This window comes from Chloroherpetonaceae bacterium (genome assembly GCA_025056565.1).
In the GTDB taxonomy this organism is placed as follows: Bacteria; Bacteroidota; Chlorobiia; order Chlorobiales; family Thermochlorobacteraceae; genus Thermochlorobacter.
In genome coordinates this window covers 57672-115062 of the sequence record JANWWA010000009.1, presented here as the reverse complement: position 1 = coordinate 115062, position 57391 = coordinate 57672, and the positions used below count along the sequence as shown (strand labels likewise).

Annotated in this window: 61 protein-coding genes and 1 tRNA gene (2 of these 62 only partly in view); 14 read left to right on the top strand and 48 right to left on the bottom strand. The window is 48.5% G+C overall.

Annotated elements, in window-relative coordinates:
* Positions 1-453: the end of a response regulator gene (locus tag NZM05_08530; GenBank protein ID MCS7013657.1), read on the top strand. It extends 459 nt beyond the left edge of the window; only the last 453 of its 912 coding nucleotides appear in the window; the start codon falls outside the window, past its left edge; the stop codon is at positions 451-453.
* 93 nt (positions 454-546) lie between these two features.
* Here NZM05_08530 and NZM05_08525 read toward each other — a convergent pair whose 3' ends face one another.
* The 18 genes from NZM05_08525 to NZM05_08440 form a co-directional block, all read right to left on the bottom strand.
* Positions 547-981 carry an OsmC family protein gene (locus NZM05_08525; protein MCS7013656.1) on the bottom strand — a complete coding sequence of 145 codons (435 nt, stop codon included), beginning with the start codon at positions 979-981 and terminating at the stop codon, positions 547-549.
* A 23-nt stretch (positions 982-1004) separates the two neighbouring features.
* Entirely contained in the window at positions 1005-1475 is a 471-nt protein-coding gene (locus NZM05_08520; GenBank protein ID MCS7013655.1) for a rhodanese-like domain-containing protein, read from the bottom strand.
* Entirely contained in the window at positions 1472-1873 is a 402-nt protein-coding gene (locus tag NZM05_08515) for a ferredoxin:thioredoxin reductase (GenBank protein MCS7013654.1), read from the bottom strand. Before NZM05_08515 ends, NZM05_08520 begins: the two co-directional genes overlap by 4 nt.
* Before the next feature lie 5 nt (positions 1874-1878).
* Complete coding sequence (locus NZM05_08510) at positions 1879-2430, bottom strand: DUF3365 domain-containing protein (GenBank protein ID MCS7013653.1); 552 nt, start codon at positions 2428-2430, stop codon at positions 1879-1881.
* Positions 2431-2570: 140 nt separating this feature from the next.
* Positions 2571-3104, bottom strand: coding sequence for a TlpA family protein disulfide reductase (locus NZM05_08505; GenBank protein ID MCS7013652.1), 534 nt, complete (start codon positions 3102-3104; stop codon positions 2571-2573).
* A gap of 304 nt (positions 3105-3408) precedes the next feature.
* Positions 3409-3804 (bottom strand): hypothetical protein, encoded by a 396-nt coding sequence (locus tag NZM05_08500; protein ID MCS7013651.1) that lies wholly within the window; start codon positions 3802-3804, stop codon positions 3409-3411.
* A gap of 66 nt (positions 3805-3870) precedes the next feature.
* Positions 3871-4350 carry a CZB domain-containing protein gene (locus NZM05_08495; GenBank protein ID MCS7013650.1) on the bottom strand — a complete coding sequence of 160 codons (480 nt, stop codon included), beginning with the start codon at positions 4348-4350 and terminating at the stop codon, positions 3871-3873.
* Positions 4351-4404: 54 nt separating this feature from the next.
* Complete coding sequence (locus tag NZM05_08490) at positions 4405-4896, bottom strand: CZB domain-containing protein (protein ID MCS7013649.1); 492 nt, start codon at positions 4894-4896, stop codon at positions 4405-4407.
* Between the two features lie 78 nt (positions 4897-4974).
* Positions 4975-5349, bottom strand: coding sequence for a thioredoxin (gene trxA / locus NZM05_08485; protein ID MCS7013648.1), 375 nt, complete (start codon positions 5347-5349; stop codon positions 4975-4977).
* Between the two features lie 29 nt (positions 5350-5378).
* Entirely contained in the window at positions 5379-5585 is a 207-nt protein-coding gene (locus NZM05_08480; GenBank protein MCS7013647.1) for a DUF2892 domain-containing protein, read from the bottom strand.
* A 22-nt stretch (positions 5586-5607) separates the two neighbouring features.
* Positions 5608-5979, bottom strand: coding sequence for a hypothetical protein (locus tag NZM05_08475; GenBank protein MCS7013646.1), 372 nt, complete (start codon positions 5977-5979; stop codon positions 5608-5610).
* Positions 5980-6126: 147 nt separating this feature from the next.
* The gene (locus NZM05_08470; GenBank protein ID MCS7013645.1) at positions 6127-6756 is read right to left on the bottom strand and encodes an FAD-dependent oxidoreductase; all 630 of its coding nucleotides are present in this window, start codon (positions 6754-6756) and stop codon (positions 6127-6129) included.
* 145 nt (positions 6757-6901) lie between these two features.
* Positions 6902-7549 carry a peroxiredoxin gene (locus NZM05_08465; protein MCS7013644.1) on the bottom strand — a complete coding sequence of 216 codons (648 nt, stop codon included), beginning with the start codon at positions 7547-7549 and terminating at the stop codon, positions 6902-6904.
* A 49-nt stretch (positions 7550-7598) separates the two neighbouring features.
* Complete coding sequence (locus tag NZM05_08460; GenBank protein MCS7013643.1) at positions 7599-8162, bottom strand: YeeE/YedE family protein; 564 nt, start codon at positions 8160-8162, stop codon at positions 7599-7601.
* A gap of 25 nt (positions 8163-8187) precedes the next feature.
* Positions 8188-8772, bottom strand: a complete 585-nt coding sequence (locus tag NZM05_08455) for a YeeE/YedE family protein (GenBank protein MCS7013642.1) — start codon at positions 8770-8772, stop codon at positions 8188-8190.
* 224 nt (positions 8773-8996) lie between these two features.
* Entirely contained in the window at positions 8997-10397 is a 1401-nt protein-coding gene (locus NZM05_08450) for a rhodanese-like domain-containing protein (protein MCS7013641.1), read from the bottom strand.
* A 93-nt stretch (positions 10398-10490) separates the two neighbouring features.
* Entirely contained in the window at positions 10491-11177 is a 687-nt protein-coding gene (locus tag NZM05_08445; protein MCS7013640.1) for a DUF2490 domain-containing protein, read from the bottom strand.
* A complete protein-coding gene (locus tag NZM05_08440; GenBank protein ID MCS7013639.1) occupies positions 11174-11977 on the bottom strand; it encodes a sulfite exporter TauE/SafE family protein in 804 nt (267 codons plus the stop codon). The genes NZM05_08445 and NZM05_08440 overlap by 4 nt, the downstream gene beginning before the upstream one ends.
* Positions 11978-12148: 171 nt before the next feature.
* On the opposite strand from NZM05_08440, the gene NZM05_08435 reads away from it, so the two are divergent.
* From NZM05_08435 to NZM05_08410, 6 genes are all read left to right on the top strand, one after another.
* Positions 12149-12817: a protein-L-isoaspartate(D-aspartate) O-methyltransferase gene (locus NZM05_08435; GenBank protein MCS7013638.1), complete on the top strand. Its 669-nt coding sequence runs from the start codon at positions 12149-12151 to the stop codon at positions 12815-12817.
* A gap of 62 nt (positions 12818-12879) precedes the next feature.
* Positions 12880-13323, top strand: a complete 444-nt coding sequence (locus NZM05_08430; GenBank protein ID MCS7013637.1) for a clan AA aspartic protease — start codon at positions 12880-12882, stop codon at positions 13321-13323.
* Between the two features lie 292 nt (positions 13324-13615).
* Positions 13616-14941, top strand: coding sequence for a glycosyltransferase (locus tag NZM05_08425; protein MCS7013636.1), 1326 nt, complete (start codon positions 13616-13618; stop codon positions 14939-14941).
* A gap of 49 nt (positions 14942-14990) precedes the next feature.
* A complete protein-coding gene (locus tag NZM05_08420; GenBank protein ID MCS7013635.1) occupies positions 14991-16292 on the top strand; it encodes a glycosyltransferase in 1302 nt (433 codons plus the stop codon).
* A 7-nt stretch (positions 16293-16299) separates the two neighbouring features.
* Positions 16300-17430, top strand: coding sequence for a DegT/DnrJ/EryC1/StrS family aminotransferase (locus tag NZM05_08415; GenBank protein MCS7013634.1), 1131 nt, complete (start codon positions 16300-16302; stop codon positions 17428-17430).
* A 25-nt stretch (positions 17431-17455) separates the two neighbouring features.
* Complete coding sequence (locus NZM05_08410) at positions 17456-17914, top strand: arsenate reductase ArsC (protein MCS7013633.1); 459 nt, start codon at positions 17456-17458, stop codon at positions 17912-17914.
* Here the strand turns inward: NZM05_08410 and hemG are convergent.
* Entirely contained in the window at positions 17891-19267 is a 1377-nt protein-coding gene (hemG, locus tag NZM05_08405) for a protoporphyrinogen oxidase (protein ID MCS7013632.1), read from the bottom strand. The genes NZM05_08410 and hemG overlap by 24 nt on opposite strands.
* Positions 19268-19307: 40 nt before the next feature.
* Positions 19308-20102: a hypothetical protein gene (locus NZM05_08400; protein MCS7013631.1), complete on the bottom strand. Its 795-nt coding sequence runs from the start codon at positions 20100-20102 to the stop codon at positions 19308-19310.
* A gap of 241 nt (positions 20103-20343) precedes the next feature.
* Here NZM05_08400 and NZM05_08395 point away from each other — a divergent pair, with 241 nt between their 5' ends.
* Positions 20344-20583, top strand: a complete 240-nt coding sequence (locus NZM05_08395) for a hypothetical protein (protein MCS7013630.1) — start codon at positions 20344-20346, stop codon at positions 20581-20583.
* Between the two features lie 142 nt (positions 20584-20725).
* Here NZM05_08395 and NZM05_08390 read toward each other — a convergent pair whose 3' ends face one another.
* From NZM05_08390 to NZM05_08370, 5 genes are all read right to left on the bottom strand, one after another.
* Entirely contained in the window at positions 20726-21244 is a 519-nt protein-coding gene (locus NZM05_08390) for a hypothetical protein (protein MCS7013629.1), read from the bottom strand.
* Between the two features lie 327 nt (positions 21245-21571).
* On the bottom strand, positions 21572-22399 hold the full coding sequence (locus NZM05_08385; GenBank protein MCS7013628.1) for a methyltransferase domain-containing protein: 828 nt from the start codon (positions 22397-22399) through the stop codon (positions 21572-21574).
* Positions 22400-22402: 3 nt separating this feature from the next.
* Positions 22403-22750: a DMT family protein gene (locus tag NZM05_08380; GenBank protein ID MCS7013627.1), complete on the bottom strand. Its 348-nt coding sequence runs from the start codon at positions 22748-22750 to the stop codon at positions 22403-22405.
* Positions 22751-22788: 38 nt separating this feature from the next.
* Positions 22789-24840: an excinuclease ABC subunit UvrB gene (gene uvrB / locus NZM05_08375; GenBank protein MCS7013626.1), complete on the bottom strand. Its 2052-nt coding sequence runs from the start codon at positions 24838-24840 to the stop codon at positions 22789-22791.
* Between the two features lie 374 nt (positions 24841-25214).
* Complete coding sequence (locus NZM05_08370) at positions 25215-27011, bottom strand: glycoside hydrolase family 3 protein (GenBank protein MCS7013625.1); 1797 nt, start codon at positions 27009-27011, stop codon at positions 25215-25217.
* Positions 27012-27119: 108 nt separating this feature from the next.
* On the opposite strand from NZM05_08370, the gene acpS reads away from it, so the two are divergent.
* The 5 genes from acpS to NZM05_08345 all read left to right on the top strand — a co-directional run bounded on the left by acpS (position 27120) and on the right by NZM05_08345 (position 31317).
* Positions 27120-27479, top strand: coding sequence for a holo-ACP synthase (gene acpS / locus NZM05_08365; GenBank protein MCS7013624.1), 360 nt, complete (start codon positions 27120-27122; stop codon positions 27477-27479).
* A gap of 156 nt (positions 27480-27635) precedes the next feature.
* On the top strand, positions 27636-28115 hold the full coding sequence (gene greA / locus NZM05_08360) for a transcription elongation factor GreA (protein MCS7013623.1): 480 nt from the start codon (positions 27636-27638) through the stop codon (positions 28113-28115).
* An 11-nt stretch (positions 28116-28126) separates the two neighbouring features.
* Entirely contained in the window at positions 28127-28345 is a 219-nt protein-coding gene (locus NZM05_08355) for a hypothetical protein (protein ID MCS7013622.1), read from the top strand.
* Positions 28346-28618: 273 nt separating this feature from the next.
* On the top strand, positions 28619-29377 hold the full coding sequence (gene tpiA, locus NZM05_08350; GenBank protein MCS7013621.1) for a triose-phosphate isomerase: 759 nt from the start codon (positions 28619-28621) through the stop codon (positions 29375-29377).
* A 71-nt stretch (positions 29378-29448) separates the two neighbouring features.
* Positions 29449-31317, top strand: coding sequence for an AMP-binding protein (locus NZM05_08345; protein ID MCS7013620.1), 1869 nt, complete (start codon positions 29449-29451; stop codon positions 31315-31317).
* 153 nt (positions 31318-31470) lie between these two features.
* Here the strand turns inward: NZM05_08345 and NZM05_08340 are convergent, their stop codons facing one another.
* Complete coding sequence (locus tag NZM05_08340) at positions 31471-32838, bottom strand: alkaline phosphatase family protein (GenBank protein MCS7013619.1); 1368 nt, start codon at positions 32836-32838, stop codon at positions 31471-31473.
* 206 nt (positions 32839-33044) lie between these two features.
* Here NZM05_08340 and NZM05_08335 point away from each other — a divergent pair, with 206 nt between their 5' ends.
* Positions 33045-33863 carry a purine-nucleoside phosphorylase gene (locus NZM05_08335; protein ID MCS7013618.1) on the top strand — a complete coding sequence of 273 codons (819 nt, stop codon included), beginning with the start codon at positions 33045-33047 and terminating at the stop codon, positions 33861-33863.
* Here NZM05_08335 and NZM05_08330 read toward each other — a convergent pair.
* The 22 genes from NZM05_08330 to NZM05_08225 all read right to left on the bottom strand — a co-directional run.
* Positions 33830-34660 (bottom strand): hypothetical protein, encoded by an 831-nt coding sequence (locus tag NZM05_08330; GenBank protein ID MCS7013617.1) that lies wholly within the window; start codon positions 34658-34660, stop codon positions 33830-33832. The genes NZM05_08335 and NZM05_08330 overlap by 34 nt on opposite strands.
* A 75-nt stretch (positions 34661-34735) precedes the next feature.
* Entirely contained in the window at positions 34736-35344 is a 609-nt protein-coding gene (locus tag NZM05_08325; GenBank protein MCS7013616.1) for a MarR family transcriptional regulator, read from the bottom strand.
* A 24-nt stretch (positions 35345-35368) separates the two neighbouring features.
* Positions 35369-35442, bottom strand: a tRNA-Arg gene (locus NZM05_08320).
* A 94-nt stretch (positions 35443-35536) separates the two neighbouring features.
* Positions 35537-36379 carry an ImmA/IrrE family metallo-endopeptidase gene (locus NZM05_08315; protein MCS7013615.1) on the bottom strand — a complete coding sequence of 281 codons (843 nt, stop codon included), beginning with the start codon at positions 36377-36379 and terminating at the stop codon, positions 35537-35539.
* Positions 36360-36743: a hypothetical protein gene (locus NZM05_08310; protein ID MCS7013614.1), complete on the bottom strand. Its 384-nt coding sequence runs from the start codon at positions 36741-36743 to the stop codon at positions 36360-36362. Before NZM05_08310 ends, NZM05_08315 begins: the two co-directional genes overlap by 20 nt.
* 19 nt (positions 36744-36762) lie before the next feature.
* On the bottom strand, positions 36763-37425 hold the full coding sequence (locus tag NZM05_08305; GenBank protein ID MCS7013613.1) for a sigma-70 family RNA polymerase sigma factor: 663 nt from the start codon (positions 37423-37425) through the stop codon (positions 36763-36765).
* A 170-nt stretch (positions 37426-37595) separates the two neighbouring features.
* Positions 37596-38585: a bifunctional riboflavin kinase/FAD synthetase gene (locus NZM05_08300; GenBank protein ID MCS7013612.1), complete on the bottom strand. Its 990-nt coding sequence runs from the start codon at positions 38583-38585 to the stop codon at positions 37596-37598.
* 1 nt (position 38586) lies between these two features.
* Positions 38587-39327, bottom strand: coding sequence for a tRNA pseudouridine(55) synthase TruB (gene truB, locus NZM05_08295; GenBank protein MCS7013611.1), 741 nt, complete (start codon positions 39325-39327; stop codon positions 38587-38589).
* A gap of 8 nt (positions 39328-39335) precedes the next feature.
* Complete coding sequence (gene rbfA, locus NZM05_08290; GenBank protein ID MCS7013610.1) at positions 39336-39701, bottom strand: 30S ribosome-binding factor RbfA; 366 nt, start codon at positions 39699-39701, stop codon at positions 39336-39338.
* A 58-nt stretch (positions 39702-39759) separates the two neighbouring features.
* A complete protein-coding gene (infB, locus tag NZM05_08285; GenBank protein MCS7013609.1) occupies positions 39760-42927 on the bottom strand; it encodes a translation initiation factor IF-2 in 3168 nt (1055 codons plus the stop codon).
* Positions 42928-42973: 46 nt separating this feature from the next.
* Entirely contained in the window at positions 42974-44554 is a 1581-nt protein-coding gene (nusA, locus tag NZM05_08280; protein MCS7013608.1) for a transcription termination factor NusA, read from the bottom strand.
* A 30-nt stretch (positions 44555-44584) separates the two neighbouring features.
* Entirely contained in the window at positions 44585-45163 is a 579-nt protein-coding gene (locus tag NZM05_08275) for a hypothetical protein (GenBank protein MCS7013607.1), read from the bottom strand.
* Positions 45164-45420: 257 nt separating this feature from the next.
* Positions 45421-47676: a DUF5723 family protein gene (locus NZM05_08270; GenBank protein MCS7013606.1), complete on the bottom strand. Its 2256-nt coding sequence runs from the start codon at positions 47674-47676 to the stop codon at positions 45421-45423.
* Between the two features lie 177 nt (positions 47677-47853).
* Positions 47854-48309 carry a hypothetical protein gene (locus tag NZM05_08265; GenBank protein MCS7013605.1) on the bottom strand — a complete coding sequence of 152 codons (456 nt, stop codon included), beginning with the start codon at positions 48307-48309 and terminating at the stop codon, positions 47854-47856.
* Complete coding sequence (locus NZM05_08260; GenBank protein MCS7013604.1) at positions 48309-49148, bottom strand: hypothetical protein; 840 nt, start codon at positions 49146-49148, stop codon at positions 48309-48311. The genes NZM05_08265 and NZM05_08260 overlap by 1 nt, the downstream gene beginning before the upstream one ends.
* A gap of 589 nt (positions 49149-49737) precedes the next feature.
* Positions 49738-51291 (bottom strand): hypothetical protein, encoded by a 1554-nt coding sequence (locus tag NZM05_08255; protein ID MCS7013603.1) that lies wholly within the window; start codon positions 51289-51291, stop codon positions 49738-49740.
* A 206-nt stretch (positions 51292-51497) separates the two neighbouring features.
* Complete coding sequence (locus NZM05_08250) at positions 51498-52598, bottom strand: fatty acid desaturase (protein ID MCS7013602.1); 1101 nt, start codon at positions 52596-52598, stop codon at positions 51498-51500.
* A gap of 133 nt (positions 52599-52731) precedes the next feature.
* The gene (locus NZM05_08245; protein MCS7013601.1) at positions 52732-53193 is read right to left on the bottom strand and encodes a methylglyoxal synthase; all 462 of its coding nucleotides are present in this window, start codon (positions 53191-53193) and stop codon (positions 52732-52734) included.
* A 100-nt stretch (positions 53194-53293) separates the two neighbouring features.
* The gene (dut, locus tag NZM05_08240) at positions 53294-53746 is read right to left on the bottom strand and encodes a dUTP diphosphatase (protein ID MCS7013600.1); all 453 of its coding nucleotides are present in this window, start codon (positions 53744-53746) and stop codon (positions 53294-53296) included.
* Entirely contained in the window at positions 53743-54687 is a 945-nt protein-coding gene (locus NZM05_08235; protein ID MCS7013599.1) for an anti-sigma factor, read from the bottom strand. Before NZM05_08235 ends, dut begins: the two co-directional genes overlap by 4 nt.
* An 84-nt stretch (positions 54688-54771) precedes the next feature.
* Complete coding sequence (locus NZM05_08230; protein MCS7013598.1) at positions 54772-55356, bottom strand: sigma-70 family RNA polymerase sigma factor; 585 nt, start codon at positions 55354-55356, stop codon at positions 54772-54774.
* Positions 55357-55823: 467 nt separating this feature from the next.
* On the bottom strand, positions 55824-57391 hold the 3' portion of the coding sequence (locus NZM05_08225) for a BamA/TamA family outer membrane protein (GenBank protein ID MCS7013597.1). Its footprint extends 640 nt past the window's final position; 1568 of the gene's 2208 nt are visible here — the last part of the coding sequence; its start codon lies off the right edge, out of view; its stop codon occupies positions 55824-55826.

The following is a 57391-nucleotide window of genomic DNA, read 5'->3' as shown; positions in this document are numbered from 1 at the left end:
AAAGTGCTAACCCACCTAAAAAGTTACGAATCACTTTTTGCCGATCGATTTAATGTGCGTACTTCAGAGACCCTGCAAGATGCTCTGAAAATTCTGGAAAGTGAGCCTGTTGCAGTTGTGGCGTGTGATTCCACGCTCGCTAGTGAAGAAGGAGCTGAGTTTTTAGCAGTTGCCAAGCACCGTTTTCCGGCACTGGTTACAATCTTTATGTCGGATTCCAAAGATGCTAACGAAGCTATTAGACTGATTAATGAAGGGCAAATTTTCCGTTATCTTGTCAAACCTTTTCCGCGTCAAGCTCTTATAGAGGCTGTCGAGCAAGGCATAAAGAAACACCAAGAGCTTCTGCTCTTGCCAAGAGATAGCGCGGCTACTGCAATACCCAGAACTGTCTCTTTCAGCCAGATGATGGCAGAAATTCGCCGTCGCCGTGAAGAGCGGAAAGTTTATTAAAGCATTAGGATTTTTTGGCAGGTGTGTGCATTTGCGGGCTCTTATGCCCGCTTTTTTAATTGCATTAAATGTTTCTACTTGCAGCACGATGTGCTATGCTGTTGCTGGCTCAGGTCGCTTGACGACGGATTCATATTGCACGTCGCAACCGCTTCTTTTTAGCGTTGCCGATGCACTGCAGTATTTCTCTATTGACAGACCAACCGCATGTTCCAAGTCAGCAGGCTCTGCATCAGGACTAACTAACTCGTAGTGGAACTTTACTTTCGTGAACACTTTCGGATGCTCCGTTGCCCGCTCTGCTTCTGCAAATATTTTAAGATCTATAATTTGCTTGCGCTTCTTTTGCAAAATAGATACCACATCCATCATCGAACACGCCATCGCTGCTTGCAAAAATACTTCCATTGGTGCCGCTGTGTTGCCACTTCCGCCATGGTCAGGCGAAGGCTCAAAACGCGTCTCATTCCCTCTCTCATTGTAGCCACGAACTGGATACTTGCCATCATACACGACCGTTGCTTTCATTTGTCTTTCTCCCTTCGGTATGGTTACCATGCCAGCATACCGCCTTCAAGGTTAATTGCTTTGAAGCCTAACTTCTGTAAATACTCACAGGCTTGACCGCTACGATTACCGCTACGGCAATAAACAATGATTTCTTGATCTTTGTATGGCTCTAATTCTTTCACGCGCTGCGGCAGTGAGCCAAGAGGAATTAGAATTGAATTCGGAATGTGTTTCTCAGCGTGCTCGTAAGGCTCACGCACATCAAGCAACACTAACTTCTCTTTTTTCAAGCGCTCTTTCAAAGCACTCGGCGAGATTGTTGGATAAGTCGGCCGTGAGAAAAAATTAAACATTGTTGTATTTGGTTTAGTTGAAAAACTTGCCTTGCTCTCACTTGTTTCTTGCACTGCCTTCTTCTCTACAGCTTGTGCATTACATTCCTCTGCAATGAAAAGCAGAGATACCGCTTCTATCAGCAGTATCTTCACAAATACATTTCTTACTTTCATCATTCGCGCATTTGTGTAACTTTTGCACCTTCCCGTCCCTTGTCAGGCGTTGGATCTTTTACCAGACCATAAATTTGACGTCCTTCGTGTCCTTCAGGTAAGTATTCCGTAATTGGTAACCCTTCTTTAGTTACGAAGAGCAGACAATGGCAGTATTTGTAGCGCTTCATTTCCTCACACGCACAAATCCAGTCACGCTTTTGTACCTCTGCTTTTTTATCAGCGTAGAAGTTGCACGGGCAAAGCGGTTTGCCTAACTCATCAATGTGAAGTGCTAAGCCTTTTACTACAGACTCTGTTACAGCCTTGTCAGGATGTGGGAAGGTGCCAGACTTTTCCCAATAGTGCTCTACATATTTCCAAACTTTCTTGAGTGATGCTTCACTTGGTTCTTTTGCCATAAGATTCAGTTTGCTTGAGAATAAGATTTCGTAAATCGAATGCTGAACATTCCACGCAGCTCACCTTCCTTGTATCCAACCGCCTTGTCTTCTGGATAAAGTCTTTTCAGCTCTGCATAATCTTCCGTTGTAATGTCTTTGCCCACTTCTCCGTGACACTTCAGGCACACTGGCATTGAAATTTTAATTGGGGTGTAGTAACCTACTGTGCCATCACCATACTGCACTAATATTGGTTTTACTTCTGCGTTTGGCTGACTCATCTTTTCTTTGAACATTGCGAAAACCTTCTTTTCATCTTCGTCCATTGCATCCTTTGGATTGCGTGGCCTGTCGGAAACACGACGAATGCGTGCATTGTGAGCTTTGGACATTGAGTCGACAATCGGATAAGCCACCAGATTGCAGAATTGCGCCGCATATTTTACACTGCCCTTTTCCATTGCTTCCATTAATGTTGTGCTAATTTTGCGCTTCGTCTCGCCTACTATATCATCACCCATTTCAAGATATTTAGCAGAATCTTCAGGCGAGAGTGGCTTAAGATGCACTTGCACTCTTTCCGCTTGTGTCTTTTGTTCTTCTGTTCCCCTCTTTTGGGACTGAGAGCAGGCTGCAATCCCAAGACAGAGAATAACAATCATGACTGAACTATGTTTCATGTTTTTATTCAAGGTGTGCATAACACAAGCAGCGTTTACTTAATCGTTTTTTTAATAATTTCTTCAAACTTTGCTTTATCCCCCATTCCAACTATGACATCAATCACATTTCCGTTCTTATCAATTGCAAATGAAGTCGGAATACCACGAATACCGCCTTGAATTAGCTTGGCATATTCATTTGCAATACCATTATCCATTGCTACGGGATAGTTGATGGCTTTTTCTTCCACAAAGGCTTTTACTTTCGCTTCTTGATCATTCACAGCGATGCCCACAAAAGTAAATTTATCGCTGTATTGCTTCTGCAACTCAACCATTGCAGGAATTTCGGCGCGGCAAGGTGGGCACCATGTTGCCCAAAAATTTATAATCACGCCTTTGCCTCTCAGGTCAGCTAGCGATAAAGACCTGTTATCGAGTGTTTGAATCGTAAAATTAGGTGCACTTGCAAATGCTGATACAGCTGGCTTTGGCGACAGTATTGGCACTATGACATACTTTCCCAGTAGCAAGCCTGCAGCTGCTGCTAGCCCTAATGGCAAAATCCAAGAAAAGAATTTTTTCATCGCCTTTTTCCTGACTCCGCTTTTCTCTCCCACCCAAGCACTGCACCAATTAGCGCACCATATGCAGTGCTAATATATGGATTACTCGTAATCGGACAGGTTCCGCTTGCACAACCAATAAAGTAGTAGTATGCAAACCCACCCAATGCTCCTAGTGTAAGAAATACAATCAATTTCAACCAATTCAGGTTCATAAAGTTTTCTTGCAATAACCCAAATTACAGTCTCTCTGAAAGTATGATACTTCCCTTCTATTGCATCACATCTAATTTTATCTAACTTTTATTCCCAGGCTCCAGCGACATTAATTTCTTATCTGCTCTTTGTAGGCATCCAAGATACCCTTGTAGGTATCAATAAGTTTAAGAAAATCTTCAGATACTCTATCTAACTCTGTTAGCAATACTCTCGCTTCATTTGTTTTACCTGTCAGCGCCAGTCTCTTGATATTTGTTGCAATTTCGTGCAACAGCTGATGTTGCTTTAAAAACATCTCAAAAATTGGTTCATTTTGATACTTCCATAAACCAACTTCCTGAATCCATCTACCAATGTCACTCTTTTCGGGTTCTTCTGCATGAACCTCATTCCAACTTGTTACACCGTTCAGCGCTGAACGTACCCTCATTTTCCAAGTAAGATGCATCGCCTTTACAACAGCAATATCAATCGGCGCAGAACGAACAAGTTTTTCTTGCATTATTAAATTACTCATCATTTTAGTTTTATGTTATATTAATGTCTTAATTCTACCAATCTTGACATTCTAATCTTTCACTAACCTGTAAAACATCGCTAAGTCCATCACCACCTCGTTGGACGCCCGTGCATACGCCCCTCGTTCAATTTCTTGCAATGCTTTCAGCTTATCACCTCGAATAATCATTGCCAAAACTCGACTGGCGCACATGTGAAAAAATGCATGGTCAGCCCGTAACTTCTCCCACAGCGGATGACTACCATACTTTTCCTTAGCTGGTCCATAAATCCACTTACCCACTGCGCACTGATTGTCTTGCGCAATGACATCAGGGTTCAAGGCTTCGGCTATGCCGCTCTCAATCATCGCCTTGAAGCGTGTCTTCCAATTCTGATGGCTAGTAATTGCCGTATGAAAGTTTAACCCCGCCGCTTCTGCTTCTACAGGGTCAACAGCTTCGGGCGCAACTTCTATATCGCTTATATCTAATTGTATAGTGTCTTGCTTTTTTTGAAGTAGTTTTTCAACCCAATACTTGAATACCATTTTTCCACCCCCTTAGATTACAGCCTTTTCTGCAATTTAGCGCAATAGTTAGGCTCAGTTGGCTTTAATCACTTTGTAGAACATCGCTAAGTCCATCACCACATCGTTAGACGCCCGTGCATATGCACCATACTGAATCTCCAGCAATGCTTTTTGTTTATCGCCCCGAATAATCATCGCTAAAACTCGACTGGCACAACTGTGAAAAAATGCATGATCAGCCCGCAATTTTTCCCAGAGCGGATGATCGCCATACTTCTCCTTGGCAACTCCGTAAATCCACTTACCAACGGCACATTGGTTATCTTGTGCGATTACATCAGGGTTCAAGGCTTCGGCCATGCCACTCTCAATCATTGCTTTGAAGCGCGCCTTCCAATTTTGATGGCTAATAATTGCCGTATGAAAGTTCAACCCCGCCGCTTCTGCCTCTACAGGGTCAACAGCTTCGGGCGCAACTTCCTCCTGCTCGGGTGAAAGTTGCGCCTCTGCTGCACTTGCTTTTTGCACCAGCTTTGTAACCCACTGCTTAAACGAGATTGCCATCTTTACCCCTTATGATTGAATAACTACACTTAATGGATGTAAAGATAACACACCTAAGCACCTTATGCAATCTCGCTCTTAGCTCACTAGGATAATGCGTCGTCCCAACAGCTCGCGGTCAATCATTTCTTTCAGGACTCGCTTTGGCAATGCCCCTGCTGCCATCTTCGGCTGTCCATTAAGCGGCACAAAGAGTAGCGACGGGATAGAGCGAATACCGAAAATGGCTGCTAACTCTGGTTCTTCTTCTGTATTAACTTTGTAGATATTAATCTGATCTTTATACTCTTCGGACAGCTCCTCCAAAATTGGTGCAATCATTCGGCATGGACCGCACCACTCTGCCCAGAAATCAATGAGACATGGCTTATCGCCCTCGAATTTCCACTCTTGATTCTTCTCGAAGTCAAAGACCTTTTGCTTGAAGGTCTCGTAAGTGAGTTTAGTGGTCATAGTTGCAAAAAGTTTAATGTTGAAAAAAGTTACTTTTTTTCTGTACTGCCTTCTTCTTTTAGTGTTGAAATCTTAAATGGTGCGTAAAGTGGACAGAAGCTGATAGTGGCAGTTACTGCTAGGATAACTCCAACAATTATTCCCCACCAGTTTCCGTAGTAAATACTTGCACCAACGATGAGCCCGCCTAGAGCGTAGCGAATGATTTTGTCTGTTTTGCCGATGTTTGGTTTCATTGTCTCCCTCCAAGTTTAGTTATTAAACCATTGCATGCTTTCGTGTGAGCACAAAGTATTTCTCAAATGCCACTTTCGCCCAATGTGCCTCAGGGCCGGGAATAATGAACTCATGCTCTCGTGGTGGCAACATATGGTCGCCTGCAATCATCATTCCCCTATTGCCGGTGTCCATAATGCAAAGTGCATTCACCTCCGCAAAAGACTGTTCATACTGTTTCGGCAATTTCTTGATATCTGCGACAATATTTTTGGCAGCAATTTTTGCCACTTGCTCTGTCGGATAACTGGTTTTTGGCACACCACACGGTTTTTCCGTTTTTTCAGGTGGCTTAATTTCTACTGCTGCACCGATGGCATAAACTTCAGGATATGCTGGTAGCCGATTCATCATTCCCTACCTCCATAACCCCCCATTTCGTTACCTAATCCTGGTGTATTTCGGACATACCCTGAGCCAAGAAATCATGGCACTGCTACAGAAAGACTGATGGAATTTTTTCGCTGGTCTCTAACACCACCCCATCAGGGCAACACTCTTTTACTGATACGTTAAATCGACTGTCAATGTGATAGAACTTGAAGAGCATTTCGCACATTTTTTGTGCATTGCCGAATCCACCGATACCAAAGTGCGCTGGGTATGGCTCGAAGTGATGTAAATCAGCAGCGCTTTATCTCTCAGGTGGTGCTTTGCGAGCTGATAGCGCATATTGAAGAGAAACTCATATGCGGCGCCGAAACACCCAGTGCCCTGCACTGACACTACCGCTGCTGGTCCTGGATTTTGCGAATAGGCGTGCTGACGCAACCCGGACACATAGTCGCAGTCTACTGCAAATCCTGTCACGATGACCAGATAATCGTATCGAACTGGCTTACCTTGTGCTAGGACTACTCTTCGGTTGTCCAAATCAAAGTGCGTCGCTTTGGTTTCTATGAAGTTAATCTTATGACTTGCATAGATAGGACGTACATCGAAGGTGATATCCTTTTCTTCGCGGATTCCGAACGGGAACCAAATGAGCGAAGGATAAAAGAGAGACTTGTGCGTTGGCGAAATGACCGTAATGTCATGCCTGTCACCCAGCATCTCTTTTAGCTCAAGTGCCGCTGTGTAGCTTGCAAAATTTGCGCCCACAACGACAATGTGTTTTCTTTCGGCTGCCATATTAAACTTTTTTTTGCACTACCAACTCTACTCCAAAGAACAAACACAATGTTTTGCCAAAGAACTATATTTTGACCGCTGTTGCCCCACTCCCAGTTTATCCCTTCAGCCTTCTATGGAAGTGAGGCAACTTTCGGTCACTATTTTAGAGCGCTTTCTTCACTAAATAGAAGTCTACAACTTCATCATACTTACCTTGCAAGCGTTCTTCGAGTTCTTTCTGAGTCTTTGGCGGCGGCACAATAACCTTCTCGCCCGGCTTCCAGTTTGCTGGGCATGCCACATTGTTTGCGTCCGCTGTTTGCAGCGCTTGAATTGAGCGAATGATTTCATCAATGTTGCGCCCCACATTCATCGGGTAGTAGAGAATAAGTCGCACGATGTTGTTGGGGTCAATGATGAAGACTGCACGCACCGTTGCTGTAGAGCTCACGCTGTGCAGCATTCCATATTTCTTGGCTACCGCCATATCCAAATCTGCAATCACAGGGAATGGAATCTTCACATGAGCCTTCTCATGGATATTTTGAATCCATGCTACATGTGCGTGAATGCTGTCAATGCTCAGTCCGATGAGCTTGACATTCATTTTGGCAAATTCATCGGCGCGCTGAGCAAAGCCCATAAATTCAGTAGTGCAGACAGGTGTAAAGTCTGCTGGATGTGAAAAGAGCACGGCCCAGCTTCCTTTTTTGTATTCGTAGAAATCTATCTCGCCGTGCGTGGTCATTGCTTTGAAGTTTGGCGCTGGATCGCCAATGCGTGGCATTGTGGTTTCAATCGTTTCTGACATACTTCGTTAAGGTTTAGTAGTTAGAAGAAAGTTATAGAAAAAACTTGGTTCAGTGTGGCAATCGCTCTCGAAGATAGCCATAGACCCAAGTGCCTGCAATGGCACTCAGCAGCGTAACTGCAATCACGGTTGCCCCTGTGCCGATTTGGGCATAAAGTGGTCCTGGGCAAGCCCCTGTCAAAGCCCATCCTAAGCCAAAGAGCAACCCACCAATGATTTGCCCCACGCTAAACTTCTTCGGGTGAAACTCAATAGGCTCGCCATAAATCGTTTTGATATTGAACTTCCTTATGAGCCATACGGATATTGCACCTACTATGACTGCACTGCCAATCACGCCATACATATGAAACGACTGCAAGCGAAACATTTCTTGAATCCTGAACCAGCTAATGATTTCTGCCTTAACCACAACGATACCGAACAAAATTCCGACGGCGACATATTTCAAGTTGTGGTACCACTTGTGCGTGAGATGGCTTTCGTTCACACACATTGCATCAAGTGAGCGCACCTCGAAATCGGTATTCGCCTCAGTTGTCATTGCTTCGGCTGCTTGCGTTACCTGTCCGTTGCCTTGCGTTTCCTTCTTTTTTGCTTCAGTTACCTGCATAACCTTCTGTTTTATAAGTTTTTGGTTAGTTTAGTTTCAAGAGAAGTGGCAAAAGGACATTTGCCGAAAGAAACCCACCTACCATAAAGCTGATGGTAGCAATCAGCGATGGCAGTTGCAATGTGGACAGTCCCATAATTGCGTGCCCGCTGGTGCATCCCCCTGCGTAGCGCGTGCCAAAGCCCACAAGGAAACCGCCCACAACCATTATCAGCACTCCCCTTAGCGTAAAGAGCTGCTCCCAAGAAAAAAGTTGCTGTGGTACAAGACGGCTAAAATCAGTGATACCGTAGCTTGCAATCTCCTCTGCAAGTTTGGGATTGACCTCAATAGGCTTGCCACTGCTGAGAAAGAGCGTTGCTAAAATTGCCCCAATGAAAATTCCTCCGACAAAGTAAAGATTCCAGACCTCTTTTTTCCAGTCGTATTTGAAGAACTTTATGTTTGCCGGCATGCATGCCGCACAGATATGCCGCATTGAAGAACTGATGCCAAATGTTTTGTTACCGATAATGAGCAAGGTTGGCACGACCAGTCCGATAAGCGGACCTGCTACATACCAAGGCCAAGGTTGAGATAGCAGTTCTATCATAGTTCCTCTGTCGTTTATGCGTTTAAGTTTTGAATGTTCAGTGTTTGGTTTCGCTCAGTTTTCTTGCTGCACACCCCACAAATGATTTTGCTTTTTGAGAGCACAAGTTTTTGCCTTTTTGCATCACCTTGCTTGGTGGAAATCCACACCGCTGCTCTGCACATCATTTCGCACAAATTTGTGCTCCCCCGCCCATGTTTGTTTCTCTCAAAGAGCCGGTAGAGCGAGGGAACCTGAAGACTTTACGCGCACACTTCTGCTTGTTCGACGACTACTGGCAGTCCGTCTTTCTGCCATGCATCAATGCCGCCGATGACATCGGTTACATTCATAAAGCCGTGCTTGTTGAGCAGGCTCACAGCAGTCGCTGAGCGATAGCCCCCTGCACAATGCACAACGATTTTCTTATCCTTCGGCAACTTGTGCACTTCTTCTTCCAGATGCGTCAGCGTGATAAAGAGGGAGCCTTCAATGAACTTATTCTTGCGCTCGGCAGGCTTACGCACATCCAGCAGCACTGCACCATTCTTTACTTCCTCAAAGGCTTGTTTTGGTGTCAGGCGCTGGCGTGTGATAACAGGTCGTCCGCTTTGCTTCCATGCTTGCACTCCCCCTTTGAGATAGCCAATCACACTGTCGTAACCGATGCGTGCGCAGCGCATTGCGGCTTCCAGCTCATAGCCTTCGTCCGCAATCACCAAAATCTGTGCAGACTTTGGAATCAGCGAGCCAACCCAGTTTGCCATCTGACCATTTCGCCAGATGTTTACAGCACCTTGAATTGAGCCAGCCGAGAAATCGTCAGGTGAGCGCGAATCAAGGACAACCGCGCCATTTTTCATCGCTTGCTCAAATTCATCAGGTGACATAGGCTTTACGCCTGCCAGCACTTCCTCGAGCGTTTTTGCCCCTTCTCGGTTGATGACCGCATCTTCGCTGAAATACTTCGGCGCTTCAGGTTGGTCAACCGTCACAGCCGCAATGAACTCCTCACGCGTCATTGGCTTCATTGCATAGTTGGTGAGCTTCTCTCTGCCAATCGTTGTAAATTCCGCATTACCTAAGCTCTTTCCACAAGCAGAACCCGCGCCGTGCGCTGGATAGACTTTAGTTTCGTCCGGGAAGGTTTTAAGGTATTGCACAGTGTCGTAGAGCATACTTGCAAGCACTTCAGCAGGCATTTTTGCCCCTAAGAGGTCAGGACGGCCGACATCGCCGACAAAGAGCGTATCACCTGTAAAGAGCGACATAGGCTCATTTGGCTTGGTCAAATCACGCACGCCATAGCAGACGCTCTCAGGGGTGTGTCCAGGCGTAGAGAACACTGTGATTTCAACATTCCTGCCCAAGTAGAGCTTTTCTTCATGCTTAGCGGCAAGATGCGGACGCTTGTAGCCTGCCTTCTCGCCAAAGACCACTGTTGCGCCATACTTCTGAGCTAATTCATTGTGGCTGCTGACGAAATCTGCATGGAGGTGCGTCTCCAAGACATACTTGAGCTTCAAGCCATTTTGCTTGATGAATGCATCATACTGGTCGGTATCACGTTGCGGGTCGACCACTGCCGCTTCCTTGCTTTCTTCATCGTAGATGATGTAGGAAGCATGCGCCAAACAGTTGAGGTAAAAACGCTCGATTTTCATAGTTGGACGAAGTTTAGGTTACTAAGAACCGTTATTCAGAGTTATTCTGAATAACCATACGGTAATTTAATATAAAAAGTTCCAACTTGCAAACTAAATGCGTAGCCCCCAAAGCAACACTAAAAAGAGCGTGTGTTCAATCCGTGTCTTTTCGCCAAAGAATGCACGATTTTGATACGCAGTCAGCAGAGACAGATTCGACGCCACCTTCCACTGCAAGCCTACCTGAAAGCGATTTTCGTCAATCAGCCATGGGCTTTGCTCTTCAAAGAAGAACTCGTTATTGAGCAAGAGCTTAAGGCTCTGGGCTATTGGCACGAGCAAAATCGGCTGCAGGCGCAGGCGCCAGCTTGCTTGGGTTGTTGCAGCAGGTAAATTGTAATTCGTTTGCCAGCGATAATCCCAGCGAATGCGCAGCGCTGGTTGCACGCCTTCGCTTGCAAAAGAGTGGATTGCTTGGAGCAGTGCAATGTTTGTCGCAATGCCACGCTGCGGTGTAAATGCAATGCCGCCAACGGAGACTGATGTCTGTGGTGAGAAGTGATAGTTCAAATGCACTCGTCCTTGCAAGGTCTGGAACTCTGCCTGTTTGCCTCCTGCTCGCAGTTGCGTGTCGAGTGTGAGCGATAGCGGTAGCGAGTCGAACAGAAGCTGCACACCTGCACGCGCCCATACTGAGGCTTCGTGCTCAACCGTCGGCGCATTGCCTTCAAAAGTTTGGCTATATGCCTGCACCGAGAGTGCAACCAGCACCACACTTATCCATCTCGTTTGCTTCATAGCTTGGCAGCTTCTCTGAAAAGAATGAAGACGCCCATCACCAAAACGAACCAGCCAAAGGCCGGCTTCAGTTTTGCGCTGCTAATGAACTTACTTAGCCAACTGCCAACCAGAATGCCACTGACCGCAATGATAGAGAAGAGCCCCAGAAATACCCAGTTAAGTTTATCGTGGTAGTTTTGCACATCGCCAATAAAGCCGATTAGCGACTTGGCTGCGATGATAAGCAGCGAGGTGCCTACAGCAAGTTTCATTGGCAAGCGAGCCAGCACTACCAGTGCTGGAATGATGAGAAAGCCGCCCCCTGCGCCGACAAACCCTGTAAGTACGCCTACCACTGCGCCTTCAATCAAGATAAGCGGATAGTTGAACTCAAGCTTTCCTTCACCCTCAACGGGCAGATTTTTCTGCGGTCGTATCATTGAGACAGCCGCAGCAATCATTAGCAGCGCAAAGACGACCATCACGAGAATGTTCTTGGTGAGCGTAAAGCTGCCGACGGTGACAATTTGCTCAGGAATGAGCGGCATCAGAAATCGGCGCGTGGCATAGACGGCTAAAAATGAGGGAATTGAAAAGACTACTGCCGTCTTGAAGTCTAAGAGTTGATTGCGCCAGTAGCTTATTGCGCCGACTACTGCCGTCAGACCCACGATAAAGAGCGAGTAGGCTGTCGAGAGCGTGGCATCAATTGAGAAGAAGTAGACAAGAATTGGCACGGTCAAAATAGAACCACCGCCGCCAATCAGTCCCAGAAGAATGCCCATTGCAAGGGCGCCTAAATATCCGAGAAGTTCCATTTTTATTTCAACTAAATAACGATACAGCAATATAACTATTTCATCAAAACTTGTCAAGTTGCGCAATTAGATGCGCTTTGGTTTTAGCCACTCACATTTTCAGTTTCTACTACTTCATCAGCGCCAAAAGAAGCAAAAGAAGTTGTAGATTGCTGTCTGAAAAAATGAGCTATGCAGCTAAGTGACCAAGACTTTAAGTATCGCCCGAAGCGTGAGGCGATGGTAGAAGCGCTTCGGAAAGCTGGCATTACCAATGAGCGTGTCCTACGCGCTTTTTGCAATGTTAAGCGGCATCTCTTTGTCGATTCAGCATTCTGGGATAGTGCCTACGATGATACCCCTTTGCCAATTGGGCAAAACCAGACAATTTCGCAGCCATTCACGGTGGCTTATATGACCCAGCTTGTGGCTGACTATTATCCCGCTGGTAAAAAAGTCTTGGAAATCGGCACAGGGTCGGGCTACCAAGCCGCAATTTTCTATGACTTAGGCTACAAGGTTTATACCATTGAGCGCATTCCAGAGCTATACGAAAAGGCCAAACGTACCTTCGAGATGCTCGGGCTAAACATTATGACCCGCTTAGGCGATGGCTCGCTCGGCTGGCCCTCTATGGCACCCTTTGACGCAATTGTCGTTACAGCTGGCTCACCTGATGTGCCGAAGTCGCTCTTGCAACAGCTGGCTGAAGACGGACGCTTGATTATCCCAATTGGCAGTCCTACCAGACAAAAGATGAGCCTTTTTCATCGACAGGGCGATACCGTTTATGAAACACAGCTTCACGACTTTGCTTTTGTGCCACTGATTGGCAAAGAGGGCTGGCAAAGGTGCGGTTAAGTTACTTTCTTTTAACTAAGCTGCAGATGCAAAACTTATCCTTGTAATTAAGAGGAGTTAAAATGGGCATCATCTTCGCAGATATTGAGCTGGTCAGTGGTGATGATTTAACGCTCGCAGCACGTGGATTCCTTGAACCTGAGAAAGTTCGCAGGGTCAAAGTGCGAGCACTGGTGGACACAGGCGCATTTATGCTTGCCATCAATGAAAAAATCAGAGCTGAGTTAGACCTGCGAAAAGTTGATGAGCAGAATGTGATTTTGGGTGATGGCACGAAGCGTAGAGTTGATGTTGTTGGACCTGTTGAGCTGCGTTTTCAGAATCGGCGCTGCACGCTTGATGCGCTGGTGCTACCGAATGAAAACGATGTCTTGATGGGTGCCCTGCCATTAGAAGAATTAGACGTGCTGATTGACCCACGCAAACAGACCATCGTCATCAATCCTGAAAGCCCTGAACGGGCTAGCTCCATCTTGAAGGGCAGTCGCTTGGGAGACAGGCGGTAGTTCAAGCTATGATATGCGCTGCGTTATGCACTCTGCTATCTGTTCAGCTACCCGGCTACTCGATGCTATTACTCTGAGCAGCATGCCACCTTCCAGAAGCTATCGGTGGCCTTATGCACGCTACCGTGCTGCGAGCTACTATCAAAAAGCTGGGAAGTATCTGAAAGGCGCGTTAAATTGTGCAAAACAATGCCAACGCCTAATCAAAAGCGTATATACAGATGTTTCAAGCCAACCGAACATCTTGCGACAGTAGGATTGGCTTCACAACACCTCTCAGCGGCATTCTCCAGTGAAGCATCTACTCATTGTTGCATATTACTTTCCGCCGTCAGGCGGCCCAGGCGTGCAGCGTGTGTTGAAGTTCGTTAAATATCTACGCGAGTTTGAGGTACGCCCTGTGGTACTTACTGTTGAGAATGGTGACTTTCCAGTGCGTGATGAAAGTTTGCTTTCTGAGATTCCTCCTGATGTAAAGGTGTATCGTACTCCAATTTTCGAGCCATATCGAATCTATCGCAAGCTGACAGGGAAGCCTGCCGATGCCCCTGTGGATGTCAACAACATTCCCAAGCCCGGTGAACGCCGCACTCTGGCAGAGCATTTTGCTGAATTTGTGCGCAGTAATTTTTTCATCCCAGATGCTCGCATTGGCTGGCTTTTCTATGCTACTGCCCAAGGTCGAAAAATTATTGAGCAAGAAGCGATTGACTGCCTTTATTCATCTTCACCGCCCTACACATGCGCCCTGATTGCGCGTTCGCTCAAGCGGCAAACCGGCCTGCCGTGGATTGCAGGCTTTCGCGACCCTTGGACAGGCTTCCTCTCCACGCCAGTGCGATACGGCTTAGCCAAGAAAATAGATGAGCACTTGGAGCGCAGCGTGTATGCAGAATGCGACCGACTGGAAGTAGCTTGGGCAGGAATTGGCAAAGACTTTCAGAAAAAGTATCCCGATATTAACGCAGAGAAAATCGTGCATATTGAGAATGGTTTTGACGAAGCTGACATTCCTGACCTTCGCTTTCCAAGAAATGAAAAATTCACCGTTTGCTACACTGGCTCAATGTATGGCAAGCGCTCACCGGAGCAATTTCTTACAGCGGTGCGCTCACTGGTGCAGCAAGGTAAAGTTGATGTTGAAAAAATTGAGTTGAAGTTTATCGGACGATTTGGCGCCAATATCTTGCCTCTTTTTGAGGAGCCAACGCTGAAGCCTTCGATTGTGGTGAAGCCCTATATGCCGCACTCTGAAAGCATTCGGGAACTCCTTTCCGCCGATGTGCTTTTGCTGGTGGTTGATGAATCGACGGACAGCGCTGAAATCGTGCCTGGCAAAGTGTATGAATACTTGGGCACCAAGCGCCCAATTATTGCCTTGGCGCCCGACGGTGCAATTGCTATGCTCATTCGTGAAACTAATGCTGGCATAGTGGCACATTTTCATGACCAAAACGCTATTGAGCAAGCATTTTTGCACTACTACGAGCGTTTCTGGCAATGCCAGCCACTTTGGGAAGGCAAGCCAGACGCTATTCGTAAATACACACGGCGAGAATCAGCAAAAAAACTTGCTGCGCTGGTGTTTCAGCTCACATCATTTCAGCTTAAAAAGTAGTATGACCCAACACACTCAGAGCATCAGTTTTTCATTACCAAGAGACGTTATGAACCGACCGCTACACAAGGTCTTGATGCTTGCTTACTACTTTCCACCAATGGGGCTTTCTGGAGTGCAGCGCACAGCAAAGTTTGTCAAGTATTTGCCTGAATTTGGTTGGAAACCGATTGTGCTGACTATCTACCCGACCGCTTACTTTGCTTACGATGAAACGCTGCTTCAAGAGCTTTCTCATCCAGCTATTGACATTGTGCGCACCGGCACGCATGACATCACCCACCTTGCTGCACTGGCTGCGCCACAGAAGACCTTTACAATGCCCCCCGAAGAAACACGCTCACTACTCAGTGCCCTTAGTCAGCTGATTTTTTTCCCTGACAATAAAATTGGCTGGAAAAAACTGGCATTTGCTAAAGCCTGCGAAATTATTGAGCGTGAAAAAGATATTGCAGTGATTTACTCCACTGCGCCGCCTTTCACTTCACACCTTATCGCATTAGAACTGCGTGCCAAGTATCAATTGCCCATAGTGCTCGACTTTCGCGACCCATGGGTTGAAAACCCTGCTCACTTTTACTGGACACCTTGGCATAAGCGCAAACACGAGGCACTTGAAGAAAAAGCCTTGCTATACGCTGACAGAATCATTACAGCCAATCGTGCTTTGAAAGAACTTTTTCTCAAAAAATACTTTGGGAAACTGACGCACAAAGACATTTCTATTATCTGGCATGGCTACGACGCTGAGGATTTTCAGCGCGCACAGCCTGACAATCGCGTGCGTCGCAAATTGCGTTTTGTCTACTCAGGTCGATTTTTTCTTAGCTCCCCTAAGCCTTTCTTCAAAGGCTTGAAAGTCGCTATTGAGAAAGAGCCTGCTCTACGCGAGCACTTGGAAGTCTGTTTCGTCGGTATTTTTCCAAAAGCCTATCTGCGCCTTGCCGAAAAGTATGGGCTGAAAGACCTTGTAGAGGTGCGTGGCTATCGTCCGCATCTGGAAGCTGTGGCAGAACTACTTAAAGCCGATGTGTTATGGGCTACGCTAGACGATGTGAAGGGCGCCGAAACGATTACGCATGGAAAACTTTTTGAATATCTTGCTGCCAGAAAAACTTTATTCGGTATTGTGCCCGATGGCGCCGCTAAGCAGCTTATTTTAGATGCAAATGGTCTGGTGGCCCATCCAAAGAACATCAAAGAAATTGCAAGCAAAATCTTAGAGCTTTATGACCTTTGGAAACGCAATGCTTTGCCTACGCCTAACGAAGAATTTGTGGTGCGCTTTGATCGCCGAAACTTGACTGCACAACTTGCCAAAGAGTTTGCACAATTTGTCCGAATCGAGTAGTCTCAAAATGGAACCCTCCGCCAAAAAAATTCAACTTGTCGACCTTGTGGGGCTGCACGCTCGCTTAAAGCCAGAATTAGACGCAGAAATTCAAAAGGTAATTGAGAGTGCAGCGTTCATCAACGGGGCGGCAGTCGGCGAGTTAGAATGTGCGCTTGCAGCCTATCTGGGCGTACGCTTTGCAATCGGGTGTGGCAATGGCACTGATGCACTGCAAATTGCATTGATGGCACTTGGCATCGGGCATGGCGATGAAGTCATCACCACCCCTTTTTCCTTTGCTGCAACGGTAGAGGCAATTTTTCTCGTTGGCGCTACGCCACGCTACGTTGACATCGACCCGCAAACTTTCAACATCCATCCTGAGGCTATTCCAGCAGCCATCACCCCACGCACTAAGGCAATTTTGCCAGTTCATCTTTACGGACAGCCTGCAGCTATTGACAGCATTGTAGAAATTGCGCAGCAGCATCATCTCTTTGTGATTGAAGACAACGCACAATCCTTCGGTGCAAGCTACAAAGGGAAAAAGGCCGGCACATTTGGGCACATTAGCACGACCAGCTTTTTCCCAGCGAAGAATTTGGGAGCTTTCGGCGATGGCGGCGCAATGTTCACGAATGACGAAGCACTTTTCTGGAAACTTAAAATGATTGCCCAACATGGCGCCAAAGTGCGCTATCAGCACGAGTATCTTGGAATGAACTCGCGTTTAGACACTCTTCAGGCCGCCGTGCTAAAAGTTAAGCTCAAGTATCTTGATGATTTCAACTGCGCTCGCCGCCGCGCTGCTGACTTTTACGACCGCTACCTTGCCGAAGCACGGGTGCAGCGTCCATACCGTGACCCTAATGCCTTTCACATCTTTCACCAATACACTATTCTTTTGCCTGAAGCAGGCCTAAGAGATGAGCTACACAAATTCCTCAGTGCACACGGTGTGCCAAGCACGGTGCACTACCCGATTCCGTTACATCTGCAAAAAGCTTTCATTGATGCACGCTACCCCAAAGGCTCACTACCAATTGCTGAGTCTGTTGCCGAGCGCGTGCTCTCGCTTCCTATGCACACGGAGTTAGATGAAGAGCAGATTGCATTCATTTGCGAAAAAATTGTTGCGTTCGTTGGTAAGCGCTAAGTTTGCACCCAGTATCAAGTCAGCTATGAAACGCTCTATTCTTTTTCTCTGCACTGCAAATGCGATTCGCTCGCAGATGGCTAAAGGCTGGCTGGAGCATCTTTCGTCTGACTTTATTGCCTACAGTGCTGGCATTCTACCAAATGGTCAGGTAGATGACTTAGCCGTGGAAGTAATGCGTGATGTTGGCATTGATATTGCATCATATCGCTCACAAGAGATTGAGACCTTGCGTCACACCCCAATTGACATCTTAATTACGATGAGCAGCACAGCGTATCGTGAGTGTCCATCTTGGCTTTATTCACAGCCAAATCTTATCAGCGGGCACTGGGGCTTTGAGGACGTTTCAGGGAAGAGCAAGTCCCGCTACCGTCGACTGCGTGATGAGATTGGAGCGCACATTCGCGCTTTTCTTGCAGCGTATCATCCTGAGCAAAGTCCAAGTGAAGTTGCTGCCTTAGTGCGCAAGTTGATGCGTTGAGGGTGCAGGCGCAAGTGTGCGTAGAATTGCTTGCGCCACTTCTTCGGCTTGACGTACAGTATCAGGCACGGAAATGCCACCGCGCCAGTTGCCCGCAAAAAAGACCTCTCCGCAGCGCTGTTCATATTCAGCGACCGCCTTCAGAATCTCCGAATGGGATAAACCATACTGTGGAATCGCAGCCGGCCAACTCACCACGGCTGATGCAATCGGCGTAGCCGAGATGCCAAGAATCTCTTTTAGTTCCGTGCACGCCAGTGCAGTTAGCTCCGCTTCAGATAGCGCCACCAGCTCAGGCTGACGTGAGCCACCGATGAACACTGTAAGCGCCACATCGTTATACCGCTGCGGGAAAATTGCGTGATTAAACACTGCACCTAAAATCTTGCGTCGCTCAATGCTTGGCACAAGGAAACCAAATCCTGTTAGTGGTGGTGTGCTACCTGACTTATAGCCCAAGAAGACTTGCGCAATCGGTGAGTATGGAATTTCTGCAAGCCGCTTTGCTAAGTCTGGCGCAAGCGGCTCGAGCAACTTAGCTGTCTCAGATGCAGGCGTTGCAAAGAGCAGTCGCTTTGCCAGCAGTGTTTGGGGTTTGTCTTTTTGGATGAGTGATAGGCGAAAGCCCTCCGTGCTGCGTGTGATAGCCTGCACCTGCGCGCTCAGCCATAGTTCTGGCAATAGCTTCTCCGATAAGCGCCTAATAACCTCGTAAAACCCGCCTGCGAATGAAAACATCTTGCGTGAAAACCTTCTCGTATCCTTTTTGCCCTTACGCGCTTGCAGTGCCCCTCTGAACACGCTTCCATACTGCCGTTCCCAAGCTGCCAGCACAGGGAAGGCTGATTCCAGCGCGATATCTTCGGGGCGAGCACCAAATGTGCCTGCAAGAAATGGGTCGATGAGATACTCCAACACCTCTCTGCCAAAGCGACGCTCAAAAAACGCAGCAACTGTTTCTTGCCTCTGGCTAGGTGGTATGAAAGGTTCTTTCAGCAGTCGCCACTTTGCTGGCAGCGATAGCAGTGGGCTAAAAAGCAAGGCGGGTGAAGGCGAAAGCGCTACCAGCTTACCACGTTTCAAGATATATCGGGCTTTTGCAGCTGCGCTTGCCCAAATGATGTCATTGCGCAGCTCTAAGTCGGTCACCAAGCGTGCTATCGCCTCATTTGACTCCAGCACTGTGTTCGGTCCCACATCAAATGTGAAACCATTTAGCGACAATGATTGCACCTTGCCACCCACTTGTGAGGCTGCTTCTATCACAGCGACTGAAATCCTTCTTTGCTTCAAGCGATAGGCTGCTGACAGACCAGCAAGTCCTGCACCAATTACGGCTACTTCAATGTTCATAGCACTGCTGTGGGTTGCCTCCGTTCATCTTTGCAGCTTACTACAACTGTGCGAGCAATTCTTTGGACTCGCGCTTATTTTGCTTATCGCCCGCAACCATCATCGGGAGTGCCAGTGCCGCCTTTAGCTGCTTGCGAGCCTCTTCATCTCGCCCGAGTTTAATTAAGGCTTTAGCGTAGGCATTGCGGTAGTAAATCACTGAAGGCTGGAGTGAAACTGCTTTGGCAAGATATTTCTCAGCATACTCGAAACTGCCTTCGGGCACACCGCCAAAAAACAGTCTAACCAGCATCCGAGAGAAAAAGTCTAAGTTTGCCAGCTCGTAATGCCAGATACCTAAAATCGCATTTGCCATCGCATTATTCGGATTCAGTGCGAGCGATTTATCGGCATATCGTTTGATTTCCAAGCCCAGTTTAATCTTTTCCTCCCCTCCACGAAAAAGCGCAATCTGACCTGTTACTTGACCCAGCCTTGCGTAGATGGCCGAGCCAATATCCGCGCTGGTGGAATCCATCTTTAAGGCTTCCAGTAGCACGGCACGTGCTTTAAGATACATTCTCTCTTGCTCTGCTTTCGGCTTCTGGTAACCTCCAAAAAAATACGCATCAGAGATTTTCATCAGCACTTCTGGGCTGCCAGAGAGTTGGCGTGCCTCTTCGTAATACTTAATCGCAAGATCGTAGTCAAACGCTCGATACGCCGAATCCCCTAACTGCAAAAGTTTTTGCAAGTCTGGCTCCATTTTCTTCAAGGCATCCTCGTTGTCTAAATATGCTGCAGCAGACTTAAATCCAACCGTAAATGCAATTAGCGAAAGTGCGTAAATTAGCATATAGTTATTCACTTGCTCAAAAATTGTAATTTTTCATTGCTTGGAAAAAGGTGCTCAGGGAAAGAATGCAAATTTGCAAGAAAATCGTTTCCAGCACAAGTCAAGAGAATACAGTTTTGCTCTTGTGTGTCAGGTCCAGTTTTTCTCGCCCTTGCACTTTCCTTTTCGCTCTTGTATATGCCCAGCAAGGGTTGCAATATCATTGTGCAATGACGCACAGCACAATGAATCGAGAGCTGCTATGCCAAAGATGATTTCAGAGCCTAAGCTTGAACCAAATCAGCAAAAAGGTGTCTTTAGCACAGAGCTGCTGGCAGAACTTCGCTTCGAAGATGGGCTACTGTATCGTGATGGCAAGCGGTTACCTACTCTTGCAGAAATGCAAGTGGAACGAATTGCGGCACAACAGCAGCTTGCAGCTAAACGCTTGGAGAAAGAAGCACTGCAAGGCTGGACCGGAGCGACTTATGAAAAGAGTTAGGAGCTTATCGTTCTGATGCTTGCTGCGAGTAACACCTATTGCGCATTGTAGCGCTTGGTATTACCCGCAGCGTATTCCGCAACATAAAATGTAGGGGGTTGGACACATATAGCACTTTTAGGTCAGAATCCAACCGTCAAACCTACACTAATGATTGCCACTCCATAGCCGATGCGACCATGCAGACCAAAGCTATTACTGAATAATTTGCACCTGCGTGGGCGCTCCATCCGAGACCACTGTAACTAAAATTGAATCTTCCAACAGTGTAGGAGTATGTGTAAAATCCAAGCATCAAACCGACGTAGGGGTCGAACCTTGCCTTCGGCACAAAGTGGTAATTACCTTGAGCACCGATAACAAATGCTGTGACACTTGAGCCTTCTACCGAGTAAAGCCCTAATGCACCTACTCCGCCCAGCCCTACCGAGCCAGACTTTTCACCAAAAGCCTCATCAGCGAGGATATACTCGAAGTTGACCTGAGGCACCAGCGGGAAACTTGCACCGACGGCGATGAACGCCCCACCGCCATACCCGATGTTACCTTGTAAAAACATCTTGCCTGTCTTAATGTAACGCACTTCTTCTTGTGCCACACAAGTCTGTGCTATCATTAACGCCACTATCAGCGCTGCGGGGAAAAATACTTTCGTCTTCATTGTGGTTGTAGTTTGGGTTACTCTACTATGACAACATGCGTAGCAAAGGTATAGGGAGGCAGGTCGTGTACTGCCACGGATTTTCTACTGAGAAGCATTCTAACTACCAACTCTACGGAAACTTAGGCGCTCTGATGTGTCTTGTCGGCTTGTAGGACCTGCATACGCGTGCCGCAGTGGCGAATTCGAACTTACTGCTCTTCTTTCCGATTCAGTGCGCTCCTTGGGAACATTTCCTTCACACGAGAGATTCAGTGTTGGCGCAAATTTTTACATCCACGCTGGAATTGAAGCACATCGCAATGGCATTTAGAGAAGCAGCTCGGTTTAGAGTTTCCAAGCCTTTACGAGCAAGCCTGTTCCGCTTCGATGTGTGATGTTCATATCCAAGTAGTTTAGCACCAGTGCAATCGGATACACAAAGAGGTAGTAGACTGGTAGGAGAACGAAGAAAATTTGCGAGATGCCCAAAAGTTGAATTGGGTATTTTATAGACAGTCGCCACGCTATGCTTCCCGGCTTGCCATAGGTGTAGTGGGCTTCAATGCGCTGGAAGCCTGCTGTAGCTAATTTTTGCTGAATATCCTCAATGCTGTAGCCGTCGCGCACATGTTCGTCAATGAAACCGTGTGCTTCATTATGAGGCTCCTCGTGGCTATGCTGTGCATCAGAGCCACCTTTGTCGGACGGTGTGGAGATAATTAGGAGACCGCCTTTCTTCATTGAGTTAAAGAGGTTTTTAAACACCCTTATATCATCTTCAATGTGTTCCATCACATCAATCGTGAGCACAAGGTCGAATGCATCAGGTTGGCAGAATGCGGTCAGGTCAGCGGTTTTAAATGTCACATTCTGCTTGCCGATTGCTTGGAAAAATCGATTGCAATCCTCTACCTGCTCAGCCTTCACATCGACGGCAAGGATTTGCCACGCTGGATTGAGGCGTGACAGGAAATAGACATACTGCCCAAAGCCTGCGCCTGCGTCTAAAATGCATGCACCGTTTTGCTGCGCCTTTGCCCACGCTTTCAGCTCGCGATGCACATACCATGTGCGCAAAAAAAGCCAATCCAGCAAGCGGTAAAAGACTTTGCGCAGAAAGGGTGTTTTGCCGAAGACCTTGCCCAAGCTACGCTTAATTGGGTCGTATTGCATGCGTTATGAGCGAAAGATGAAATAGACCGCTGCAAAAATACAGAGTGCTGCCCACAGATAGTCCAGCTTCACAGGCTGTTTCATATAAAGCACTGCAAACGGCACAAACACGGTCAGTGAAATTGCCTCTTGCAGAATTTTAAGCTGCGCCACACTATACTCCGTAAAACCAATACGATTAGCCGGCACTTGAATGAGATACTCAAAGAGTGCAATACACCAACTGACCAGTGCAGCCACATACCACGCTTTATCGCCCAGATTCTTCAGATGCCCATACCACGCATACAGCATAAAAAGGTTCGAAATCGCAAGGAGCACGCTTGTCTGAACGATGACTGGGATTTTCATTTGCTGATAGGTTTAGGGTTAATAACTGTGTTTGCGATTCAGACTTTGATGTCCCACATTGCCTTCAGGCGCTCGATTTCATCACGCAGGTAGGCGGCTTTCTCGTATTCGGTTTTCTCTGCTGCGTCCTGCATTTCAGCATACATCTGTGCCAGCATCTCAAGTTTTTCCTCTTGCGTCATCTGACGCATCACTTGTGCTAGCACATTTTCAGGATTGAAGCTCTGAATGCGCAATCGCTCTTTTTGCAGTTTTCGGTTGGCATCGGCAACACTTGTGCTGGTCATCACTTGCTCAAGTGATTTCTTAATCGTCTGTGGCACGATGCCATTTGCTTCGTTGTAGGCTTGCTGGAGCTGACGGCGGCGATGGGTTTCGTCAATCACATATCGCATAGACGCGGTGATGGTATCAGCATACAGAATTACTTTCCCCTTGGCATTTCGCGCCGCTCGTCCTGCAATCTGCAAGAGCGATTTTCTATCACGCAAAAAGCCTTCCTTATCGGCATCCAGAATGGCAACCAGTGAGACTTCAGGCAAGTCCAACCCTTCACGGAGCAGATTGACGCCAATTAGCACATCAAACTCATTGGTGCGTAGATCGCGCAAAATCTGCACTCGGTCCAGCGCCTTTACCTCTGAGTGCAAGTATTGGCAGCGCACGCCAATCTTTTCTAAATAGTCTTGCAAATCTTCTGACATTCGTTTGGTCAGCGTGAGCACCAAGACCTTGTCCCCTTCTGCAGCTCGCTGACGAATTTCCTCCAACAGGTCGTCAATTTGATTTTTCACTGGACGCACTTCAATTTCTGGGTCTAACAAGCCTGTTGGACGGATAATTTGCTCTACGACCACTCCGCCACATTTGCGCAGTTCATACTCGCCGGGTGTAGCACTGACATAAATCGTTTGCGGACAAAGCTCCTCAAATTCCTCGAACTTCAGCGGTCGGTTATCCAAAGCCGATGGCAAGCGAAAACCGTGTTCTACCAATGTCATTTTGCGCTGGCGGTCGCCTGAATACATTGCACGAATCTGCGGAATCGTCACATGAGATTCATCAATCACCACCAAAAAATCTTTCGGGAAGTAGTCAAACAAGCAATATGGGCGCTCGCCTTCTTTGCGCCCTGATAGATGCCGTGAGTAATTTTCAATGCCTGAGCAATAGCCAAGCTCACGCATCATTTCAAGGTCGTATTTGGTGCGCTCTTCCAAGCGCTGCGCTTCCACGAATTTACCTTCTTCACGCAATACGCTGAGTCGCCACGCCAATTCTTTCTGAATGTCACGCATGGCTCGATGCAAGTTTTCTTCCATTGTCACAAATTGCTTTGCCGGGTAGATGGTAATGCTTTGAATTGGCTCAATGACATTGCCTGTTTTGGGGTCAAGCGTGTAGAGGCGGTCAATTTCATCACCAAAAAATTCAATGCGCACGCCAAAATCTTCGTAGGCCGGGAAGACATCTATGCTATCGCCGCGCACGCGAAACTTGCCGCGCCCAAGCTCCGTGTCGTTACGCGTGTAGTGAATAGCGACCAGTTCCTGCAAAAGACTCTTACGCGTGCGCTTCATTCCTTGCTCGAGAAAGATAATCTGCGCTGTCCACTCATCTGGCGACCCTAAACCATAAATGCAGCTAACTGAACTGACCACAATCACATCACGCCGACCCGATAGCAGCGCACTGGTTGCTCGCAATCTCAAGCGGTCGATTTCATCATTGATGCGAAAATCTTTGGCAATGTATTTATCGGTGGCAGGAATGTAGGCCTCAGGCTGATAGAAGTCGTAGTAGCTAATGAAATACTCTACAGCGTTGTTTGGGAAGAACTGCTTGAATTCACCATAGAGCTGGGCCGCCAGCGTCTTATTGTGCGAAATCACCAGCGTTGGCTTATTGACATTTGCAATGACATTGGAAATCGTAAAGGTCTTGCCTGAACCTGTTACTCCCAACAGCGTTTGATATTTCTCACCTCTTAGAATGCCTTCGGTCAGTTCCCGAATTGCCTTAGGCTGGTCGCCTCTGGGTTCATAGTCACTGACCAATTCAAACTTGCGGTTGGCAGAGAGAATACTCATAGCTACCGAGTGATTTTGGATGCTCTTCGTGCCATCTTTCGTTGCAATTTGCGTCTCACCTGCACTGCACGCGAATTCCCTAAAAGGGGCAATAATACGCAAGAAGCAAGAATTGAGCAGCAAGATCGAAGTTAGCAAAGTGCTCTTAGCTTATGCTAACAAGGTCATAGAACTTAAACAACAGTTGAATTGCCCCGCATTCCACTTACAAAAGCAGTTGAAAAGGGTTAGGGCTTTCGGCAAGCTGCTCTTAGATGCGTAGCGAACCATTTCTTCTTTCTCTTGCAGGATGCGGACGCAACGCAGCATAGTGAAGCATCACTGCAGCAGGGAGACAAATGCGCGCCATTTAGCCTGATGCATCGCACCATAACTTAGTAGCTTAAACCGTCCCCTGCTTTGAAAAGAGGTTCCCCCTTGCTTTCACCCACATTGAAGGGCACTTGCTGCAACGTTCTTGGGAAGCTGTGTGAGAGTTTGCCTGTGGGTCTCGCATCTCCGAAGATTATGTCAATCAGTCCTTGTGCTTCAGTGCCGGGCAGCCATGCGACCAAAAACGCTTTGGATTGCGCCAGTGCTTCACCCAGCAAAAGCGGTCTGCCTGTTACTAGCACGGCAATAATTGGCACGCCTGATGCGGCTACATTGCGCAGTACAATCAAGTCTTCTTCTGGCAGTGTTGGGTTTGGTGTATCGCCATCCACTTCGGTGTAAGGTGTCTCGCCGATGAAGACAATCGCAACGGTTGAACCCGTTGCCCCTGTGCCATCGGGCGAGTAGCTTATGGTTGTGTTTGCACTCACTGTTCTCCTTAGGGCTTGGTAGAAAGTGTTGCCGAAGGCAATGCTATCGGGCACTTTGGTGAAATCGCTAAAGTCCACTGTCCAGCCCCCGCATTGATTGGCTAAGCTGTTTGCGCTCTTTCCAGCGACGTGAATGCGTGGAATGTCTTTGCGCAGCGGCAGCAACTTGTCCTCGTTTTTGAGTAGAACTGTGGAGGCTTGCACCGCACGGCGCGCCAATGCTCGGTGTTCCTCGCTACCGACTTTTTCCAGCCACTCTCGTTTTGCAAACGGCTGTTCGAATAGACCCAAAGAGAGTTTGACGCGAAGAACGCGCCGCACGGCATCATCAATGCGCTTCGGAGAAATCCTCTGCTGGCGCACCAATGTGCGTAGAATGGTGATAAACTCTTTGTAATTAGCTGGCAGCATCACCACGTCAATTCCAGCTGAAATTGCCCTTTCAATGCAGTCAACCGTATCGCTGGCTATCTCGTAGATTCCTCCCCAATCGGAGACGACAATGCCTTGAAAATTCAGTTCCTCTTTCAAGACCGATTGAATCAAGTATTTCTGCCCATGAATTTTCTCGCCATTGAAGCGGCTGTAAGAGAGCATAATAGAGCCTACGCCTGCTTGAATGGCTGCTTGGTAGGGTGGGAAATGGATAGCACGTAGCGCCTTGCCATCAATTTCAATATCTCCTTCATTGATGCCTTCGCGTGTCGCCCCATCGCCTACAAAGTGTTTTGCGCATGCGACCACACCGCTTTCGCCCAGCATTTTGCCTTGATAGCCCCTTACTGCTGCCGCCACGCATTGAGCTGTTTGTTCTGGCAGTTCCGAGTAAGACTCAACGGTTCGTCCCCATCGTTCATCGCGGGCGACCGCTGCACAGGGAGCAAGATTCCAAGTAAACCCTGCTGCCCGCATCTCTTTTGCAGTGGCTTCTGCTACTTGCTCAATGAGGCGCACATCTGCTACCGCCCCCATTCCGATATTATGCGGAAAGACGGTTGCGCCATAGACCAACGCATTACCATGCACCGCATCAATCGCTGAAAGCAGCGGAATTTTGAGCCTTGTCCGAAGTGCGTAGCTCTGCAGCGTGTCATTTAGATCTGCCCAGTCTTTTGCTGTGTTTGAATTTGGCTTAGGGTAATACGCTGCACTGGCTACTACGCTACCCAGAAAATACTTCTCCACATCTGTTGGGCTTTCCAAGTATTGGATGCCTACCATCACCATCTGCCCGATTTTTTCATCGAGCGTCATCTTTGACATAATCTCTGTAATGCGTTCTTCCACGGTCGGCGCACTTACTTGGCAGGAAAAGCAAACGGCGAACAGCAAGGCAAGGTAGGCCAGATGCTGGTAGCGGCGTTGCATAGCAGTATCGTCTCGCAAACTGGTTTTTGAGCCTTTGCTTGGCTTGCAAGTTGTTCTTTTCTCTGCGAAAATAGCAAAGATTTTTTACGTTGGAGAAAAACGCCTGATATGCGACTTGGCATTGATATTATTGAAATCGCCCGTATCCAAGCCAGCATTGAGCGATACGGCGAGCGCTTTGTGCGGCGCATTCTTACGCCCAGCGAAATCGCTTACTGCTACGCCAAAGCTAATCCCTACGAGAGCATTGCCGCACGTTTCGCTTGCAAAGAAGCTCTGGCTAAAGCACTAGGCACGGGTATTTCCAAAACGTTTCACTGGCATTCGGTTGAAATCCTTCGTGGCAAACATGGCGAGCCTAAGCTTAGGTTTCTCAAAAAAATCAGGGGACTTTCAGCTAAACGCGTGGCGATTTCTATTTCGCATACGCATCAGTATGCCGTTGCCGTCGCGATTATCTCTTCGTAGCCGAGCTGGCAGCTATGCCTTTGCACAAACAGGAAAACATCGTAAATTGTGTCTGTGGTCTTTTGCAGTCAGTCGCCAGACTGACTTTTGTTTTTCAGCGGCCCGCTCCGAATAGAGATCGGGCAATTTTTTTCGCAACGATAAACTGAACTGACTATGGCAGAAGCGATCTATCTCACAATGGAAGGCTACAAGCGGCTCAAGGAAGAACTTGACAAGCTGAAAAATGAAGAGCGTCACCGCATACTGGAAAAAGTTGCTGAAGCGCGCTCTCATGGTGACCTTAGCGAAAATGCAGAATACGATGCTGCCAAAGAAGAGCAAAATCAGCTTGAGCTTCGAATCAGTATGCTGGAGCGCAAGCTCGCCACTGCCACTATTCTGGATGAAAAAAACATCAAAACCGATAAGGTTTACATTCTTACCACCGCTGTTCTGAAAAACTTAGACACCAACCAGATGATTGAATACACACTGGTTTCTGAAGAAGAAGCGGACATTGAACTTGGCAAAATTTCAGTCAAATCCCCTGTTGGTCGGGCACTTTTAGGTAAGAAGGTTGGCGAGAAAGTTGATGTGAGAACGCCGGGTGGCTTAAAACGGTTTGAAGTGCTGGAAATTAAAGTCAAATCCTAACTTCAACATCGATGGGCAAACGACAAATTATCCTAAGACCACAAGACCTGAAGCCTGAACACGTGGGTGAAGAAGTCAATGTTGAAATGAATGATGCGCGGGTTTGGCATGGTTACATCACTGCTATTACGCCCGATGAAGTTGTGTTGCGAGACCTTCGCCGAAAAGATCATTCGCTAAAGCGCGCTGACATCAAGCGCGTCTTTGCCGAGCGCGTTACAGAATACTGATTGATAGCTCCATTCATAGCCCTGACAACAGAGCCGCTTATCTCTTTCGTAACCTGTGTTCAGGCCTTCTCGGGAAATTTTATTGTAATTGCCACGCTGAGATATCTTTTAGCATTCTTTTATGCTACCTGATGTGAGTTCTTTTTCGCCATTTTGGGCAGGTGCACTGCCTGCCCATAGCTTAAAATCCCTTGCTCTCACGCTAATTTTTCAGTTCCCCCAAAAAGGTTTAGCATTGCAAAAACTGACAACTGACACACTATCTTTACCTCTATGCGAAAAAAGTTTGTAGCCGGTAACTGGAAGATGAACAAAACCGTTGCTGGCTCAATTGCGCTTGCATCGGAAGTGGCGAGGTTGCTTGGTTCAAACTTGCCGTGTGAGGTTGCCTTAGCTCCCACTTTCGTTGCCCTTGAATCGGTGCATCAAGTCTTGAAACACACCCCTATCAAATTGGCAGCACAAAATTGCCACTACGAAAGCGACGGCGCTTACACGGGCGAAATTTCTGCTGAAATGCTTAGGAGTGTCGGCTGCGAGTATGTCATCTTAGGACATTCGGAACGGCGGCAATACTTCGGCGAAACAGACGAGATTATCAATCGCAAAGTGAAAAAGGCCTTGTCTGAATCGTTAAAAGTCATTCTTTGCATTGGCGAGACGCTGGCTGAGCGTGAAGCAAATCAGACTGAAGCCGTGCTCGAGGCACAACTTAGCGGCACCCTGAAAGGCATTTCGGCTGATGAGATGGCTGGTATTACGATTGCATATGAGCCAGTTTGGGCTATTGGCACAGGCAAAACCGCTACGCCTGAGCAAGCAGAGCAAGCCCATCAATTCATACGTGCATTCATTGGTGCCCGCTACTCCACCGAACTGGCTGAGCGGCTTACGATTCAATACGGCGGAAGCGTCAAAAGCTCAAATGCCAGAGAACTTTTCTCCATGCCAAATATTGATGGTGGCTTAATCGGCGGCGCTAGCCTCAAAGCTGAAGAATTTGTGCAAATTGTGCGCAGCATTGCGCCATAACCCTTTCTTTGCAACTTAGCCCAATCACTCTAAATTCGCCCAAATCAATGCGCTTAAACTCAGAATCAGGTATGCCAGACATTGAACAGTTTTTGCATGAGACACGACGAATTTCACCACCGCTATCTCTGCGACGCAATGCCCTTATTCAAGACTATGAGGCTGACTATCGCTATGCACTGACCGACCCCGAAGGTTTCTGGGCTGACATTGCCGAGCAGCTTTTGTGGGAAAAAAAGTGGGACAAGGTTTTAGAGTTCGAGCCGCCTCATCACCGCTGGTTCATCGGTGGTAGAACGAACATTACTCTCAATGTCTTAGACCGGCATATTGTCAATTACCGCCGCAACAAGGTCGCACTGCTTGCAACCTCTGAAACTGGCAAAGAAACGCTGGTTACATATGACCGATTGCTGCGACGCGTCTGCCAAACTGCGAATGCTCTAAAAAGCATCGGCGTTGAGAAAGGCGACCGCGTGCTTATTTGTCTGCCGAATACGCCCGAGGCCGTCTATGCGATGCTGGCGTGTGCGCGCATTGGTGCCATCCATGTTGCGGCGCAAACGACACTGGGCGTGCAGTCACTCCGCCACCGTGTGCACGATACGGAAGCTAAAGTTGTCTTCTGCGCCGATGTAACCTACCGCAATGGCAAGCGCATTCCAATTAAAGGCATTATGGACGATGCAATTGCCAATGCTGAATCCGTCGAGAAAATTATTGTTTTACGACGCGATGAACCAAAATTAGACCTCTCATCGGAGCGCGAGATTGACTTTCATGAATTCATAGATGGACAGCCACAGTGGATTAACCCTGAAATTGTCGAGTCCAATCACCCACTCTTTATCCTTTACACCAGCGGCACAAGTGGCGCTCCGAAAGGTGTTGTGCACACGCATGGCGGCTACATGGTTGGCACTTACTATATGGCACAAGCAATGTATGACCTCAAGGAATACGACATTTTCTTCAACACCGAAGATATTGGTCGAATTCTGGGACATAGCTTCATTGTATATGGACCGCTGCTGAACGGGGCAACCGTCATGATGCGAGAGGGTGCAATTGATTATCCTTCCATCTATGCATTCTGGAAACTCATTGAGCGGCACGGTGTCAATATCCTTTTTAGCTCCCCCCTCACGCTGCAGACTTTTATGAAGCACGGTACGGAGGCCATCAAGAAGTGCGACCTTTCTACCTTGCGACTGATTGCTTCGTCTGGTGGTTACTTGGAAGCTGATGTGCACGAGTGGGTGCAGAAAAATGTGCTTGGTCGGCGTGGCTGTGTGTTAGACAGTTGGTGGCAAACGGAAATTGCCGCGCCTGTGTTAGGCGATTTTCTTGCCGCCGATGTAAAACTCGGCAAAGTTGGCAAACCGATGCCGGGCGTTGTGCTGGATGTGGTCTCACTACAAGATGGCAAGACAGTACCACCGAACACTAGTGGTTTGCTTGTGCTGCGCCAGCCTCTTCCGCATTTGATGATTGGTATTTGGAACAATCCAGAACGCTATCAGAAATACTGGAAGCATGTGCCCGGGTGTTTCAACACAGGCGATGCGGCTTTCTACGATGAAGACGGTTACTATTGCGTGATGGGTCGTATTGATGATGTGGTCAAAGTTAGCGGTCAGCGCCTTGCAATGACGGAGATTGAGAAGGTTTTGCAAACTCATCCTGCAATTGAAGAAGTCGCCGTGATTGGTGTGCCCGATAGGGAACTTGGCGAGCGTATTAAGGCTTTCGTGGTGCTTAAGCCCGGTCACAAAGCCACCGACTCCATGCGCTCAATTTTGCGTGACTATTTGCGACGTGAGTTAAACGCAAGCGCTACTTTAGGTGAGATTGAGTTTCGCACCACCCCCTTGCCTCGCACGCAAGATGGCGCAATTGCTCATAACCTTTTGAAAGCAGAATCATCACAAAGCAAGTAGCGCGTTTCTTGCTTTGTGCTGTCAGGCAGCTTACAACTTGCTCCGGTCGCCTTCTGGGGCATAGCTGAAAAGCGCAGGTGGGCACTTCATTTATCTCTCTTCTGTTCCTGCTCCTTGCCAAAACGATATGTCGCGGTGAGTCAACCCTTCACTTTACTCCGAGCCGCTTATTTTCTGCTGCGGTGGGCGCAGCTCTGAGGCTCGAATACTGCGCGTCCAGAGTTCTTTACCTGTTTTGTCGTGAACAGAAATGGTCAGCACTCGGTCGCCACGCGTGCCCGAAAATTTCAGCAGTGCAAAATTGCGCTCTTGAACCAAAGTGCCCGGCACACGCAGTGGATTTGCTTCGCTCGCCGCCCCTGCAAAGACCCCTGATGTGAGCGGTGAGCAAGTCAGTTCATACAGCGGATAGGTGCCCGCACGCTCTAATTTTGAAAGCTCTGTAAAATGTCGGTCGCCTGTCAGAAACATCACTCCCGAAATTCCTTCCTTTGTGATGGTTTCAATTAAGCGCTGACGTTCCTGCGGATAGTTCGCATATGTCTCATACACAGGCAGCGGATTGAGCACCTGTCCGCCAATGACAATGAACTTAAATGTAGCTTGGCTTGCCGTGAGTGCATTGATAAGCCAATCAAATTGCTCCTTGCCTAAAATGGTGCCTTCAATCGTTTTACGTCCTTGCGGGGTGCGGTAGTAGCGGTCATCCAAGAGAAAAAACTCTGCATCGCCCCACTGGAACTGCGTAATTGCACCCCGCATTGTGCCAATGCCATATGAGGGATTTCCCCAAAAGAGCTTGAAGGCTTCTAATGTCATTTCTTTGTTCCAGAAACTGCCATCGCAGTCATTTGGACCGTAATCGTGGTCATCGCAGATGGCGTAGTGATGGGTTGATGCTAAAAGGGGTTGAAGTTCGGGCAAGGAGCGCGTATGCGTGTAACGGTGATATATCCCTGTGCGTGTGTTCCAGTCTCCCTCGCGCAAGTAGATGTTGTCGCCTAGCCAAAGCATTATATCAGGGCGCTTGTCGTAAATGGACTTGAAAATCTCGTAGCCTTCTCCGTAAGGTTTGCCTGGCCGGTCAAATTCTGGCTCGTTGATATACGCACAACTGCCCATTGCTACCGTAAAATCCGGTGGGTCAGTTCGATATTGCCACAAAACCTGCGTTTGAAACTCCATCGGGTAGGGGCGCACGACTTTCTGACCATTGATGTAAAGCTCATATTGATACCGACGCCCGGGCAACACCTTGTCAGCAATTAGCGATGCAGTATAAGCTCTCTCCTTCGTTGTCTCTACCACATCGGTCTCAAACACCTGCTTCGGATTGTTTTTGTCCCAATACTTAAACTGCACCCGCGCTGGCGACTTGGTCTGCACCCAAAGCAACACTTCTCGCATATCGGAGTAGCCCAACATCGGTCCAGATTGCAGCAGACTCGCTTGTGGAAAGGCTGCACCAGCCAAGAGAATGTAGATAAGAAGCAGTAGAACAAAATGAGGTATGTGGCGCATTGTCAATATCGCTATTTTCTTGTGCAAAGATAAAAAGGTGAAACTAAATCTGCTTGGAACAATGTAAGTTGTCTGCTATGATTGCAAATTTTAGCTGCTAGTTAGGCTACCTGCTTCCAGCTCCTATGGTAAAAAGGCTGGCAGTCAGTTCGCCTTGCTTTTTCTGTTCATAGCTTCGTTCTACAAGCACTACATCTCTTTGCAGAATGACACGCTCCGAAAAAGTTCGTGCTGCACTGGCTTATTTGCAATCGCATTTGCCACAGATTCCAACTGCAGCGGTTGTTTTAGGCTCTGGATTAGGCGACTTTGCCTCATCGCTTAGGGTTCATAGAACGCTTTCGGCTGCTGATATTCCACACTACCCCGTGCCTAGCGTGGCAGGGCATCAAGGTCAGCTTATTCTGGCTGAGTCTTCTGGCACACCGGTTCTGCTGATCAAGGGGCGCGTGCATCTCTACGAAGGGCATACGGTCGAAACAGTTACATTCTATGTGCATTTATTGGCTGCGCTTGGGGTGCAGACGCTTTTGCTTACTAATGCAGCAGGTGGCATCAATCCGCACTTTAATGCTGGTGACCTTTGCCTTATTTCAGACCACCTTGATTTGACTTTTGTCCGCTTGCCCAGTGATTTGCATCGGAATCGGTATGCGCCAATCTATGACCGTTCCCTTTCTGCCGCTATCTGGCGTGCTGCGCAGCAAGCTGGTATTGCTTTGCATCAAGGCATTTATGCTGGTGTCTTGGGGCCAAGTTACGAAACACGCGCAGAAATCGAAATGCTACGACGACTTGGAGCTGATGCCGTTGGTATGTCGACAGTGAAAGAAGCCACTGTTGCCAAAGCATTAGGACTGCGTGTAGTGGCAATTTCACTCATCACCAACAAGGCTGCGGGACTTAGCTCGGAAAGACTTTCCCACGATGAAGTGCAGCGTGTTGCAAGCGACTCTAAGCAGCACTTTACTGCGCTAATGCATGCCGCTATTCAACGCCTGAGTGCCCCTGTTGACACACTATGACTTGCAGAAAAGAAGTCAAAGACGATTCGTACTCCCGCGCTGAACCAAAATGGCAAGATCGTTTTGCCACCGATGCCGCTTCCAATTGTGCCATCAATCTGAAAGAAATCGCTAAAAAAATGTCGGAATCCAACCTGATAGGAAACCCCAGAGCCGGGCACATATGGGTCGCCCGAAAAAAGCTCTCCGACAAGGTGAAAGCCTCCAATGGTGCGGATTTGCGTGCCAATTCCCCACGTGTTAATTAGCTCGTTTCTACCTTCCACATTGAGATAATTCATTCCCAAATTACCGTGAATTAGCACAGCATCACCTTCACCAATGGACTGGGAGACAATCAGAAAGCTAAATGCCCCATAGCCCGGTGGCTGCAGCACCCCGTGTCCGTATGGCAAAAATGTGCCAATCACCAGACTGACGCCCGGCCACCCGTTTGCTTCATAACCCCTGAACAAGAACTTTGTTTGCACCAGTGGCACTCCGACTGAAAATCCCTTTGTGGTTTCATCGACGAAGGGAAATTCTTCAAGCTCTGCTTCTACCAGCCCTGCGCCAATTACGCCGCCCAATGTGAGTTCCAACCACTCGTTTGGGCCAAATGCAAACAAAAACCACTGCTGAACAGTCTCTTTATCTTGGCGATACCACGATTCCAGTTGCGAGAGGCGTGCTCCCACAACTCGTGCATCGTCGGTAATGAAAGGGCGCACACGTTGCACCAGATTGCTTTGAATTTGTGCGTTTAGCACACTGCTCGTAGCGAGCCATAGCAGCAGCGCCAGATGTAGAAACTTCATCAGGAGCAGGGAAAGCTGGTTTTTGTTGCCGCCTTTTGGCTGCGCAAAATACAATTTATGCCTCGCAATCTCGCCTCAGCCACGCAGTTTATCTAACAAATCATTCAGCGCGGTCGCTTCCTGGGGGGTTATGGTTTTAAAGAGCGACTCTGCATCGTCAATTTTTGGATCTAACTTTTCAAGCAATGCTAAACCTTTCTTTGTAATCAGCAAATCCAACTTTCTGCGATCTGCCTGACACTCCTTGCGCACCACCAATCCTTTTGCCACCAGCCTACTTACCAGACGCGACACGTCAGATTCTTTGTCCAGCATTCGCTCCTTGAGCAAAGTCAGCGATGAGGGATTCGGATACTGTCCGCGCAGAATGCGCAAAAGATTGTATTGCTGCATTGTAATGCCAGAGCCTTTCAGCTTGGCTTGAATCTTAGGAATGAGCCAGTGAAATGTATAGACCAAATTTACTTGGAGTTTCTGATAGGGGCAGCGAAACGTTTTCTGCTTAATCTCGTCTTCTAAGCGCATTTTTTTGACGAAGGTCGCATTTGCCAGTGCTTTTAGCGTGCTCCAAACCCAGAAAAAGCGTGCGAGCCGTTCAGTTTTTTCTCCTCGGAGAGGGCAATTTGACGAAATTCTGTTGGGCACATATCCAGCCAGCGCATCTATCTGCGCATTCCAATCCACCGTGCCGCATGGACAAAACGACCGTGCGCCCGACGGGATTCGAACCCATAGCCTTTGGCTTCGGAGACCAATGCTCTATCCAGTTGAGCTACGGGCGCAGCCAGTTAAGGTAAAAAGCAAATCTATGCATCTTTATCATGCTCTGCAAACAAGGCGCGGACGGTCTTCGTTTTTCTGTGAACAGTCCCTTGCTTACTCAGTAAAGTAAAGCAACGTGATGACGCCGAATTGTCCCAAGCGAATGGCTTGCTCTATGCATCCTGCATCACGCAACGCCGTATCTCGCAGCGATGGAAACCATATACCTGCAGTTACCTGTGCCGAGAAAAAGCCTTCTGCAGGCATGCGCGCGCCCATCAAAGCCCACAAAGTTGGCGAGTTTTCAGGCAGTTTATTAGCTACGGAAATTGGGGGTGGTAGCTCTGCCAAAAACTCATGATGCGATGCCCGTAGCCAGACCAGTCCCTGTGGAAATGTCCATTTCATCACCAAGCAAGGCACGATGCCTACTTGCGCATACCGCAGTGCTGTGCTGGTGACAGATGTCTGGAAGTGCTGCTGCAGTGCCAAGATACCTTTCATTCCCAGCGAGCTTTCTTGGGCAACTTTCGTAAAGTAGGGCTTTGGCATCAGTAGGTTAGAGGCAAACCAGTCTGCTTCGCGCTCCACAAGGTTATCGGACTCATACTCGCACACTGAAAGATGCGCAGGAGCAAAACCTGACTGCAAGGCATTGCGGTGCTCATCAATAAAGTAATGCCCAAGTTCATGGGCAATCGTGAAGCGTGCGCGTGCAGAATCATATCGCCCGACCCGACTAAGGTTGCAGTAGATATGAAACCGCTTGTTGTAATACTCCAGCATTCCATCGAAGGCGTTTTTGTAGTAGCCAAAGCTGTGGGTGATATTCTTCTGGCGGGCGATACTGAGCAGGTCAACTCTGCCGTTGCTGCCGTATTCTTCGGCAATAAATTCCGCCAGTTCGGCAATTTCGTCGGCGCGAGAAATGGTGGTATCAACTGAAAAGGTCTTCATAGCCCTTGCGCATTTGAAGTTTTGCTTCGGCAGCTGCACGGTCACGACGCATCTGCTCTTCGACTTCAGGTGGAACAGCGCCACCTTCTCGTGCTGCACGCGCCATTTGCTCCTGAATTTCTGCACCAATTGAACGCCCTGCCGCTTGGTGACGCTTTTGCAACTTAGCAAGAATTACATCAGGCGACTCAAGCACCTGCGGCAAATGGATTTCATTTGCCTTCCGTGCTGCTCTGAAATCTTGCTCATCTTGCTTGAGTGTCTCGTCGCTAATCGGCTCAATCCACTGCATTTCAACCATGGTGCGATAGATTAGCGCATCAAGGTCGTCAGGCATGTTGGATTGCGAAGAATGTTTGTTCATAGCTCGTGAAACGGATAGGTTAAAGACAGCCGTGTTGCTCCAGATAGGCTTGGATTTTTTTTCTGGCTCGACTTAAAATTTTGCGAATGTTCTCCGGCGTGGTTTGATACCGCTCCACCAACTCCGCAATTACCGTCGATGGCAGCTTTTTGCTTGGTTCATACCACTGGTAGATTGTGCGCACAATATCTTGGTCTCGCTCTGGCAAGCTGGCTATAGCTTGCTGCACCAGTTGCATTTTCTTTGACAGCTGTGTCTCTTCGCCAGAATCTTCTGCCGCGATGAACAGATTTTCTGCGCCTTCTGGCAGCGGCTGCGTTACAATGCTCTGGTTACGGCGCTTGCGGTCTATAAAAATGTTTGCCATAATGCGTTGCAGCCAGCCTTGTGTGCGTCTGCGTCGCTCATCTTCTGCAAGCTTTGCCTCTTCACAGAAAGTGTCAGCTCGCTCAAAGACTCGCACGAATGTCTCTTGCACAAGGTCACATATCTCGTCCTCGCAAAGCTGTGTGCCATATTTTCGCTTGCATATAAAGAACACATACTCGATATAGCGATTGTAAAATGCGGCAAATGCGTGCTCAGACCTCGGACTTCTCTCGGCAACGATTTGCAACAGCTCGCCATCGGTCTTGTGATGCATTTCTTCATTAAAGTGCGGATTGGTGAGTGGTACCATCATCGGGGCTTGTTTTGAGGTTGACGAAGTCGCTCTCAAAAAGTAGAAAGGAATATATGCTTTCCAATGCGAACTTACAAGTTGCGACCCTCTTGACCCTTTCAGAGAAGCCCCTCAGCGTTACTTCGGCACATCTTACTCACCGAAAAATAATACGCATAACCGTTCCATCTTTAGCTCATCATCACGGTTGCAGCAAAGGAGGGCACCGCTTCTATGAGCCGCTTATCTTCCTCGAGCTGCGCTTTTAGGGCTTCAAGGCTGGGGAATTTCTGTTCATCGCGCAGGCGCTGCAGCAGTTCCAGCGTGAGTGTAGCGCCATAGAGGTCGCCACTGAAATTCAAAATGTGCGCCTCAATTTGCAGGCGTGGCAAGTTAGAGACAGTTGGGCGGTAACCGATGTTGACCATTGCGCGATATCGCCCTGTCGCCAGACTGACATCTGCTGCATAGACGCCGATATGCGGAATGAGCTTTATCGGATGACTTATCTCCAAGTTCGCTGTTGGAAAACCAATCAGACGTCCGCGCCGTTCACCGTGCACAACCTTGCCAGTTAAACGATATGGGCTGCCCAGTAGCAAATTTGCCTCACTCAGCTGCCCTGCGGCTACTAATGCCCGAATTTGGGAGCTGGAAATATGTCGCCCGTCCAAAGAAAATTCCTCTACTACCTCCATCGTAAAGCCGTGTTGTTGCGATAGCTGCAGCAGTGTTTGCATTGTGCCCTTTCGGTCTTTGCCAAAGCCGTGGTCGTAACCAATCACCATGGCAGACAGCCCAAACTCGCGCAGCAGAATTTCTTCAACAAACGCTTCTGGCGACAGTTCAGAGAAAGCTTTGGTGAACTCCACAACGATTAGTGTATCAATCTCCAGCGTAGAGAGCAAGGCAATTTTTTCTTCTGGTGTGCTTAGCAAGCGCAATGGCTTTGACTCTGGCTTTGCCACTATGGTGCGTGGGTGTGGCTCAAATGTAATGACCACTGAACGCAGTCCTTCGGACTTAGCGCGTCCCAGCAATCGCCCCAGCAAGTGTCGATGCCCCAAATGCACGCCATCAAATGCACCGATGGTAATCGCCGATGAACGCGCCGCAAGGGGTGGCAACACTTCTCCTTGTTCAGTCAAAAGCTGACGATGTCGGTAATGTAGGATTTGCATCTTACAGTTGTCTTTCCTGAGATTCTGCGGACTGTGCGCGCGGCGCAATATCTGCCAAAATTTGCTCAATGGTCTGGGCCTGCGACACCTCAAACCTGCCTATGCGTTCACGACGCAGCGCAACCAAATACCCTCCGACACCCAACGCATTCCCAAAATCATTTGCCAGCGCTCGAATATAAGTGCCCTTCGACACTCGGCAGCGGAAGAACACCAGTGGTAAGGCAATTTCAATAACTTCAAATTCATACACTTCAATTTCTCGGCTTGGACGCTCTTCAATTATCTCTCCTGCTCGTGCAAGCTCATAGAGCCGCTTGCCATTATGCCAGACCGCTGAATACATTGGTGGTTTTTGCTGCATCTTGCCCGTGAAACGCCGAGCCGTTTGCAGAATGCACTCTGGCGACAGGTCAGAGAGCGGTCTGTGGTCATACTCCTCTGTTTCACTGTCGTAGCTAAGGGTTTTTGCCCCTAATTTGATAGTGCCTGAGTAGGTTTTGTCTAAGGTCTCCAGTTGCGGTAGCTGCTTTGTGGCTTTGCCTGTGGCAAGAATCAGCAGTCCTGTAGCTTTTGGGTCGAGTGTGCCGCTGTGCCCTACTTTGCAGCGATACCCTGCACGGGTATAAGCATTACGCACTTTCGCTACTACATCAAAGGATGTCCAGTTGAGGGGCTTATCAACCAGCAGCAAGCGGCTTTCGCACTCAGGCAGGTATGTTGAAGATTGAACTGCACGCATTACTACGCCTACATCGTCGAGCTGCCAGAAGAGTTTTGATTCGCCTCACGAATGAGCATTTCCAAGCGCGCTGCCCGTTCAGGGGTATCATCAATGTGAAATTCCAGCTCAGGCATACGCCGAAACTGGTTGCGGATACGCATAGATAGCTCCTTGCGGAAAAAGCCCTTCTCCTTACGGATGTGAGCCAGCACGGACTGCGCCATCTCTTTGCTGCCTAAAACCGAGAGGTAGATGTGTGCAATACTCAGGTCGGGTGAAACTTTCACGCCTTGAATCGTTGTCAGGGCGCCGTTGCGTGGCAGTTCTTTCTGAAAGATATCGCTTAGTTCTCGCTGAAGCAGCTCAGCCACTCGCTCTGTTCGGACTGACATAGTGGAAACTCCTTATTCGGGAAACGTTGGCAAGGATTGCCCCTGTCTTACCGCGTTCTTACTCTACCGTCAACTTGCGTTTGGTTTCGACGGTTTCAAAGATCTCTATCACGTCGCCGACTTTGATGTCGTCGTAGCCTGAAAGTGTCAGACCGCACTCGAAGCCTGTCTCGACCTCCTTGACATCGTCTTTGAAGCGTTTGAGCGAGGATAGCTCACCTTCGTAGATTTGCACGCCATCGCGCAGCAGTCTGACCCGTGCATCACGGCGAATTTTGCCTTCCAGCACATAACACCCTGCCACATTGCCTACTTTGGAGATGCGGAAGACTTCCCGCACTTCAGCCATACCCACCAACTTTTCAGACACTTCTGGCGACAGCATTCCTTCAAGTGCATCTTTGACTTCTTCGAGCGCATGATAGATGACGCTGTAGAAACGAATGTCAATATTTTCCTGCTCTGCCAAGCGTTTTGCATTCAGGTTCGGGCGCACTCGGAAGCCGATAATAATCGCATCGGACGCAGCGGCTAACAACACATCGCTCTCTGTGATTTGACCTACGCCTTTGTGGATAATTTCCACATTGACTTCATTGGTCTGAATTTTCATCAAGCCATCTGATAGCGCTTCAATGGAGCCGCCCGTGTCAGCCTTGAGCACAATGCGCAGCGTTTTGACTTGTCCGCTCTGCGCTTGCTTAGAAATTTCGTTGAGCTTGACACGTGTCGCTTGACGCAGTAGCTGTTCACGACGAATGAGCTGACGGCGTGTGGCAATTTCGCGCGCTTCACGGTCAGAAGGCATGACATTGAAGACATCACCTGCCTCTGGTAAGCCTTCAAAGCCTAGCACGCGCACGGGTTGAGAAGGATGAGCTTCCTCGACACGTCGTCCACGCTCATCTAACATCGCACGCACACGCCCATAGACTAACCCTGCCACAAACGGGGCACCGACCCTTAGCAAACCGGTCTGAACTAGCACGGTTGCTACAGCTCCTTTGCCTTTATCTAACTCTGCTTCAATGACGACCCCTTTCGCCAATCGATTAGGATTGTAGTTTGCTTTCAGATTCATCAGATCGGCTTGTGCCAATACCTTATCCAGAAGTTGGCGCACACCGATTCCCTTCTTGGCAGAAATTTCTTGGCACTGCACTTCGCCGCCCCATTCTTCGACTACTACACCGTTTTCTGCAAGCTGCGCACGAATCTTATCAGGATTAGCCTCAGGCTTATCGATTTTGTTAATCGCCACCACAATCGGGACGCCAGCAGCTTTGGCATGGTTAATTGCTTCAACCGTCTGCGGCATCACATTGTCGTCAGCCGCCACAACCAAAATGACAATATCTGTTACTTGCACTCCACGTGCGCGCATTGCTGTGAAGGCTTCGTGTCCGGGCGTGTCTAAGAAGGTAATCTTTTCGCCGTTTTCAAGCGTTACCTCATATGCGCCGATGTGCTGGGTGATACCGCCTGCTTCGCCGGCCACTATATTGCTCTGGCGAATGTAGTCGAGCAGCGAGGTCTTGCCATGATCGACATGACCCATAATTGTTACCACTGGCGGACGCTTAGCCAGGTCTTCGGGTCTGTCTTCTTCGGTCTGCGCCTGCGTAGCTTCGACATCAGAAATAAATTGAATCTCGCGTCCGAATTCCAGTGCAAGCAGTTCCATTGTTTCCCGATCGAGACGCTGGTTGATGGTAATGAGCTTGCCCATTCGGAAACACTTTTCAATCACTTCTTTGGGGGTTACGCCTAGCAGGTCAGCAAATTCGTGTGTTGTGGCAAACTCGGTCACTTTGACAATTTTGTCTTCCGCAGCCCGTTGTGCCGCCTCGAGTTCCATTTTCTCCTCCCGCTCACGACGGCGCTGTTTGCGGAATTTCTGACGCGATGCTACCTCACCGACTTCGCCTAGCATTGTTTCACGAATGTTGCGCTCAATGATTTTCTCATCAATCTCATGGCGCTTATGGCGTTTTTTACCGCGCCCTTCCAGTTTTTCTTCCGCATCGGCTACTGCTTCCTTCTTGGAGGGCTTAGCAGGTGGCTCTGTCGAGTAGACTTCCTGCTGACGTGGCGGCACAGGTGGTGGCGGCTGAGTTTTTTTCGCCTCAATTGGCTTTGGCGCTGGCTGCGCTTTTGGTGCAGAGCTTGGCACTGGTGCTGCCTTTGGCGTTGTGCTTTCTGTCAGCTTAGATTGCTCACGCAGGTCACGCGCTTGCTCACCAAAGCGTTTCTTCTTCTCCTTCTTTTTCTTCTTTTTGAAGAGGTCAATTTCGCCTAAGACACGCAAGCCCCCTACATTTTCAGCTACGGCAAATTTACTTGCAATTTCCGCTTGCTGACGCTCAATTTCGCGTTGCAGCTCGGTTCGCGTGTCAGGTTCTGTTTTCTGCACCAGCTCTTCGCTTAGGCTCCCTGTTAGCGCTGTCGCTACTGCAACGGGCTCTTCACTTGATTGCTCAGACGCACGTGTTGGCTCGCTTGCCTCCACCTGAGCCACATCGGCTGTGGGTATTATGGTCTCCGCAGGCAAGTTTTCACTTGCGTCTTGCTCTTTCGGTTGAGGCTTTTCTTCAAGCTGCGCTGCTGGTGTCGCCGTTGTCTCGCTGGGCGTTGTAGCTACAGGCTCGCTCTTTGTCTCTTGCGTTACTTGGTAAGCTGCTTCTCCATTGACTGGAGTAGCCACAATTGCTAGCTCCGCTTGTACCACACTTTGAGCCGCAGTTTCATCTGCAACAGTCTCCGTTACAGCTTTTTCCGACACTGCTTCAGCTACTTTGTCTGCTGCGGCTGCTACAGCTGGTTCGGGTGCGATTTCTGGGACAGGCTCACTTGCTGTCGTCGGGGCAGGTATTTCGCGCGGTGGCTCAGGTGCAGGTGGTGGTGCTGGTTCAGGCTTGGGCTTTGCTACTGCAACCCTTGGCCTGCTTTCTTTTATCGGCGTCTCAACCCTTGCCTCTAAGGCTTTCTTCTTCTTTTCCTTTTCTGCCTTGAGTTTGCGGTTCGCATCGCTTTGTTTTTTAGCGTCGCTAAAGTGCTCCAAGATGAGCGCCCGCGCACTTTCTCCGACCTTTGTAGATGCAGAGGCCACTTTGATGCCGTTCTGCCCCAAGAACGCAATTAGGTCTTGGGCAGAAATCGCCAGTTCCTCAGCAATGTCAGCGACTTTATACTTCTTTTCTTCAACCGTCTTATTGTCTTCGCTCATCTTGTCGTCCTTCCTTTCCGCAAGTGAAAATTAGGTTTTATTAAGACTAGTCCTTCGTTTCAGATTGGGTAGAGGATTCGGTGAGTGCCGCACTTGCCGACTCCGTCTCAGCGTCTTGCTGACTTTGTTCGGTTGTCGGCTGGTTATGATGCGGCACATCTCCAGCCTCATGTTCAAACTCTTCTTGAAGTGTTTTGTAGATATTTTCCGCGATGCGACGCCAATACTTTCGCTCTTCCTCGCTCATTACGCGTGTTTGAGCCTTATTTCGCTTGCTGTCGAAGAAGGAGTCTTCCCGTTTTGGAGAAAGAATCAGGGCGCGCTCGATTCCATCAACTCCTGCTTCCAGTGCCTTACGAGCTGTATCTAAGCCACTGTCTAAGAGCTGATAGATCATATCATCTCCAAACTCCTCGCGGAACGCGATGATGTCAATGTCGTCAGAGTCTTGCAAGTTTTTATCCAGCTCTCTATAAATCTCAATCTCAAAGCCTGTTAGCTTTTCTGCAAGATGTATATTGTTGCCGTTTTTACCAATTGCATATTTGATTTGGTCGGGTTTGAGCGTAACGCGTGCTTTTTTGTTTTTGTAGTCCGCAAAAATGCTCATTGGGTCAATTTTGGCGGGCTGCAAAGCACGTGCAATGTAAATTTGTGGCTCATCACTGTAGCTGATTACATCAATATTCTCGTTACCAAGTTCTTTGACGATGTTTTGAATACGTTTGCCACGATGTCCGACACAAGCCCCTACTGGGTCAATGCGGCTGCTGGTAGACTCGACTGCTACCTTAGCACGCTCGCCCGGCACTCGTGCAATGCCTTTGATAATAATTAACCCTTCTGCAATCTCAGGCACTTCAGCTTCGAAAAGCTTGCGCAGAAAGTTGTCGTCAGTGCGCGAGACAATCACGCGAATTGGTCCATCTTCGCGCTCTTTTTCAATCTCTGTGCCGTCTGGTTGTCGAATGCGCACTTTCTCCCGCTCGACTTTTTTGACATACAGTTTCATTCGTGGGGTCTTGCGTGGATTGTCTTTCGGCATTTTTTCGCTTATCGGCAAAATCAAATCCACCTTCTGATTCTTGGATGTGTTGTAGGTGAAAATGATTTCCTTCGGACGAATTTGATAGACTTCTGCCGAGACAATCTCACCGACCTTCTCACGACACTCCTCGTAGATTGCATCGCGCTCGGCATCGCGCATTTTCTTTTGAACCGCTTGCTTGATAATCTGAATAGACTTGCGTGAGAGATATTTTTCTAAGTCAATTGGACCTTCCTCGAAGGTATCACCCAGCTCAATTGAGTCATCAATTTTACGCGCTTCCTCATAGCTAATTTGAATTGTAGGGATATCGACTTCCTGCACCACCTCTTTCATAATATAGACTTCAAAATCGCCGCGCTCAGGATTGACGATAACACGTGCATTCACCTCTGGGTCGTAGTCCTTGCGGAGTTGCTTCTGGATGACCTCTTTGAGCAAGTCCGCAATATCCTGCTTCATACTGCTATCTGACGCTTTTCGGTCGCGGAGCTTTTCAGATTCTTCAATTGAGCTGAAAGCGGACTTAATCAGCGTCTTCTTATCTTCTAAAGTCGGCTCTGTTTTGCGCTTTGGCATAATCGTAGATGGTTCAAGTGAAAAATAGTCCTACAATTCAACTTGCACGACCGCTTCACGAATTTGGCAAAGCGGTATGTGAATGGTTTGCTTTGCTTCGGCTGTTGTTCCCGTATCCTTGCTTTTTGCGGCTCGTTTTGCTCTTTGGGCTATGTCAAGCACTATCTCCGCTCCACTGTGTTCTGTTTCTCGAACTGCCAGCAGTGTGCCCGTTACGGTCTGCACGCTTGCATCGGCTGATGCGTATCGCACCTGTAGGCGTCGACCAATATTTTTTCGATACTGACGCAACAAGCTCAGCGGACGAGACACTCCCGGCGAAGAAATTTCCAAGCGAAAATTTTCACCGAAAATTTCCTGCGCCTCCGCACTCCGCTCAATTTCCTCTAAGATTTGGCGCGTGAGCTGGGCGCACTCTTCAATGGTGATACCCGCATCGGTATCTGCATAGATTTCTACAATGTCGCGCCCATTCACGTTACGCATCACAAATTCGACTAGATAGACTTCCTTCTGTGGCGCAACGTGCGCGCCTGCTGCGTCCGAGAAACGCTGCAGTTGTTCTACAACCCACTCTTTTGCTCGCTCAATGCGAGACACTGTCGTCACAAGCCGTCTTTTTGCTTTATGAGAACAAAAAAAGTGGGATTTTCCCACTCCACATACGGAACACGGATAGTAACAGCCTTGCGCCGAAGATAGCAATCTTTCTCTTTTTTTTCAAATTCGTCTTACTTCAAAAGTGTTCAAAACCTCATCCTCTGCATTTGCTTACCATTTTGTTCTCCCCTTCGTGAAGGCACACATCACCCCAACGCTGCTCAGAGAGTGCCAAGCGCTGTCCTCAAATGTGCTTTCGATGGTGATTACCTCCTAATTACATTGTCAGCCACTTTCTTGCGCGTTTTTTTGCGCAATACATCTTTCTGCGGCAAGAGTGGCTCAGAGAGTTCGCTGATAATTTTAGCTTCCATTCGGCGGTTTTGAGCGCGTCCTTCTTCGGTGTCGTTACTGGCAATCGGTTCTTCCTCACCTGCGCCGCGCACGGTGATACGCCGCGCATCAATTCCCTTCCCGACTAAGTAATCCCGCACCGATTGCGCACGCCTTAGCGACAGGGCAAGATTATATTGCTTACGAGCTTTCTCAAACTGCAAACGCCGCTTTTCAAACTGCTCCATAGATTCTTTTGAGCCTTTGGGCTTTAGCTTGCCTTTACCTGTGTTATCTGTGTGTCCTGAAATTTCTACGACAAACTTCTCTCGCTCTTTGGTCTGCAAGAGCGCTACCAGTGTATCGAGCTTAAATTGTTCGTTTTTTGGGATTTGATACTTGTTCAGTGCAAAATTGATGCGCACTGCCAGCTTATCGCCAACTTTTGCAAGCGGCACAGGCTTGGGAGGTGGCTCAACTTTGGGCTTTGGTTCAACTCTGACGTGAGCCGCTCCTATCAACTCACCATAGCGATTTTTGGCACGAATGAGGTAGGTGGTGGTGGCACTTGGCCTTATGGTCCGAGCCCCCTTGACCGCCACTTTACCCAATTCTGGCTCAATGAATACGGAATCTGCATCTAAGGTTGTCCAGACCAGCAATGTAGAATCACCGTACTCAATTCGATTGCGCCCTACCACTGCCTCCACCACTGGCAAGGGATGGTATGCCACCACTGGTGCATAGCATTGCTCAGGTGGCAAAGCCTCACTCGGCTTAAAGAGACGGAAGCGCATTCCGACACTTACAGAGAACTGCTTTGCTGCACTTGGCGAAAAAAATCCCAACACATCTCGCGTTGCAAGGTCAAATGCTGCTTCTGGTGTGTCAAATGAGATGCCAAACGCTAAGGCTGGCAATTCATTACCCCCGATGCGCAATCCTGCTCGAATAGGGAGGGTTGGCACGGCACGCCACTCTACGCCAAATGCCACCAGTGGCATAGTGGTATTGCCAAAGTTCGTATTTACGCCTTGCACCCAGTCGAGCATTAGCGTTAGCGGCAGGTCGCTGTATTTCCTTAGGTCAAATGCGGTGCCTAAGCGGAGGACGGTAGGCAATGCAAAGCCGAATGGTGCTTGACTTGGACGAACGTGCTCAATTGCTTTGCGGAGACTATCAATCTCACGCTGGGTTTTCTGGTCATCAAATGGATCTGTAAAGCCTGTAAAACGAACAGTCGTATCCGCTAGTCGCTGCTGCACCTGACTGCCAGAGAACGACAGACCACCGATGTTATTCAAGCTTAGTCCAATTGTCAAACCGCGATAAACTTCTGCAGAAATGCCCACATCCACGCCGAATCCACTCCCCAGTGCCTCAGGTGATAGAATCACTGGGATTCTCTCTGGCACAGCAGCCGTCCACTGGTAACTTAGCCGCATTGCCAAGCTATCGCCCGTGCGCGAGGTAAAGATGGTAGACTGGTTATCCAGATGCGCAAACGCAAAGACTTGCACATATTTCAAGGCCAGTCCTGCATAGAAGTTTTGAAATCGAATAGACTCGGGCAAGCGAAACTCTCGTGCGTAGATAAGCGCAAACTCTCGATGCCACCAGCCCCTCAGGTTAGTTCCGCGTGATTCAATCGTCTGTCCCAGCAAGTTCGCATTGCCATTCAGCGCAAGGTCTAAGTAAGATTTGTTGATTGCAAGCCGCGTGCCAGCATAGTCTCGGACGGAGAAGCCGACTGCGCCAATGTTGTCGGAGATATTGAGCGCTATGCCAAAGAGCTGAATGTTTGCGCCTACATTCAGTCGCCACATATCTGGCACCTGCTCCAGAATTGCTTCTTTGTCTTGTGCTGTCCAAAACGTGGTCGTGCGTGTCTCTGGCACATTGCGGCTCTGCCGTCCCAAAAAGCGGTTGTAGCTTTCAATGTTGAAGGCATTGTTTTGCACCGATAGCCCAATCGGCAGAATAGAGAAGCTGAACCGACGTGGGTGATATTCAAAGGCGGCTAAACGCGCTGGATTTAACTCCATTCCCGGAATGGCGCCCAAGTATGCAGACCCTGCACCACCCAAAGAGATACTGAGCGTGTTGTCCACGCTGCTTTGCGCCTTCAGCAGCGCCGCATTCATGGCTAAGCAGAGCAGCAGTATCCAGCGGAAACTGTTGTATCGCACGGCAGGTATTAGGGATTCTCACCGCTGATGCATTTGCAGCCCCTTTTCTTGCACCGCTCGCTGCAAATTTTTCAGCTTTCGGTGTTTTGCGAATATACGCTCTTTTGCGCGTTTTCTTCCAAAAGAAGCACTGCCTTGCAACTCTTTCTGGCTAACCAGCGTCTTTTAGTGCTGATATTACGGACGCAAGCTTACTCCTTCACTCGGCGTGCTTTTCGCCGTCTTTTTCCACACTGGTAACAAAGTAAAAATACAGTGTGCTTTTTTTGCAGACTTGTCCAGAAATTCTCGCTGATTGGGCTTCAGTGTGGCTAACATGGCGGGTATTTTGCCACGCTCATAGTGATAGAGTTTGTAGCCCGACAGTCGCTCTTGCATCGTCTCGCCCCATGTAATTTTCACGCCTTCCGCTGTGGCGGTGGCGCGCACATCTGCGGGCGGCACAAGCGGCAGTTTCTTGTACTCTATGCGCACAGGCTCACTCATTGCGCTCTTTGACTCAAATCTGCCAAGCGCCTGCACAGCGTATTCATAGACGCCAAACTTCGAGAGTGTTGTATCAATGAGGTAATTTTGCTCCGCCGAAAGCAGCGAATCAAAAAGTGGCTTGAAGTCTGTCTTTCCTTTCGGCATCACTTTGCGTCAATAGACACGGTAGCCTGAAATCGCATCGTCGTAGGCGTCAGCTCCAGCCAGAATAGACTCACGGTCTTTTGAAACTTGCCGTTGGGTTGCGTGGCAGACAGTCCCATCGGCGTTGGTAAGTCGAAGGCAATTGCTGGGCGTGCGTAAAGTGTGTCAGAAAAATTGCTGAGCACGTGGCTCTTGCTTTCGGCGCGCACGGCATAGCCGTAAGACTGCCGTCCGCTTAGAACCAAAGCGGAATCTATAAACACGGTCTCTTCAATCTTTGCAAGTGGCACTAGTCCAGAGATGAGCCGAAGTGAGTCGCCGTAGCGTGCATTGCGATAGATGCGGTAGCCGATGATGGTCGGGTCGCTCGTTTCAATGCTAAGCTGCACGCCATTTTTGATGCCTTCTGCTTTTACCAGACGTGGCGGCATTGGTGGCAGTGGGTTTTCGTAAATACCAAACGCCATCGCACTGGGCTGAGAACGCTCACCAAACGGACCAGTTATCACCAAGAGGTAGAAATAGCGCTGCATCGGTTCGGCGCTTTCGTCAAGGTAGGTGGTTTGCGTGGGCAGCACGGTTGGAGTGCGCTCAAAGCCTTTTTCGGAATCAGTGCTGCGAAGAATGTCCACGCTCACGACATTGGTCATGCTTATCATTCGCCACGAGAGTGGCAAGCCTGCAACGCTGGGTGCGTTCAGCGCGCGCAGGTTGTCAGGCAAGGGAATCTGGCGACAGTCAAAAGTGGTGGCAAACACGGTGTCGGAGGGTGCGCCCGTGTTGCCGTAGTCATCCTTCGGCACAATGAAGTATTGGTAATACTTGGACTGTGCAACCATTGAGTCCATCAGTGTGATGATAAGGCTGTCCCATCTTGCAGATACGCGCTCAATCGTATAGGCAGCATTTATCGGTTCGAATGCGCCATCACCTGCACGTCGAAACGCATGAATGCCAAAGCTTTGAGTGCTCTTTGCAGCACAGCGCAGCGTGATTTGATCTTGAAGTTCATATTTGTTGATGAACTTTGGCGCAATAGCAAGCGCTTGCGGGTAAGCGACACTTGTTGAGACAACTTGTGATTTGGCGTTGCCGTCTGGGTCGCAGCGAGAGACGCAATAAATGCAAAGGCAGACCTACGCTTGTGCAACCGTATCGTTCAGCATCTGTGCACATTACAGGTTAGCCGCAGCAATCAACCTGATATGCTTTGAAATGTGGTCAAAGGTAGTAGCGCGCCACAGCAAAAGTGGCGGACATTTTGAAAAATTGTGAGAGCATTTTTGTTGAAGCCTAAGCGGGACGCTCCATTGAAGTAAGCAAGCACTGCATACAATAGTCGTGCTCTGCATGTGGGTGAATCGCTGCTCTTTGTGCATGCAGCTGTTTTTTACTCTAAGCGTGTTTTGAGCGCAATTCTTGCTCCGCCTAAGAGTCTATGGTATCATGCAATCTGAGGTAATTGAGTTCGCCAAACTCACTTGCAAACAGCAAGCTTGACACACGCTGGCGCACATCGGCTTTGAGGGCTTTAGCATCGAGGTGTGCTGGAAGCCAAATAAACATGAGTTCCACTTTCGTTTTACCGACTTGATTGAGCATCTTGACATAAATTTCCAGCGCGTTCATCATCGCCTTCAGCGAAGGTGATTTTTCAAATGCGGCGATGAAAACAATGAAGCGCACGGCGGCATGCTCTCCGCTGGTTTCGCTATAAAATGCTGCCGCATCCAGCAGGCAACGCAGGTAGAACAAATCCACTTCGGTTGCACGGTTACCAAATACCGCCATTACCACATCGGTCTTGACAAGGTAACTGCGGTCGTAGCGCTCAAGCGGCACAATAGACACATCAATATCTGGCTTCAACGGCGCAACCAGTTCCAATGCTAACGGCTCATCAGAGAGCATAATTGCCCTGAGACGCGTGTCTGTACGAGGCATCCTATCACCAGCAACGCCAATTGTTGGTCGTGGCAGAGCCTCAAGCTTGTTTGCTGTGATTCCTTTTTCCACTTCGGCAGAGCCACTCTGAACACGGCGCTGCTCGGTCAGAACAGGCGGAGGCAGCCATTTTTCGCGCGGACGTGCTTCGTAGTAGCGCTGCATGTTTTGCTGTGGTAAAATCCGCTCAATCTCTTCGGGGTAGAAGTGCACAGCTTGCATGGGGTCTTTAAAGCCAATTTGATGCCATGCTTCGTTCACCATCACCACTGTTTTGCCAAAAAAGTGAAATCGTGCCCAGCCTTTGAATAAGAAAGCCTCACCTGTCTCAGGATTTGGTGCAAAGACCGTGATGGGGCTTGGGCGAGAAAAATTGAAGAAAGTTTTGTTCTTGAATCGATCACCCCAGAGCAGAAAGTTTTCTTGTGCTGCGATAATGAAACGCGGGCTGATGTTTGGTGCGCCTCTCAGTTCGACTGTGCCAACATAGCCTGGATATCGCTGCGCAAAGAGGGTGGTAAAGAACGGCGCAAATTGTCGCTGAAATTGTGGATAGCTTTGTGGCTCTAAGGCAGTAGGAGAAAAGAGCGGATACTCTATGCGCAGATGGTCATACTCCGAAAAAGCCTTACCTTTCCAATCTGGCTCGCGCAAATGCTTGTCTTTTTGAATCACATCGTAAATCTCAGCAATGCGCATCGTGGCAAAATGTCGCACGCCTTTCCGAATTGCTTCAGCGTATCGCAGCTTGCCTGCTGCCGTTATAGGCATCACGCCCTCTGACAGCGTCACTAAACCCTTTACTTGCCTGCCATTGAACGTTCTCACATTTGTGATAGATAAGCTCATCTTGGGGTTGTGGAGCGTATTCTCCAGCAGACCTGTCTGGTCAGCATCATAGAAGAGAACCTCTTGACGCTCTGGTAGGATATCCAAAATCACCACGCGCCCTAACTGCGGCACTCCCCACCCATCAACACTGGCGCCGATAGCAGTATGTCCAATTGCCTCAGAGATGAGCTGAAGATCCTCGAGCATGGCTGCAGTTGTGATTTATAATTTGCTTGTGCAAGCTCTGCTCCCTCTCTTAGAGCCTCACTTGCGGTCAAAAACTAGGCTATACACTTTCGTCTCCTGTAACCTTCATAAGGCATTCAGTAACTTCCGTTCGCAGAGAGAAATAAAAAGCGCAGCGCAAAGCAACGCGATGTTGCCTCGCTTCACCACGTTTTGTAGTGGAATAACTAGGCCAGTTTAGCTAAGCCTCGCGCCATGGTTTGCCACATTGCCACGCTGCGCCTAAACTCCAGTTGTGCCTGCTTGAGTTTCCGCTTGGCTTCCTCGAGCTGATGAGCAAACTCTTCGCCTTTCTGTGCCTTCAGGCTTTGGTAGTGCTCTCGTAGGTGCGACAGCTGTCCTGCTGCCGTATTAAGGTGTGCTTTAGCGGTCGCAATCATCTGTGTAGCCCATGAAGTTGCCGCTGGTGCGCGGCGGCTTAGTCGTTCTATGAGGTATTTCTCTTGCAGCGCCACGCGTCGCTCTAAAATCCTCTCTGGACTTACGCGACGCAGGTTCCAAGCCAGTCCAACCTGAGATAAGAGACCAATCAGCCACTTTGTTGGGTCGTAGTCAAACCAGCGCACACCGTTGCGGTAGTCGCTTGGAAAAGTGTGATGGAAGTTGTGGTATCCCTCTCCGTATGTAAAAAGCGCAGTGAACCAGTTGTCTCTTGCCGTAATGCTATCTGAGTAAGGACGCGAGCCTGCGTAGTGGCACAGTGAATTGATCAACCAAGTAAAGTGATGATTGACGACCAGACGGAATGCCCCTGCAACGAACAGGCCGCCGAATGCATCACCCCATAGTGCTCCCAATCCCATCGGCAACACAAAGCACATCAGCGTTGCAATAGGAATGTAATAATGATGCTGAAAACGCAGCAGTGGCTCTGCCCAGAGGTCTTTGACCTTGCTTTCATCAGCGTTCCATGTCTTTGTAAACAGCCAGCCTACATGAGCAAACCAAAATCCCTTCTGAATACCATAAGGGTCGCGCTCTGTATCCTCGTAGCGGTGATGAATGCGATGGTCATAGCTCCAGTCAATCACGGTGCCTTGAAACGCAGCTGCGCCGAAGAAGACAAAAAACCACTTGACGGGTGCAGCTGCTTCATAACTTCGATGTGAGAAAAGACGGTGATACCCCGCTGTAATCGCAAGTCCTGTAGCAAGAAAGTAAAATGCGGTTAGTCCAACAGTCGCCCAATTAAAGCGTCCGCTCCATAGCCAGTAGGCTGTTCCGAACAAAGCTGCAGCCGTTGTGCCAACAATGAATGTAATGTTCATCCAATTGTATTGTGGCTTTGATTGTGTGGCGTGCATAAAAGTTGAAGTTTTTTGAGATTACTGATAACAAGATAGCGCAATTTTCAGTCGTAACAAACTTTTAGTGTTTGCTGTTCTCAACTTACTTCTTATGCTATGATTTGTGAAGACGGCTGAGATAATCTTCAAAGTCAGGCACCAGTCTCTCATACGAAGACGTCATCAGCGGCGAAGCAATCAAAAAATCCGCTGTAGCGCGATTGCAAGCAATAGGAATGTTCCACACCACCGCAATTCTCAGCAGCGCTTTCACATCTGGGTCATGTGGTTGTGGCTCCAGCGGGTCCCAAAAGAAAAGCAGCATATCAATCTCATTTTCCGAAATTTTTGCCCCGATTTGCTGGTCGCCGCCCAAAGGGCCGCTTTTCAGTTTTTGCACCCTTAGACCGATGTGTGTCTCGAGCAACTGCCCTGTTGTGCCCGTTGCGAACAGAATATGCTGAGCCAATACTTCACGGTTGAAATCAGCCCAATCCAGTAGTTCCTGCTTCTTGTTATCGTGTGCTACCAGCGCAATGCGTTTCTGAAAGGGAAGCGGTATGCGCAGCACTGCCATTGTGTTATTTGGTTGCGTTAGACATAATGCGTTAGGGCCAGTCGAGCGCACAAAGTGAATTGCCTTACTTTCTTTTTCCCATCGTTTTTTGCTGATGCACCTAAGAATGTGTCGAGAGACCCGTATGACCGAATCCTCCCGTGCCTCGTGCGGTTTCAGAGAGTGCACTTACTTCCACGCAGTTTGCGCGCTCTACTTTGGCAATTACCATCTGTGCAATACGGTCGCCATGCTGCACCTGAAAGGGCACTTTGCCATGATTGATGAGAATAACTTTTACTTCGCCACGATAATCTGCATCAATTGTCGCTGGTGAGTTGGCTAGCGAGATCGCATATCGCAACGCCAATCCGCTGCGCGGACGCAACTGAGCTTCATAACCTTCTGGCAATTCAATTGCAAAACCAGTGGGGATTAGTGCAGTCGCTTGCGGCTCAACCGTGATAGACGTCTCAAGGCATGCACACACATCTAAGCCCGCTGCCTGTGCCGTTGCATAATGCGGCAAAATTGCACGCGGGTTGAGTCGAAGAAACTTGACCGTAACACTCAATTCCAGTTCGGATTGGTAATCAGTTGCGAGAGATTGAGCTGCGTGTCGTCAGAGGTTGCGGCGTAAATCACCTCACCCCATTTCCACAACACAATGTGGTGACCTTGCGGGCTGCGTACGGTGTAAAAGTTACGTCCATCAGCCGAGATGTAGTGCAAAATGTTCTCAGGCAAAGAAAGCTGCCCACGCACATCTTTTTCACTCAGAAAGTAAATCGCTACGGTAGATTTTGCACGACGAAAGAATACTTCGCAAGCATTGATGGCACCAAATGCTGTCAGGCGTGCTGATGAGAGCGAGAAACCCTTGACCACAGGAATCACGGCGTGAATTCCAGCTACCCTTGCAAAATAATTAGCAGCCACTTGCGCTTCAGTGGTGTAAATGTCTGCAAAATCTTGCTTTGGATTGAACGAGACGCTTACCATTTCACACAGGTTCGGTGCAGCGCTGGCAACTATTGCTTTGCCGCTGTCAAATAAGCCCGTCTCAGGATTTGTGCGTGCAAAGCCTGCAAAAACGAGCATCGCCAGCACACTTAACGCTAAGCCAAGTGCAAACAGTGAATTTGCTCGACGATTCACCTCAGGGTTAATAAATAGCCAGCTTGGCAGCCTTGATAGAAGCCTTTGCCATCGTGATTCAGGGAACATTGCTGAATGTTGAGAATAATCTGTGGGTGAAATGGCAGAAAACTGTGAGGCTTGACCCAGAGACAGATTGCCAATCGTCTGGCGCTTAATTGCCTCAACCAAGCTTTTTGGAGCTTTTACGCGTTTCAGACGTGCTCTCAAAAAAGCTTTTGTCGCTTTCTCTGCTTCAAACTCTGCGCGACAGGCAGGACATTCACGAATGTGCTCGTAAAACTCGGACAACTTCGGCTCAGACAGTTCGCCATCGACTACGGCGCTCATCAAGCTCAAAGCTTCTTTGCAATCCATTGATACTACTGCGGTTTGCGGTTGTAAAAAGCGCCTTGTGTCATCACACACATCAACCCACTATGCTGGAAGGTCTTGCACCCGTCAATCATCAGGCCAGTCGTCAGAGCGGTCGTCGGGGCTAACCTTGTAGCCATGTTGCCTAGCGTATTCCAATAATTTTTCTCGGAGAATCTTTCGTCCTCGATGCAGTCTTGAGCGGACTGTACCGATTGGGCAATCGACCATATTGGCAATCTCTTCGTAAGTGAAGCCCTCAATGTCGCATAGCTGCACCACTTCTTTGAAATCTTCTGGCAGGCTATCCAGAGCACGAGCCACTTCATCATCGAGCAGCTTACCAAACAGCTTCTCTTGCATATCATTTGAATCCAAAGAGCTATCTTTGACCGTGTGGTAAAACTCTTTAATCTCGTCATAATCCACCTTGTCAGGCTCTTTGGACTCTTTGCGATACTTATTGATGTAGCTGTTCTTAAGAATACGAAACAGCCATGCTTTGCAGTTCGTTCCTTTCTCAAACGAATCAAAAAAGCGATACGCTTTCATATAAGTCTCTTGCACAAGGTCATTAGCGTCTTCAGGATCGCCTGTCATTCTCAGCGCAAAGTTGTAGAGCGAGTCAATATGCACCATTGCTTCTCTCTGAAAGTCGCGCTGCTTTTCAATTTCAGCCTTTGTGAGCTTAACTGGTTCTTTCGGTGCGTCCGTGTTAGGTAGCGTTAGCTCCTCATCTGCGAAGGCTTCTATGCGCTCAAACTCTGCAAGTTCTTCTTGGGTCAGCAAAGCCGTTGCTGAAAACTGCTCTTGCCGCCCTGTTTCTTCAGCAGGCAGCGTCCCTGTTTTTTTCTCTGCCTGGGCTGTGGTCACAGACGATGCCGACTGACCTTTCGTCCGTTTTGTGGCTGTCTTGCTTTTTGATGACTTAGACTTCGGCATGTTTTTGCCGTCCGATTTGAGTGCCAGAATAAGCATATTTTGTCTTTCCTCGTTACGCCACAAGCATACTCATTGCGACAGATTTAGCTGGGGATAGAAATACTTTTTCGCAACTGTAAGCTATGAAGTTTCGAGGAGAGTTACAACCAAGCTGAAACATTTACTCTGCGTCAGCAAACTCTGCGTCAGCAAATAGGCTAAAACGCCTCACCGATGCCAAAGTTGAACTGAAAACTACCTAATTGCCACTTTTGAATTTGCCAGCGTGCAGCAGGGGGCAGTGATGGGTCATAGATGCGATATGCAAAGTCCAGTCGGAGTGGCCCAATTGGCGTGCCAAAGCGCAATCCCAGTCCTGTGTTAAGAGCTACCTGTTCGAGAAAAGTGGAGAGTGACAACGCATTTTCACCCTGACGTGCCCAGATATTGCCTGCATCGAGGAATATCACAATACCTGACGAATAGCCAAATGTTCTGAAAAGTGACCAGCGCTGCTCGAGGCTAAACTCGAGTTTGATGTCCGAGCCTAATCGAGAGACAGCGAGCGCCGAGTCTGCAGGGTTATTGCCCGGCCCGAGCAAGTTGAATCCCCAGCCACGTAGACTGTTTGGGCCGCCTGCATAAAAGCGGCGTTCAAGTGGTGTGCTAGTGCTTTTGGCATATGGAAACAGATAACCCGCAAACACCTTGAATGCCAGTTGGCTGTTGCCAGTGATAGGGATTCCAATGCTACTCAGCACGCTTATTCGCATAAACTGATTGTATCGCAAGCCCAAAATCTGGGCTTCGCCTTCACCGAATCCTGCGCCAAAGAGATACGGCAGTGCCCCTGAGATTTCAAAGGTCGTGTTGAATCTGGCATCTATGGTGCGGCGCACTTCAGGCAGGTTGGAAAAGAAAAAATCAATTCGGTTGGAGATATTTCTTGGAAAGGTGCGTGGCACCCCACGATTGAACAAGTCCTCGAGCTGCGCTTCGGTTAAATTAGGCAGTCGAATATCGACGAACTCTATTTCCAGAAAGTCTAAGGTAATTTGCTGGAAATCGTTTGGGAAAATTTGGCTGCGGAAGCGAAACAATACCGATTGCTGGCGGCGCGGTGCATCTTGCAGGTTGCTATATTGCAGCAGGGCCACTAAGCGGTTGCGTGGGCTAAAAAAATATGGCACGCTGTACTCGATGCGCGTGTCGAAGTTATAGACGATAGGGTCTAAGGCAATTTCCTCACCTGCAAAAATCTGAGTGCGCGCGCCCAAGTTTGGCTGCAAGCCTCCTGAGACCGCTAATGTGAAAGATTCAGCACCACCAAACAAATTTCGGTTCAAGTAGCTAAGCGCTGGCGAAAAGTTCGGTGCATTGTTGCGGTTATCAATGCGTAACTCGGGCTTAATCTGGTGCCGTGGCAAAAGCTGGAGATCAATGGTGGTGTAAAGCCGTCCCTCTCGCACGGAGTCATCACGAATGCTGACGCTCTCGAAGATGCCAAGCAAACCCAGCTGCCGAATGGTCTCACGCTTGGCTGAAAGACTGGATAGCTGCATCGGTCGGTATGCGACGGAGCGGCGAATTAGATACGGCTCAATGTATTGCTCGCTGTAGACATCAACTTGAATACCGTCTGACACCGTGCGCCTAAGGTCGCTGGCTGTATCGGGCTTTACAGGATTGTGCACTACTGCCGTGATTTCTCCAAAGTAGAGCCTCTCAGGCAGGCGAACGAAAAAAGTGATATCTGCATGGCGATTGCCAGATGACAGTCGCACTT

Coding starts and splice junctions, on each gene's coding strand:
- NZM05_08525 (MCS7013656.1), bottom strand. CDS start 981: ATGAAAGCAACGGTCGTGTATGATGGCAAGTATCCAGTTCGTGGCTAC.
- NZM05_08520 (MCS7013655.1), bottom strand. CDS start 1,475: ATGATGAAAGTAAGAAATGTATTTGTGAAGATACTGCTGATAGAAGCG.
- NZM05_08515 (MCS7013654.1), bottom strand. CDS start 1,873: ATGGCAAAAGAACCAAGTGAAGCATCACTCAAGAAAGTTTGGAAATAT.
- NZM05_08505 (MCS7013652.1), bottom strand. CDS start 3,104: ATGAAAAAATTCTTTTCTTGGATTTTGCCATTAGGGCTAGCAGCAGCT.
- NZM05_08500 (MCS7013651.1), bottom strand. CDS start 3,804: ATGCAAGAAAAACTTGTTCGTTCTGCGCCGATTGATATTGCTGTTGTA.
- NZM05_08495 (MCS7013650.1), bottom strand. CDS start 4,350: ATGGTATTCAAGTATTGGGTTGAAAAACTACTTCAAAAAAAGCAAGAC.
- NZM05_08490 (MCS7013649.1), bottom strand. CDS start 4,896: ATGGCAATCTCGTTTAAGCAGTGGGTTACAAAGCTGGTGCAAAAAGCA.
- trxA (MCS7013648.1), bottom strand. CDS start 5,349: ATGACCACTAAACTCACTTACGAGACCTTCAAGCAAAAGGTCTTTGAC.
- NZM05_08480 (MCS7013647.1), bottom strand. CDS start 5,585: ATGAAACCAAACATCGGCAAAACAGACAAAATCATTCGCTACGCTCTA.
- NZM05_08475 (MCS7013646.1), bottom strand. CDS start 5,979: ATGATGAATCGGCTACCAGCATATCCTGAAGTTTATGCCATCGGTGCA.
- NZM05_08470 (MCS7013645.1), bottom strand. CDS start 6,756: ATGGCAGCCGAAAGAAAACACATTGTCGTTGTGGGCGCAAATTTTGCA.
- NZM05_08465 (MCS7013644.1), bottom strand. CDS start 7,549: ATGTCAGAAACGATTGAAACCACAATGCCACGCATTGGCGATCCAGCG.
- NZM05_08460 (MCS7013643.1), bottom strand. CDS start 8,162: ATGCAGGTAACTGAAGCAAAAAAGAAGGAAACGCAAGGCAACGGACAG.
- NZM05_08450 (MCS7013641.1), bottom strand. CDS start 10,397: ATGAAAATCGAGCGTTTTTACCTCAACTGTTTGGCGCATGCTTCCTAC.
- NZM05_08445 (MCS7013640.1), bottom strand. CDS start 11,177: ATGAAGCAAACGAGATGGATAAGTGTGGTGCTGGTTGCACTCTCGGTG.
- NZM05_08440 (MCS7013639.1), bottom strand. CDS start 11,977: ATGGAACTTCTCGGATATTTAGGCGCCCTTGCAATGGGCATTCTTCTG.
- NZM05_08435 (MCS7013638.1), top strand. CDS start 12,149: ATGCAGCTAAGTGACCAAGACTTTAAGTATCGCCCGAAGCGTGAGGCG.
- NZM05_08430 (MCS7013637.1), top strand. CDS start 12,880: ATGGGCATCATCTTCGCAGATATTGAGCTGGTCAGTGGTGATGATTTA.
- NZM05_08420 (MCS7013635.1), top strand. CDS start 14,991: ATGAACCGACCGCTACACAAGGTCTTGATGCTTGCTTACTACTTTCCA.
- NZM05_08415 (MCS7013634.1), top strand. CDS start 16,300: ATGGAACCCTCCGCCAAAAAAATTCAACTTGTCGACCTTGTGGGGCTG.
- NZM05_08410 (MCS7013633.1), top strand. CDS start 17,456: ATGAAACGCTCTATTCTTTTTCTCTGCACTGCAAATGCGATTCGCTCG.
- hemG (MCS7013632.1), bottom strand. CDS start 19,267: ATGAACATTGAAGTAGCCGTAATTGGTGCAGGACTTGCTGGTCTGTCA.
- NZM05_08400 (MCS7013631.1), bottom strand. CDS start 20,102: ATGCTAATTTACGCACTTTCGCTAATTGCATTTACGGTTGGATTTAAG.
- NZM05_08395 (MCS7013630.1), top strand. CDS start 20,344: ATGCCAAAGATGATTTCAGAGCCTAAGCTTGAACCAAATCAGCAAAAA.
- NZM05_08390 (MCS7013629.1), bottom strand. CDS start 21,244: ATGAAGACGAAAGTATTTTTCCCCGCAGCGCTGATAGTGGCGTTAATG.
- NZM05_08385 (MCS7013628.1), bottom strand. CDS start 22,399: ATGCAATACGACCCAATTAAGCGTAGCTTGGGCAAGGTCTTCGGCAAA.
- NZM05_08380 (MCS7013627.1), bottom strand. CDS start 22,750: ATGAAAATCCCAGTCATCGTTCAGACAAGCGTGCTCCTTGCGATTTCG.
- uvrB (MCS7013626.1), bottom strand. CDS start 24,840: ATGAGTATTCTCTCTGCCAACCGCAAGTTTGAATTGGTCAGTGACTAT.
- NZM05_08370 (MCS7013625.1), bottom strand. CDS start 27,011: ATGCAACGCCGCTACCAGCATCTGGCCTACCTTGCCTTGCTGTTCGCC.
- acpS (MCS7013624.1), top strand. CDS start 27,120: ATGCGACTTGGCATTGATATTATTGAAATCGCCCGTATCCAAGCCAGC.
- greA (MCS7013623.1), top strand. CDS start 27,636: ATGGCAGAAGCGATCTATCTCACAATGGAAGGCTACAAGCGGCTCAAG.
- NZM05_08355 (MCS7013622.1), top strand. CDS start 28,127: ATGGGCAAACGACAAATTATCCTAAGACCACAAGACCTGAAGCCTGAA.
- tpiA (MCS7013621.1), top strand. CDS start 28,619: ATGCGAAAAAAGTTTGTAGCCGGTAACTGGAAGATGAACAAAACCGTT.
- NZM05_08345 (MCS7013620.1), top strand. CDS start 29,449: ATGCCAGACATTGAACAGTTTTTGCATGAGACACGACGAATTTCACCA.
- NZM05_08340 (MCS7013619.1), bottom strand. CDS start 32,838: ATGCGCCACATACCTCATTTTGTTCTACTGCTTCTTATCTACATTCTC.
- NZM05_08335 (MCS7013618.1), top strand. CDS start 33,045: ATGACACGCTCCGAAAAAGTTCGTGCTGCACTGGCTTATTTGCAATCG.
- NZM05_08330 (MCS7013617.1), bottom strand. CDS start 34,660: ATGAAGTTTCTACATCTGGCGCTGCTGCTATGGCTCGCTACGAGCAGT.
- NZM05_08315 (MCS7013615.1), bottom strand. CDS start 36,379: ATGAAGACCTTTTCAGTTGATACCACCATTTCTCGCGCCGACGAAATT.
- NZM05_08310 (MCS7013614.1), bottom strand. CDS start 36,743: ATGAACAAACATTCTTCGCAATCCAACATGCCTGACGACCTTGATGCG.
- NZM05_08305 (MCS7013613.1), bottom strand. CDS start 37,425: ATGATGGTACCACTCACCAATCCGCACTTTAATGAAGAAATGCATCAC.
- NZM05_08300 (MCS7013612.1), bottom strand. CDS start 38,585: ATGCAAATCCTACATTACCGACATCGTCAGCTTTTGACTGAACAAGGA.
- truB (MCS7013611.1), bottom strand. CDS start 39,327: ATGCGTGCAGTTCAATCTTCAACATACCTGCCTGAGTGCGAAAGCCGC.
- rbfA (MCS7013610.1), bottom strand. CDS start 39,701: ATGTCAGTCCGAACAGAGCGAGTGGCTGAGCTGCTTCAGCGAGAACTA.
- infB (MCS7013609.1), bottom strand. CDS start 42,927: ATGAGCGAAGACAATAAGACGGTTGAAGAAAAGAAGTATAAAGTCGCT.
- nusA (MCS7013608.1), bottom strand. CDS start 44,554: ATGCCAAAGCGCAAAACAGAGCCGACTTTAGAAGATAAGAAGACGCTG.
- NZM05_08265 (MCS7013605.1), bottom strand. CDS start 48,309: ATGCCGAAAGGAAAGACAGACTTCAAGCCACTTTTTGATTCGCTGCTT.
- NZM05_08260 (MCS7013604.1), bottom strand. CDS start 49,148: ATGGTTGCACAGTCCAAGTATTACCAATACTTCATTGTGCCGAAGGAT.
- NZM05_08255 (MCS7013603.1), bottom strand. CDS start 51,291: ATGCTCGAGGATCTTCAGCTCATCTCTGAGGCAATTGGACATACTGCT.
- NZM05_08250 (MCS7013602.1), bottom strand. CDS start 52,598: ATGAACATTACATTCATTGTTGGCACAACGGCTGCAGCTTTGTTCGGA.
- NZM05_08245 (MCS7013601.1), bottom strand. CDS start 53,193: ATGGCAGTGCTGCGCATACCGCTTCCCTTTCAGAAACGCATTGCGCTG.
- NZM05_08235 (MCS7013599.1), bottom strand. CDS start 54,687: ATGGATTGCAAAGAAGCTTTGAGCTTGATGAGCGCCGTAGTCGATGGC.